Origin of the sequence: Paenibacillus harenae DSM 16969, assembly GCF_000422465.1 — a bacterium.
Lineage (GTDB): Bacteria > Bacillota > Bacilli > Paenibacillales > Paenibacillaceae > Pristimantibacillus > Pristimantibacillus harenae.
The window spans coordinates 1-57,671 of record NZ_AULV01000017.1 but is presented as its reverse complement, the minus strand read 5'-3'; the positions used below and the strand labels follow the sequence as shown (position 1 = coordinate 57,671).

The 57,671-nt window shown below is 43.3% G+C and carries 50 protein-coding genes and 1 pseudogene (1 of these 51 running past the window's edge); 44 read left to right on the top strand and 7 right to left on the bottom strand.

Going from position 1 to position 57,671, the window contains the following annotated elements; genetic code table 11:
* The 4 genes from H581_RS0105000 to H581_RS0104985 all read left to right on the top strand — a co-directional run.
* Positions 1-1,235 carry the 3' portion of an immunoglobulin-like domain-containing protein gene (locus H581_RS0105000; protein WP_028609068.1) on the top strand. It extends 133 nt beyond the left edge of the window, so 1,235 of the gene's 1,368 nt are visible here — the last part of the coding sequence; its start codon lies off the left edge, out of view; its stop codon occupies positions 1,233-1,235.
* A 190-nt stretch (positions 1,236-1,425) separates the two neighbouring features.
* Positions 1,426-2,202: an SH3 domain-containing protein gene (locus tag H581_RS0104995; protein ID WP_028609067.1), complete on the top strand. Its 777-nt coding sequence runs from the start codon at positions 1,426-1,428 to the stop codon at positions 2,200-2,202.
* A 370-nt stretch (positions 2,203-2,572) separates the two neighbouring features.
* Positions 2,573-3,019 (top strand): hypothetical protein, encoded by a 447-nt coding sequence (locus H581_RS0104990; RefSeq protein ID WP_028609066.1) that lies wholly within the window; start codon positions 2,573-2,575, stop codon positions 3,017-3,019.
* A gap of 76 nt (positions 3,020-3,095) precedes the next feature.
* A complete protein-coding gene (locus H581_RS0104985; protein ID WP_028609065.1) occupies positions 3,096-3,737 on the top strand; it encodes a hypothetical protein in 642 nt (213 codons plus the stop codon).
* Positions 3,738-3,863: 126 nt separating this feature from the next.
* On the opposite strand, the gene H581_RS0104980 is transcribed toward H581_RS0104985, so the two are convergent.
* Both H581_RS0104980 and H581_RS0104975 read right to left on the bottom strand, forming a co-directional pair.
* Positions 3,864-4,883, bottom strand: a complete 1,020-nt coding sequence (locus H581_RS0104980) for a glycosyltransferase family 2 protein (RefSeq protein WP_028609064.1) — start codon at positions 4,881-4,883, stop codon at positions 3,864-3,866.
* A 19-nt stretch (positions 4,884-4,902) separates the two neighbouring features.
* Positions 4,903-6,591 (bottom strand): DUF6044 family protein, encoded by a 1,689-nt coding sequence (locus H581_RS0104975; RefSeq protein ID WP_028609063.1) that lies wholly within the window; start codon positions 6,589-6,591, stop codon positions 4,903-4,905.
* A gap of 241 nt (positions 6,592-6,832) precedes the next feature.
* Here H581_RS0104975 and H581_RS0104970 point away from each other — a divergent pair, with 241 nt between their 5' ends.
* The 3 genes from H581_RS0104970 (at position 6,833) to H581_RS0104950 (ending at position 9,596) form a co-directional block, all read left to right on the top strand.
* Positions 6,833-7,213 (top strand): hypothetical protein, encoded by a 381-nt coding sequence (locus H581_RS0104970; protein ID WP_156889501.1) that lies wholly within the window; start codon positions 6,833-6,835, stop codon positions 7,211-7,213.
* Between the two features lie 358 nt (positions 7,214-7,571).
* The gene (locus tag H581_RS0104965; protein WP_169507460.1) at positions 7,572-8,018 is read left to right on the top strand and encodes a VOC family protein; all 447 of its coding nucleotides are present in this window, start codon (positions 7,572-7,574) and stop codon (positions 8,016-8,018) included.
* A 1,320-nt stretch (positions 8,019-9,338) separates the two neighbouring features.
* A complete protein-coding gene (locus H581_RS0104950) occupies positions 9,339-9,596 on the top strand; it encodes a hypothetical protein (protein ID WP_028609059.1) in 258 nt (85 codons plus the stop codon).
* 231 nt (positions 9,597-9,827) lie between these two features.
* Here H581_RS0104950 and H581_RS0104945 read toward each other — a convergent pair whose 3' ends face one another.
* Positions 9,828-10,685, bottom strand: coding sequence for an SDR family NAD(P)-dependent oxidoreductase (locus H581_RS0104945; RefSeq protein ID WP_028609058.1), 858 nt, complete (start codon positions 10,683-10,685; stop codon positions 9,828-9,830).
* Between the two features lie 175 nt (positions 10,686-10,860).
* Between H581_RS0104945 and H581_RS0104940 the strand changes: the two genes are divergently transcribed.
* From H581_RS0104940 to H581_RS0104930, 3 genes are all read left to right on the top strand, one after another.
* Positions 10,861-11,349: a MerR family transcriptional regulator gene (locus tag H581_RS0104940; protein ID WP_028609057.1), complete on the top strand. Its 489-nt coding sequence runs from the start codon at positions 10,861-10,863 to the stop codon at positions 11,347-11,349.
* Positions 11,350-11,564: 215 nt separating this feature from the next.
* Positions 11,565-12,173, top strand: coding sequence for a TetR/AcrR family transcriptional regulator (locus tag H581_RS0104935; protein WP_028609056.1), 609 nt, complete (start codon positions 11,565-11,567; stop codon positions 12,171-12,173).
* Positions 12,174-12,266: 93 nt separating this feature from the next.
* Positions 12,267-13,217: an SDR family NAD(P)-dependent oxidoreductase gene (locus tag H581_RS0104930; RefSeq protein ID WP_028609055.1), complete on the top strand. Its 951-nt coding sequence runs from the start codon at positions 12,267-12,269 to the stop codon at positions 13,215-13,217.
* A 325-nt stretch (positions 13,218-13,542) separates the two neighbouring features.
* Here the strand turns inward: H581_RS0104930 and H581_RS0104925 are convergent, their stop codons facing one another.
* Together H581_RS0104925 and H581_RS0104920 are read right to left on the bottom strand one after the other, a co-directional pair.
* Entirely contained in the window at positions 13,543-15,138 is a 1,596-nt protein-coding gene (locus H581_RS0104925; protein ID WP_028609054.1) for a response regulator transcription factor, read from the bottom strand.
* The gene (locus tag H581_RS0104920; protein WP_169507454.1) at positions 15,131-16,942 is read right to left on the bottom strand and encodes a cache domain-containing sensor histidine kinase; all 1,812 of its coding nucleotides are present in this window, start codon (positions 16,940-16,942) and stop codon (positions 15,131-15,133) included. Before H581_RS0104920 ends, H581_RS0104925 begins: the two co-directional genes overlap by 8 nt.
* A 187-nt stretch (positions 16,943-17,129) precedes the next feature.
* Between H581_RS0104920 and H581_RS0104915 the strand changes: the two genes are divergently transcribed.
* The 19 genes from H581_RS0104915 (at position 17,130) to H581_RS0104820 (ending at position 42,550) form a co-directional block, all read left to right on the top strand.
* Positions 17,130-18,452 carry an ABC transporter substrate-binding protein gene (locus H581_RS0104915; RefSeq protein WP_028609052.1) on the top strand — a complete coding sequence of 441 codons (1,323 nt, stop codon included), beginning with the start codon at positions 17,130-17,132 and terminating at the stop codon, positions 18,450-18,452.
* A gap of 184 nt (positions 18,453-18,636) precedes the next feature.
* Positions 18,637-19,806, top strand: a complete 1,170-nt coding sequence (locus H581_RS33075) for a sialidase family protein (RefSeq protein WP_051250467.1) — start codon at positions 18,637-18,639, stop codon at positions 19,804-19,806.
* Positions 19,807-19,866: 60 nt separating this feature from the next.
* Positions 19,867-21,570, top strand: a complete 1,704-nt coding sequence (locus H581_RS0104905) for an extracellular solute-binding protein (RefSeq protein WP_028609051.1) — start codon at positions 19,867-19,869, stop codon at positions 21,568-21,570.
* A gap of 49 nt (positions 21,571-21,619) precedes the next feature.
* A complete protein-coding gene (locus H581_RS0104900; RefSeq protein WP_028609050.1) occupies positions 21,620-22,591 on the top strand; it encodes an ABC transporter permease in 972 nt (323 codons plus the stop codon).
* A 12-nt stretch (positions 22,592-22,603) separates the two neighbouring features.
* Entirely contained in the window at positions 22,604-23,521 is a 918-nt protein-coding gene (locus H581_RS0104895) for a carbohydrate ABC transporter permease (protein WP_028609049.1), read from the top strand.
* Between the two features lie 217 nt (positions 23,522-23,738).
* Positions 23,739-27,467, top strand: a complete 3,729-nt coding sequence (locus tag H581_RS33070; protein WP_084134471.1) for a LamG-like jellyroll fold domain-containing protein — start codon at positions 23,739-23,741, stop codon at positions 27,465-27,467.
* Positions 27,468-27,880: 413 nt separating this feature from the next.
* On the top strand, positions 27,881-28,570 hold the full coding sequence (locus H581_RS0104880) for a hypothetical protein (RefSeq protein ID WP_028609047.1): 690 nt from the start codon (positions 27,881-27,883) through the stop codon (positions 28,568-28,570).
* Positions 28,571-28,731: 161 nt separating this feature from the next.
* Positions 28,732-29,742, top strand: coding sequence for a LacI family DNA-binding transcriptional regulator (locus tag H581_RS0104875; RefSeq protein WP_028609046.1), 1,011 nt, complete (start codon positions 28,732-28,734; stop codon positions 29,740-29,742).
* Between the two features lie 299 nt (positions 29,743-30,041).
* Positions 30,042-31,415: an ABC transporter substrate-binding protein gene (locus H581_RS0104870; protein WP_036717802.1), complete on the top strand. Its 1,374-nt coding sequence runs from the start codon at positions 30,042-30,044 to the stop codon at positions 31,413-31,415.
* 118 nt (positions 31,416-31,533) lie between these two features.
* The gene (locus H581_RS0104865; protein WP_028609044.1) at positions 31,534-32,412 is read left to right on the top strand and encodes a carbohydrate ABC transporter permease; all 879 of its coding nucleotides are present in this window, start codon (positions 31,534-31,536) and stop codon (positions 32,410-32,412) included.
* A gap of 33 nt (positions 32,413-32,445) precedes the next feature.
* On the top strand, positions 32,446-33,285 hold the full coding sequence (locus H581_RS0104860; RefSeq protein ID WP_028609043.1) for a carbohydrate ABC transporter permease: 840 nt from the start codon (positions 32,446-32,448) through the stop codon (positions 33,283-33,285).
* A 22-nt stretch (positions 33,286-33,307) separates the two neighbouring features.
* Entirely contained in the window at positions 33,308-35,464 is a 2,157-nt protein-coding gene (locus H581_RS33065) for an amylo-alpha-1,6-glucosidase (protein WP_051250466.1), read from the top strand.
* Between the two features lie 216 nt (positions 35,465-35,680).
* Positions 35,681-37,444, top strand: a complete 1,764-nt coding sequence (locus H581_RS0104850; protein ID WP_028609042.1) for a LytS/YhcK type 5TM receptor domain-containing protein — start codon at positions 35,681-35,683, stop codon at positions 37,442-37,444.
* Positions 37,434-38,186 (top strand): LytR/AlgR family response regulator transcription factor, encoded by a 753-nt coding sequence (locus H581_RS0104845; protein ID WP_028609041.1) that lies wholly within the window; start codon positions 37,434-37,436, stop codon positions 38,184-38,186. Before H581_RS0104850 ends, H581_RS0104845 begins: the two co-directional genes overlap by 11 nt.
* A gap of 159 nt (positions 38,187-38,345) precedes the next feature.
* Complete coding sequence (locus tag H581_RS0104840; RefSeq protein ID WP_036717795.1) at positions 38,346-38,690, top strand: DUF485 domain-containing protein; 345 nt, start codon at positions 38,346-38,348, stop codon at positions 38,688-38,690.
* A complete protein-coding gene (locus H581_RS0104835; RefSeq protein WP_028609039.1) occupies positions 38,687-40,222 on the top strand; it encodes a solute symporter family protein in 1,536 nt (511 codons plus the stop codon). Before H581_RS0104840 ends, H581_RS0104835 begins: the two co-directional genes overlap by 4 nt.
* A 204-nt stretch (positions 40,223-40,426) precedes the next feature.
* A complete protein-coding gene (locus tag H581_RS33060; protein WP_036717793.1) occupies positions 40,427-40,966 on the top strand; it encodes a DivIVA domain-containing protein in 540 nt (179 codons plus the stop codon).
* A 150-nt stretch (positions 40,967-41,116) separates the two neighbouring features.
* On the top strand, positions 41,117-41,701 hold the full coding sequence (locus H581_RS0104825) for a TetR/AcrR family transcriptional regulator (protein WP_028609038.1): 585 nt from the start codon (positions 41,117-41,119) through the stop codon (positions 41,699-41,701).
* 99 nt (positions 41,702-41,800) lie between these two features.
* On the top strand, positions 41,801-42,550 hold the full coding sequence (locus H581_RS0104820) for an SDR family NAD(P)-dependent oxidoreductase (protein WP_028609037.1): 750 nt from the start codon (positions 41,801-41,803) through the stop codon (positions 42,548-42,550).
* 333 nt (positions 42,551-42,883) lie between these two features.
* Here H581_RS0104820 and H581_RS0104815 read toward each other — a convergent pair whose 3' ends face one another.
* The gene (locus tag H581_RS0104815) at positions 42,884-43,063 is read right to left on the bottom strand and encodes a hypothetical protein (protein WP_028609036.1); all 180 of its coding nucleotides are present in this window, start codon (positions 43,061-43,063) and stop codon (positions 42,884-42,886) included.
* A 443-nt stretch (positions 43,064-43,506) separates the two neighbouring features.
* Here H581_RS0104815 and H581_RS0104810 point away from each other — a divergent pair, with 443 nt between their 5' ends.
* The 7 genes from H581_RS0104810 to H581_RS0104775 all read left to right on the top strand — a co-directional run bounded on the left by H581_RS0104810 (position 43,507) and on the right by H581_RS0104775 (position 49,076).
* On the top strand, positions 43,507-44,208 hold the full coding sequence (locus H581_RS0104810; protein WP_028609035.1) for an HAD family hydrolase: 702 nt from the start codon (positions 43,507-43,509) through the stop codon (positions 44,206-44,208).
* A 222-nt stretch (positions 44,209-44,430) separates the two neighbouring features.
* Entirely contained in the window at positions 44,431-45,084 is a 654-nt protein-coding gene (locus tag H581_RS0104805; RefSeq protein ID WP_028609034.1) for a hypothetical protein, read from the top strand.
* 568 nt (positions 45,085-45,652) lie between these two features.
* Positions 45,653-45,904 carry a DUF3986 family protein gene (locus tag H581_RS33055; protein WP_036717789.1) on the top strand — a complete coding sequence of 84 codons (252 nt, stop codon included), beginning with the start codon at positions 45,653-45,655 and terminating at the stop codon, positions 45,902-45,904.
* Positions 45,905-46,228: 324 nt separating this feature from the next.
* A complete protein-coding gene (locus H581_RS0104795; protein WP_051250465.1) occupies positions 46,229-46,801 on the top strand; it encodes a hypothetical protein in 573 nt (190 codons plus the stop codon).
* A gap of 486 nt (positions 46,802-47,287) precedes the next feature.
* Entirely contained in the window at positions 47,288-47,506 is a 219-nt protein-coding gene (locus H581_RS0104785) for a hypothetical protein (RefSeq protein ID WP_156889500.1), read from the top strand.
* Between the two features lie 208 nt (positions 47,507-47,714).
* A complete protein-coding gene (locus H581_RS0104780; RefSeq protein ID WP_028609030.1) occupies positions 47,715-48,224 on the top strand; it encodes a DinB family protein in 510 nt (169 codons plus the stop codon).
* Positions 48,225-48,413: 189 nt separating this feature from the next.
* The gene (locus H581_RS0104775; RefSeq protein WP_028609029.1) at positions 48,414-49,076 is read left to right on the top strand and encodes a 3'-5' exonuclease; all 663 of its coding nucleotides are present in this window, start codon (positions 48,414-48,416) and stop codon (positions 49,074-49,076) included.
* Positions 49,077-49,938: 862 nt separating this feature from the next.
* Here the strand turns inward: H581_RS0104775 and H581_RS33050 are convergent.
* A pseudogene (locus H581_RS33050) lies at positions 49,939-50,941 on the bottom strand (MerR family transcriptional regulator).
* Between the two features lie 197 nt (positions 50,942-51,138).
* On the opposite strand from H581_RS33050, the gene H581_RS0104760 reads away from it, so the two are divergent.
* From H581_RS0104760 to H581_RS0104720, 8 genes are all read left to right on the top strand, one after another.
* Positions 51,139-52,425 carry an amidohydrolase gene (locus H581_RS0104760; RefSeq protein ID WP_028609027.1) on the top strand — a complete coding sequence of 429 codons (1,287 nt, stop codon included), beginning with the start codon at positions 51,139-51,141 and terminating at the stop codon, positions 52,423-52,425.
* A 224-nt stretch (positions 52,426-52,649) separates the two neighbouring features.
* Entirely contained in the window at positions 52,650-53,291 is a 642-nt protein-coding gene (locus H581_RS0104755) for a hypothetical protein (RefSeq protein ID WP_028609026.1), read from the top strand.
* 614 nt (positions 53,292-53,905) lie between these two features.
* Positions 53,906-54,388 (top strand): hypothetical protein, encoded by a 483-nt coding sequence (locus H581_RS33045; RefSeq protein WP_211231448.1) that lies wholly within the window; start codon positions 53,906-53,908, stop codon positions 54,386-54,388.
* 144 nt (positions 54,389-54,532) lie between these two features.
* Positions 54,533-54,937: a GNAT family N-acetyltransferase gene (locus H581_RS0104740; protein WP_028609025.1), complete on the top strand. Its 405-nt coding sequence runs from the start codon at positions 54,533-54,535 to the stop codon at positions 54,935-54,937.
* A 257-nt stretch (positions 54,938-55,194) separates the two neighbouring features.
* Positions 55,195-55,965, top strand: coding sequence for a hypothetical protein (locus H581_RS0104735; protein ID WP_028609024.1), 771 nt, complete (start codon positions 55,195-55,197; stop codon positions 55,963-55,965).
* A gap of 105 nt (positions 55,966-56,070) precedes the next feature.
* A complete protein-coding gene (locus tag H581_RS0104730; protein WP_028609023.1) occupies positions 56,071-56,544 on the top strand; it encodes an HIT family protein in 474 nt (157 codons plus the stop codon).
* Between the two features lie 21 nt (positions 56,545-56,565).
* Positions 56,566-57,078, top strand: a complete 513-nt coding sequence (locus H581_RS36245; RefSeq protein ID WP_051250464.1) for an NUDIX domain-containing protein — start codon at positions 56,566-56,568, stop codon at positions 57,076-57,078.
* A 136-nt stretch (positions 57,079-57,214) separates the two neighbouring features.
* Positions 57,215-57,454 carry a hypothetical protein gene (locus H581_RS0104720; RefSeq protein ID WP_156889499.1) on the top strand — a complete coding sequence of 80 codons (240 nt, stop codon included), beginning with the start codon at positions 57,215-57,217 and terminating at the stop codon, positions 57,452-57,454.
* Positions 57,455-57,671 lie beyond the last annotated feature (217 nt).

The window sequence follows — 57,671 nt, the reverse complement described above, 5'->3', positions numbered from 1 at the left end:
TGCAACGCGATATTTATAGGTTGGAGGAGCTGATCCGCAAGCATTTTCCGGACAAGCGGATTTACAAGTCCTACAAGGGACCTTCACTTGAGGAGTACGGCGTTTTTTATATCGATAACGACAACAACCAGTATGTTTTTCTCAGCGACAAGGACGACGCTAAGGCGGGTCACTTCAAACGGGATTTGGAGAGGAAGCTTGACGGACATATCGAGATCAAGGATTCGAAATACCCATATTTGAAACTACGTGGCATCCAGGACGAAATAGTAAAAAATTACGATTCCATCTCTGTCGGCGTGGAAGTGATTGGGCAGGTCGTCAAAGTGCAAGCCGATTGGACCGAAGCCGAGAAAAAAGAAGTGCTGCGCAAGTACGGAGACGCGGTCTCGGTGGAGCTCTATGATCCCGGGGCTATAGCGCCGGATGGTGACAGCCATATCCCGAATTTGCCGGAGCCGGTACAACAAGTCGGCGGACCGAATGACAAAGTGTTTTGGCCTCCAAACACAAATCGCTTCCTGGACGAGGCCGCATCGGCGGCTCTCGAAGACGAAGTGTATATGAAGACGGGTTTCCCTCGTTTCGATGGGAAGCTTCTCGATAAGTATGGCCTGTATACTAAGCTTGACAGCGACGATCTGCCTCTGCCGGAAGGGGATCTCGTCTTTGGCATCAACAGGCTTCCGAAAGGGATGAAAACGAGGATCAGCGTGACGGAGATCAATAAATCGTTGAAACCGGTACACGAAATTTCGAACGCGACGTTCGAGAACGCGCACGGAATGAGGGTTGAATTCCCCGATCGCAGGAACGTCATGTACGGGCACAGACTCGAACTACTGAACGATGCCGGAGAAGTCGTGGATGGGAAAGTAACGGTTTACGCCTTCTCAACGGACGAGATCAACGCCATAATGGAGGCTGACAAGCCAACATATCGGCAAGCTGACACTCTGAAGATCAAGCTGACCAACTGGGGGCCGACAGCGCTTGAATTCGGGTCGTGGTTCGGCGTACAGAAGTGGGATTCGGGTCGTTGGAAGTGGTTGAATGGAGGGCAAGCGTTTACGGATGAGCTAAGGGGAGTCGGTCCGGGTGGCGTTTACGAAGACGACTTTTCTATTGAATCATTAAGCCTCGAGCCCGGCAAATACCGAATCGTGAAATCGTTCGGCGCCGCGAACGGTGATGCTAGCGCTTCCCTCGCCGCCCCGTTCGAAATCATTCCCTGAGCGAATACAGACTGGGTTTGATTGCGGTTTCCACTACTGGATTCAAGGAGAATAGCCTAGTGCAGAGATCGGATTTGATTTAGCTAAATAACACTGGGGAAAAGGAATAATGCAAGAAGCATTGAGCCAAAAATGTGCTGCTTTGAACAGTTAAACACTAAACTAGAAGAAAGGGAAAGGTGATTGAGGGATGAGAACACTTTCCGTTCTGCTGCTCCTTTGTGGAATCGCCATAGCCTCTGGCTGTCAGCAAGAGAAAACCTCTTCTAAGGCTGTTGCGACCTTCGAAGCTGTCTCGGAAACAATCCAGGAAAAGAACGGCCTGCAAATCAGCCAAACCTATACCGCACAGGCAGATATTGGCGCTCGGTTTGACCCGTCAGGGATTTCAGGGGCTGGGCCGGTGTTTGAAGTGAACAAAGGTGATGCATTTCGCATCTTAGCGGCACAAGACGAGTATGTCCAGGTCGAATCCCAAGATCTAAGAGGCTGGATACCCGCCTTCTATTTCAGTAAGGAAGCCGCCAATATTAAAACGGGAACCCCTTATGACATGATTGTCGCGAAGGAAGTTCCGGTTTCTTCTTCTCCCGGAGAGAAAGCAAAAGAACCGCATTTGGACTTGTGGGCTGGCAAGGTGGTCCGTATTGAAAAATCGTATGAGGATTGGGTGGCTGTGCGTATCGTACAGTATGATGCGGAATATGGTGCAGATATGTGGGTTCTTAAGTCCTTCTTACGAGCTTACGATCCGGCCACTGCCAAGGAGGGTAGGCTTGCGCAGGACTCGCACATCTATGAAGAAAACGGTCAGATTAAAGAAGAAGAGTGGATCAATCCGGTCTTTATTCTGGAAGAGACGCAAATGGATAAGATCGGTCCTGTATACCAAATTATTGGTGCGGGAGGACAAACAGGGTATATTCGGGTAAAAGAATTTATACCTAATCCGTTCATTGATAACTAATAAATTTGTACTCGATAGTGACGATTGGAACTCAATTATTGTGTATGATGCTTTAGAGTCTGCTGATACAAAAGATATGATTTTAATAACACCAGGGGGACAACGATATTTGTATGTACCACTTTAGGAGATTTAACTAACCGATAACGATAGTACGATTAACAACAGGTTGCCGACATGATCGGTGGCCTGTTGCAATAATACGATAGTTGAATAAAACACCTTGTTGAGCAGGCGCTAGCTACGATAGCCTGCTCTTTTTATTAAAGAACTGGCAGTTATAATGTAACCATTACTTTGTGAGTTTCGCAACATATGATAACAAGGTGCGTCTATACTGTATCACTCACCGAGAAGGAGCTTAATTCTGATGTCTAAAAAATATTTTGTTATGTTAGCAATTGCATTAATTGTCGTCATTACAGGATGCTCAAACAAGTCGAAGACTCCAGACGAGTCATCATTTTCTGCAACAATTACAGCAACCAATTCATACGAGGTGAATAAGGATTTAGTTATGGGAGCGTCTCTGAAAAACGTTTCGACTGAAGATTACGAGTTAACGCATGCAGGGGGGGTCTTTTACTTTAGCGTTAAAGACTCACAAGGAAAAAACGTCAACCAGTTTGTTATGACATTACCTGCAATAAGATCTAATTTAAAATCGCAAGATGAAATAAGAGAGCAATACTCTCATAAGCTTGACACACCTGGTATGTATGAGATCTTAGCGATTGCTAAGTTTTCCATAGGTGAAGGAGATGAGGAAAAGAAATACGTTATCAATACAAACACTATGAAAGTCGAAGTGAAGTAGCACGACACAAGCTGACGGGTGCGATAGTTGAACATAAGTACCGAAGATATTTTATGTTTTGGAGGTGAACATTTAAATGATAAACAAGTTGCTAATGGGATTTTTAACCATGCTGACTGTATGTCTTCTTTTTTCGGCTTGTGATTCCAATGAGAAATCAATCGAGGAAGCAAAAAAGAAGATATCAATTGAAGAAGCCAATAAGCTAATTTTAGCAACTCAAGATTTTTCTCAATCGAGTAATATAGAAAATGGTGTGATTGAAATTACCCCCTCTGAAATTTGGGATAAAACAAAGATTCAGCTTTTTAGGGATTCAAGCGCGGAAACATACATCGTGAAAAATCAAAAAGCTGTTCATATAGGTGAGGCATTTGGCGGTTTTGGTGTAACAAGTACTCTGCCTTACGATGTCAATAAGGATGGAACTTTTGATTTAGTTTATGCATATTCATTTGGTTCAGGCCTTCATCGCTCTGTTATTTCGTGGATTGATTTAAAGAGTTTTACCGATCATATTGTTGAAGATATGCCAGAAAGAACGGATTTTAGAATGTATGATTTGACATTAAAAATTGAAAATAAAAAAATAGTAGTTTATCGTATTGCAGGCATGAATGAAAGTTTATACCCCACAGAGAAGGAAATGACTTTAGAAAAGGTTGGAACTTTGGTTTGGAAGAATAACGAATTATACAATAAACTATTACAAAATTGAATTTTCTTAAAGGCAAAAGCTGTCCGTTATATAACGGCAAATGAAAATAACCGATATACCGGTGATGGTATTTAAGACACCAACTAACAAAAAACGGACTAGACGTTTCAGCATGGGGAATCCCTCTCATTTAACCGGTCGAGGGGATCTTAACGGCAATAATCGAGGGCTTGCCTCTTTATCGGATTGAAATGCTCTGGAATACAAATCAAGCTCGACAGCATATTTCGGCCTTCGTTTGACTTCAATAAATATTTTTCCGATATATTCGCCCATAATGCCCATTCCCAGCAGTTGAAGCCCACCCAGAAACCAAATGGAAAGCATTATCGATGTCCAACCCGCGTGAGTGTCTCCGTTCCACTTCTGGATCAGCGTATAGAAACCGGCAGCGATACTTACCAGCAGCAAACCAAAACCAAGACAGGTTACCATACGGACAGGGGCTACACTGAACGAAGCGATGCCATCCATTGCAAAAGAGAGCATTTTCCGGAGGTTGTACTTGGAAGAACCGGCCAATCGCTCTTTTCGGTCATAATATACTTTTGCTGACGGATAACCGATCAACGGCACGATGCCCCTGAGGAAAAGATTGCTTTCGTCATAGCGGCTTAATTCCATAATCGCACGTTTGGACATTAATCGAAAATCCGCGTGATTGGGGACCAGGCGAACTCCCAGCCGGGTCATGAGACGGTAGTAAGCATTAGCGGTATTGCGTTTAAACCACGTGTCGGTTTTGCGGGCAGCGCGAACGCCGTAGACGATATCGAAACCTTCGTGATATAAGAGCACAAAGTCGCGGATGACCTTGATATCATCCTGCAAATCAGCGTCGATTGAGACCACGCAGTCAGACTTGGCGCAAGCGGCTTCCAAACCTGCGAGCAAAGCTTTCTGATGGCCTACATTTCGTGCCAATTTCAAACCTGTGACATACGGATGTTTAGCGTTCTCCGTGGAGATCATCGACCATGTTCGGTCCTTGCTGCCATCATCCACAAACAATATTTTACTTTCAGGAGCGACCAGGTTTTCCTTCATTAACTCGTTTAAAACTTCCCGAAGCTGCCGGAAAGTATCTACAAGCACTTCCTCTTCGTTATAACAAGGAACGACAATGGTGAGAATCATTGGTTTCATAAATCCGGCAACCTCCTTATTAAAGCGCCTCATAAACATAAATCCGCCAGGCAGACTGCTCATGATCAAAGATCCCTACCGGCTTTAAACCGTTTTCTTCGAGATTCAAAATAGGAACCGCCGAGAAGAAATAACGGCCTCCCATTTCTTTGAAAACGTGGGTATTCAGTTCGATATGTTGTACTTGTTTCTTGCTGGTCTTACGGTAATCGTATTTGTGACCGACTTCGTCTGCAAAAATATAGCAGCGTCCGCCCCAATAATCGAAATACTTTTTAAAAAAGGCGTTCTTATCCAGTTCTTTTGCTATTATTTTACGAAATTGGTGTTTGTATGCCAGAGGGTAAAAATTGTTATAGGTGTCCAATGTGTAAAATCCGTTATACTGCGCAACCGCTGGGTGAAGGCCGATACTTGCAATCCGATAGCTTCCTTGGGGAAGCCCGATCGCCTGACGGATTGCAGCAAATTGTTCGACCGCATAAAATTGACGAAAAGTTGGCGAGTTAAGCTTTCGGTATACGATTTCATCGTTTGCTTTGAAAAGTACGATCAATTGCAAAGATAAGGCTCCGATAACAATCCATTTATAGAAACGATGTATTTTCCAAAGAATCAAACAAGCTAGGGCAAATCCGACATATATGATAAGCGGACGAAGAAAGTGAAAGCGTGCGAAATTGAAGGTGGTCAGAATGCTGAACTGTTCTTTCAGCGGCTGCCACCATTTATTGAACCAGAAGGCGTACCATGCCGAAAGCGCAAAATTGATTCCAAGCAGCTGAAGAAAGTATCGTGCTGTTCGGTCACGAAGGCGCAGTACAACAATAAGGCCGAATACAAAGAGGGTAAGCGGTAAAATGACCTTTGTATGGACTGTCGCGACATGGTTGTGGCCATGTATGAAATTTTGAAACGTATGTTTAATGCTTTGTTTTACATTAAAGTAGGAATTAAAAAACTCGTTGCGGCTGGTCGGTTCCCCGGTTAAAACGAGAGACGACAAAAGCCGGTAATCCACCAGAAGAAAAACGGCGGTCATGAAGGCGATGCTGCCCAGGAAAACAGGGTTGAAATTCCTTTTGATGATGAAGTCGCGAAGCCAAAGTACGCTGACCCCAACCAAAAAGAAAAAAAAGCCAAGAACCAGATTGGAGTACAACGGCAAAAGGCCGAGCGTTACCCATTCCCGCCATGTATGCCGGTGAGCCCGGATGTTCAGAAAGGCCCACAATGCCAAAGGCTGCCCCATTGTGCTGAGCATTCCTGACGGCCAGAACGGAGTTAAAGCAAACGCGAGCGAAACAAACACACGGATAGGCCATGTATCGCGCTCTTTGACCAGATGCGTTCTGAGCAGCAGGTACATGCCGATAAATGCGAATATCCGGGTGACGGTTTGACTTATCGCATACGCCAGCATAGACGGAAACAAGGCATGAAGCAGCACGATGCCGCTGAATTCCGTACCAAATGCATTTCGAGGCAACCCGTTAATGACTTGATCTACTTTGGCGTTCAGAGTTCCGAACCATTCACCGCTTCGAACAAGAACCCGGTACCAGGCAATATTCGAATCGAGGTTGTCATGCACCCGGATGTGGGCATCTTCTCCAAGGATAAACAGCGGCGAGACATATAGAGCGATTAAGGAACAGGCAAACACAATTGCCAAGGATTCGGCGTGCGACTTCTTTACAAGGCTCATGGTCCCTCCGTAAAAATGTAAGATTTAGCTTGAGCTGTTATTATTCCTCGCTTTATGGGAAACATTCCAAATCTTATGAACGCCGCGTAAAGATGCCTATTCTTTTATATATAAACGATAACCTATACGTATAGCGGCGATGGAACATATTCTGTGATAAATGTCCTCTCTTGACCAAAGAAAGAAAGGAAGGATTATGAATATGCGGCGAAAACGTAACAGGAAAAAAGGGGCCGTCAAGTTGGCTTATCTACAACCTGAAGTCTCTCAAGCTCACTCCGAAGAGATGCCTTCGGCCCCTTATCTGAATCATGATGCGGTTCCCGGGCTATTCGGACCGACTGTAGATACTCCTCTTGCTTCAAGAAGAAATTCATTTCAGGGCATGTTCTCTACGATCAATGGAATGGGCGGCTTAGATGGAATAATGTCGACAATCGGTAAAGTTCAAAAAATGATTGGCGTATTTCAGCAAATTAAACCCATATTTAGTCTGTTCAGTGCATTTGGAGGAGCCAAAGCAGTAACAAAGGGAATTGTACGAGGTCACAATACAAGAAAGCGTGTTTCTGACGGCAAGATCCGGAAGAGGAAACATAAAATGAATATCAGAAAATCATGAGCGGGAACTCAATATGCTTTACGAAGTTCTATTTGGAAATTTGAAGATACAAAATGGCGGATGATATTTCATCAGGGGACACCAATTCCGTTGCAGGGTACGTTAATATAATTTGATGAGGTCCTTGATAATCAAGGGCCTTTTGTTTTGTATATAGGTTGGAACTGTAATCCTGAGACTTCCAGTTACTACAACATTGGTTGTTGAATAGCAGGATTGTGGGATTTTTTAACGAATAAATAAATTCTATAGAAAACGGCACGGAAGCGAGACGGGATTGTACTGAAAACGCAAGTGAGAATGATGTAATTCACAACGAAAAATAGCTATTTTAAAAAAAAGGAGAATGTAGAATATGTTGAGCAAAAAAACGAATGATGCGGATGTGAGCGGTTACTGTTGCATGAGATTTCCAGTCACGGATTTGAAAACGTCGGTGGATTTTTATTGCAATGTGCTGGGCTATGAATTGAATTCGGCAGATTTTCAGTTTGGAGAGGCACATGTTGCGTTGAAAAATGGAAACGGTCCGGGTATTTTTTTGATGGAAACCAAACCGGAAGATGTCACACAATTGAAGTTTGTATTTCCACGCTCATTCTTTATTACAAGCAGCACGGGGCACGTGACGATGATTGAGATGTTAACGAATGATTTGCTTGCTTTACATGAACGGATTAAACAAGCCGGAGCCCATATCGATAAAGAACCTGTATTTACTAATCATTTCGGTTATTTCACCTTTTATGATCCGGACGGGCACTATATTCGGGCGGTCGAAGAGAAGACGTGTATTTCGACTTGAAACAAAGAAGGATAGTCATCCGTTATGGTTGGAAATTGGAGAGAAAATGGCATTAGTCTCAAAGAAATGCTTAGACTCGGAAATATCATACGGATACCTTCCAATAAACAGAAGGAGCGCTTTGGGTATGCAGATCAAATGGTATGGCCATTCCTAACTATCGAGCAGAAAGAAAATAATTGTAATGTGGGGTAAGAATAATGAACAATGAGTATCGGACTCCAAGACTCCTAGAACAAATAATACATTGGGAGTGGGAGTTTTCCCATGAAGTAGAGTATTTGGAGAAATGATTTTGGTCTTGTAAAAGACTTGGATGAAGCACCTGTGATCCGAATCTCACCCATGGATTCGGATTGCGTTCGGCTTGTTGCTCGGAATTTGTATGACTTTTTCTCTTTACATTTCTTCGACGAATGGATAGTACTGAACGAATATTCAAGTGAAGAGGCATATGTTGAGAGTGTTCGTAAAGAAGAAGCCCAAGATCTAAATTCCGAATGGTTTGATCATGACCGATGGCGACGAGAGAAAAAGAAGGTGTTAAGCAAGATTCAGGAGGAATTCAATTTAGCTCCTATACCGAACCCTGTACGATACCTTCAGGACATTCGTTTTGAACGGAGTTTACGGATTACAACTTTGACTGAGAACTCTCTAGGTATAGTACATCTTTCGCCAAGAATACCTCATGACAAAGGGGCATTTCTCGCATCAATTCGGAATTTACAACATACCGCCTGTTCTGACAAAATCATAGTTGAACGCCATGCGAATGAACTTCTCCAATTGGGAATGATCCATGAGTCAGAGTCGTTACTCGCTCGCTTGTTAAACTCCCACGGTACGATATGATTTTCTCGCGAATGCTCGCTTATTCGCAGGATTTTGCCCGGTTGGTTAAGGATGAATGATGAAGAGGGGCACACAAAAAAGGAAATGTCCTTTAACGGAACATTTCCTTTTTTGCTATCCAAATAATCTCTTCCAATGCTTCTCTCTGAATTGGCTTACAGCGCGATACGCTTTTACGATCCGATCAATAGCTTCTTTAAAAGCAACATGTTGGCTTGCAAGGCTTAGGGGTTATTTCCTTATTTATTGGAACTCATGAGCTGCTGTTAGCTGATGCGCGAAAGTTTAGAGACCGGGCTAAAAAGAACGAATGAAGTACGATTGTTGAAAAAACAAAAGCGAGGCGGCCGACAGCAAAGATTTGGCCGTCTCGCTCCGCTAATGGAGTACTAAGCCTAAAAATCTAGGTACTCCATGCTTACATTGTGAAATCCTGCGAGTTATACGTAGATTGAGGTGGGATAAATGGCTCAGTTCCAGGTTATTCAAACATGGAAGACGGGAGATGCTTTTATCATCAAAGGTATCTTGTTGGAGGGACAAATACGTAACGGAATGGAAATTTATGTAGCCTTTAACAGCTCCCTTCAGATGACTGGCAGTATAATGGATATTAAGAAAATCAATGAACTTTATCATATTTCGATTGGATGCTCAGATAAAGATGAGATAGAACTATGGGAAATGTTGAATTTGAATGGCAATGTATTAAAAATTTGCTAGTCATGATTAAGCTATCGGATACTATAGTTTTCTTGCTTTGACTACAAAAGTTACAGGAAGCATCTTTGCTTTTTTTGCAAAACAAGTTCTTGTCCTAAATCAATGACAAGAACTCGGTTACTTTGCCGAAAATGACAAGAACTTGCACACTTATCCGATTAGATGATTGTCTAATCTAAAGTTATTCTACATCGGCAGACTGTTAACGGGTAGGTTAATACAGCCGTAAGTTTAAAAATTACGTTGCAAAAATTCGTGTTCATAAATCGCTTGAATCCTTTCCAAAACGTTCCGCGCCTGGTCTTTAAATTTTAATCCCGCAACCTGACCTTTCAGCAAATACACGCCAGTTTTATTCCGGTGTTCCCCGAGAGCCCCTTCATACAGCTTGTTGGCGCCGTGAGTAGGCGGTGAGAAAAATAGCTTCATTAATACTTCAATCAAAAGGGGCAGTCCGGATTGTTTCCCTTTTCTTAGCGTATTGTTGCTACCTGGGTCAACGCTGCGGATCTTGATGTCGTCCTTGGCAAGCTGCGTCGCGATGGCCTGAGTCCACAGCGAAAGAGCTAGCTTTGAGGTGGCGTAAGGACCAAGCAGCTTGCGGAAGGTTTTGGGACGTTCCAGGATATCGATAGTAAACTCTTTCGTAAATTTTAGCGCTGAAGATGAGGTGTTGATCACCGTTTTTAAGTGACCAATTTTTAGGAGTTCCTTCAACTCCATCAGAATAATATATGGAACGACCGTTAACAGCTCATAATGCTTCTCGCGTCCTTGTTTCGAATAGCTCAGCTTGGGAAAGGACCCTCCGGCGTTATTGAACAAAATATCGATCCGCTGCTCCTTGCTTTTGATCTCTTCCAAAGTACGTCTCAAGCTGGCATAATCGGCAAGATCATCTGTTTTATAAATTCGAAGCGATCCACTCTTGACCGCATGTTGGATGCTCATATCGTCTGCCGGAAAGTCGGAACGGTTCAAAGCAACCACCTGCCAGTCCTCCGACAGCAATTTCCGGGTTAATTCCAACCCGATCCCGGCGCTTGCGCCTGTAATCAATGCGATATGTTCACTTGGGTTCTTGTTCATTGTGCATCTCCTCCTGATATCGGGATATTTACCCTGATAGCGCACATTCTATAACTTGAAGTCGACTCCAAGTCAAGGCGCGAAAACAAAGTTTTTTCCTAAAGATAAGAGACTTGACTTGGAGCCAGCTCCAAGATGTATAATGCACAAAAAACAATCTCCGGGAGGGAACAGGATGAAGGAAGAGCAATCCTATACGATAAAGCAAACCGCCGAGCAAACCGGAATTACTGAGGATACGATCCGTTATTACGAAAAGATCGCGCTGCTGCCTCGTGCAGAGCGGAAGGAAAACGGGCACCGCATCTACCGAAAGGAGGACATCAATACGATCCGGCTGATAGCATGCCTGAAAAAAACGGGGATGCCGCTAGAGGAAATGCGGCCTTTTTTGGCAGTCTCCGCCGATACTGATCCCGCAGAATATCCCGAACTGGTGGAACTTTTAACGAGCCACCGGAAAAATATTGTCAGCCAAATCGCCTCGTTACAGCAGGTCGTCGATTTTATCGACATGAAGTTGGAGGAGGGGAGATACCGACGGGACTGCTTGGATGTAGATCTAGACGGCTTATTAGAGAAAAGGATGGGAGAACCGAAACCAAAGTCCGTCTCACCCGTTGAGTTGAGTTATTTTTCCGTGTCGGCCAAAGCGGGCAGATAAGCTCGCAATAAGCGGTTACTTCCTCGCATAAACTGCTGCAGTCCGTAGAGCTAACGGGACAAGTTAGTTCAAGGCACCATGTAGCAGTTGCATCGGCAGCTGCTCAATTTTTTCATTACGTTAATGGGCAGTATAATGTGGAAAGTTGAGGGGGCTTATCTTTGTGATATAATTATTTACATGTTTTATCAATAAAGGACAGGGAGGGATCAAAGATGGATATTACGCTAAATTCAGTTTCCGGCGAATCCCGCGGTCGGCCACGAAGTAACGAGGTTCATCGCAGCATTTTGGATGCAACATTGTCCTTGCTCACCGAGTACGGCGTCGAGAAACTAAGCATCGAAATGATCGCTCAACGTGCAGGTGTCGGGAAAAGCTCAATCTACCGAAGGTGGAACAATAAGGAAGATCTGATTGTTGAGGCACTCGAACAAATAAAACCTGAGTTCAAAGCGTCTGCAGAAGGCGATCTTAACGAGGTCTTATACGAACTTGCGCGTAATTTTGCTCAGCAAATGAATACTCCACTGGGAAAGCAGATGCTCTCGCTGCTGATTTCAACCATATCCGGTAGTTCCCAAATATCCGAATCGTTCTGGGAAAATCATTCTCTTCCTAAGACCAAAGAAATCTCAACTATTATTGCGCAACACCGTTCTACAGAGAAGCTAAGCGATAAGGTCAATGTTGACCTGGTCTCAGATCTTTTGATTGGCTTTGTTATGTATCAATTGTTGTTTAAGCCCCCATCCACGGATTTGGATGCTTCCCTAAAACAAGGAATAGAGCTGGTCGTAAACGGCATGAGAGAACCCAATTAAGGACCTTGCGAAGATGAGCAAGGTTTTTTTATTTGACATATACGATACGATAACGTATCGTATTGTATATAACAAAGACTGGAGATGATAATTATGAAGAAAGCCAAGAAAACCGTCATTATTACAGGAGGAAATACGGGACTCGGTTTTGAAACAGCCCAAGTTATTGCTAGTGCTTCACATGAATGGCATGTCATAATTGCTACACGCAGTCAACATAAAGGCAACGAAGCAGCTAATGAGTTGATCCGGATTACCGGAAATACTAATATCTCAGCGATGGTTTTGGACTTATCCTCGAGTTCATCCATTCATCACTTTATCGAGCAGTTTTCAAAGGTGGGGCTTCCTCCACTTCAAGCCATTGTCTGCAATGCCGGTACTCAATTTGTGCAAGGTACACAAATGACTGCCGATGGTATTGAAGCCACTTTTGGCGTGAATCATCTCGGTCACTTCATGCTTGTGCGGTTATTGCTAAATCACCTTCAAGAAAACGGACGTATCGTCGTCGTAAGTAGCGATACTCATGATATCAGCAAGAAAACCGGCATGCCAGCTCCTCGTTACACAAGTCCCGCCATGTTGGCTGATCCTGTTCAATCTGATAGGCTGCTAGGTAATCTGTCTGATTTAGCAAAAGGCCAGGTTCGCTACACCACTTCCAAGCTCTGTAATCTGTATTTTGCTTACGAGTTGTCCCGTCAAATTCAGCAATCCAAACGTTCCATCTCGGTGGCGGCATTTAATCCCGGTATGATGCCTGGCAAAGGATCAGCCCTCACGAGGGATTATAGTCCTCTGTTACGATTTATGTGGAATAATATCATGCCGCTTTTGCGTTTCGTTCGCTCCAGTGTTCGGACAACCAAACAATCCGGAAATGATCTTGCAAACCTTGTTCTTAGGGGCTCTGTACAGAGTGGAACATATTGGGACGGACCTAAAGAGGCAGCATCGTCCGAGGAATCGTACAATAAGGAGCATGCAATTGAGCTTTGGAAGTGGAGTTCTGAAAAGCTTAACTTAAAATTACAGGTCTAGTCGGGGTAAAGGAAGCTATTGAATAAAAGTAAGCAACAACCAGGGGGCAGATCGCCGCGGCAGCTGCTTCCTGCATGTTCTCCGATGACGATTTTGAGCTGTAGCAATGAGATTCTTAATCGAGGAATTAAGTGTAGTATGATATGCTCCTTTTGAAAGGAAGTGAATGATATAGCCTTGAAATATGGATATGAAACTCAGAATCATTTTCGCGAGCATTTCAAAATCTGCATGGATGGAAACGGGATGCTTTTCAAGTTTTTGGGTTAGAGGATTTGCACGATTGCTCCTAAGAAGTCATTTCCTGCACACTTCTAACGAGTCTTTAAGATTGATCTCCGTTACGAAATCTGTTTGGACTATAACCTGTATATTTTTTGAAAATCCGGCTGAAATGCTCTTGATTTGCGTAGCCGACAGCCTCACTAACCTCTTGTATGGTAAGCGAATCTTTCTTTAGTAGTTCCTTGGCCTTTTCAATTCGAATTTTTCTTAGATAACTAATGAAGGTTTCCCCAGTACTTGAAAATAGACGACTTAAATAGGAGTCGCTGACCTGAATATACTCACTGACTGATTTTAAGCTAAGATCTCGATAATAATTGCTTCTTACGTATTCTTTTACCATATTTATTTTTGAAGTTGAATGTGTGAGGCTTTCTTGGATTTGTTTGTAAATGTCTAATAATTTCAATTTGATATAACGATGAATTTCTTCAATTGTCTCGAATTGGTCCATTACTTCAATGATAGTTAAATCATTGTCATCGACAGATATCTCATTTCTTTGTAAAAAGCCGACCGTCTTCAAAAAAATAGAGAGGTAAGTATTGAGGACTTTTTTCATATCGGACTGAGATTTCAAAACCATATAAATCGAACTTAAAGAATCCTGGATCCTATTTACATCCAAATTCATCATGGCATCCATTAAATCTCTTTCATGTTGGAGCAGCGTGGTCTCGTTATAATTTTCCAAAGGCATAGCCTTTATCAAATTTTGTTGAAAGTAAATGTTACCCTTGCCGTTAACAATTTTAAGATTATTTGCCGCAACTGCTTGTCTATATAGCATAGGGATCTTGTCATATCCATTATCGACGTCGCTAATTCCTATCGTGAGAGAAACATTTAATAACATGCCGCAAGCATATTTAACGTTGCTCAAGAAACGTCCAACTTTTTGCAAAACGCTTGCTGTGCTATTTTCATTTACAAACCCGCTTATAAAAGCATATTTTGACTTTTCTATGCGAACAACTTCACCCAGGTTGTATTCCTCTGTTTTTTGCAAAAGTAATTGATATACGGATTCGATGATAGTAGCAAAAGTAAGCGCATCCAAGTTGTTTTCTAATGTTTTATAATTGTCTATAGTTAAAGCCGCAACCGTTATATTAACTTTTGGAATATTCATATTTAAATTTTCTAATTGACTTTCAAAATCTGATTGAATATTTCTTATTACGTTATTCTCAAGAAAATTTTGTTTATAATATTGGATTGACTTCTGGGTGATTTGATGATGTTTTTTGTTTGAATCACCATGATGATTAGCTTTTTTGAATAAGGAGAGGAGTGTGTTGAAATCCATTTCGGATTTTAATACATAATCCTGAATCCCAAGTTGGAAGGCTTCCCTTACAAATTTAAAATCATTGAACGAACTCAATACGATGATTGGAATGAATGTATTTGAACATCTTATCTCGCGAATGAGCTCGAGTCCGTTCATTTTAGGCATACTAATATCAGTAAGAATCAGATCAATCCCATTGTCGTCATTTTGAAATTTTTCAAGTGCATCAGCTCCATGATAGGCTTCGCAAGCGATTTCAAATCTATGTGATTCCCAATTCCCAAGAGATTTAATGGCAAGCCTAATAAGGGGTTCATCATCAACAAGTAAAATTCTATACATTTAGATCACCCTCCGATGTAATCATATCTCGAGTAATTGCCGGAAGGATTAGTTTCATTTGTGTTCCTGATTCTTCATCACTATAAATTTCCAAGCCATATTCCTCGCCAAAGTTGAGTTTTATTCTTTTATTTACATTGTGAATTCCAATGTGATTGAAACCTGAATTTTTTTCATTGTGATGTTTAAGAAGTGTTTCAATTTGACTTTTTGTCATACCTACACCATCGTCATTTACGGATAGCTCGAGATAAGGGCCATTCCTCTTGGCATTTACATGAATATTTAACTTTTTATAGATATCGCCCATTCCATGAAGAATGGAGTTTTCTACCAATGGCTGTAGAAGAAGTCTGAGAATATAAAGTTCTTGAGCTGAAGGTTCTATTGCGAGTATGACTTCAAATCGATCGCCATATCTTAATTTCATTATATCAGCATAACTGCTCAGGGTGTTAAACTCTTCTTCTATGGATGTATACATGCCACCTTTGGAGAGGGTATTAACAAGCAGAGTTGATAAGGAAGCCGTCATTTTTTTGATATGCTGCGCACCGTAAAAATCAGCCATCATCGAAATCGAATTGAGAGTGTTTAGCAAAAAATGCGGGTTCACTTGATATTGAAGGGCCTGAAGTTCCAACTGCAGCTTTTCATCTTTTTCAAGGTCTATCCTTAGAATTAAAAGATTAATGTGTTCCACCATTTTGTTGAATTTCTTGTAGAGCTTCGCAACTTCATCATAGCCGGAAAGTTGTAACCGTCCTTTGAAGTTATTCTCTTCCAAGCTGGACATATGATGAATTAATTTATGGATTGGGCGAAGCAGCGTACGGTATATCGAGGTGAAAAATACAATCATGAATACCAGCAAGATAAAACTAAAAGCAGTAACAACGACTGAAATGACCTGATTAATATTTTGGGTAAGCTCGTTTAATGAAGTTGTGTTGATCACTTTCCATCTGGTGGATGGAACTGTATAATACGTCATCAATAACTGATCTTTATTTGATTTGTAGATTTGCCACCCGTAGTTATTTGTGAAAAAATGCATACTTTTCTTGATAGGTTCAACTAGATCGTCTTTGGAATAAACAATATCCCCAGACTCCGAAAGGATATCCAGTCTGCCGACTTGACTGAGCTGAAGGCCAAAAAACTCTTTTTCAAAAGCGGTGTCTTTAAACGTAATGAATACAAGCTCTACCTCGTTGTCTTCCGTATATTGATGATTATAGACTAATGTGGCAATGGCAAGTGATTGCTCGCCACTGTGAACATTTGTAAAAAGCGAATCATTGACCTTGCCTAGAACACGAAGATGTTCGTTATGGCGTACCATTTCCTGATACCATGATGATAATTTTATAGGGGAAGGTTCAAATGCATAGCGATTATGGAAGGAATAGTATTGATTATCTTTATAAACAAAAGTAATCCCGGTGAGATCTATGGTGTAGTTGAATAAATAGTTTAAATCACTGTCAATTTGTTGGCGAAGAGCTAATCGATCGGCCTCGTTAGTCAATGTTCGGAGTATATTCACTCGATCGATAATGCTTTTCGGTCCATTATAAGTACTATTTTCATTCGTAATGCTAGAAGCTGTAAGGATATGCCTCAAAATATTGTCATCGATTTTTTTGGCTATTTGTTCAGTTAACTGCAGATTTTTATTCGTATTATTCGTAATTAACGTATTGACTTCATTTCGATAAATATAGACGCCGGAAAGTATTAATGGAATGGGGATAAATATAAGAAAAATGGTAACGAACTTAACAATAACCCATTTTTTCATAAGACGTACCATCTGTTATCCCTCCGTTGCTACTAAGTATCAAAATGTTATCATACTCATAAATTAATATACAAGGTAATGATAGATTAAAAATGTTATAAGATCATATAATTCTAATTATTATCAGGGTACAATAAGAACGAGGCGTTATTGAAAGCGCTATCTAAGACGGCACGGAGGGTATCTGATGGCGAGATTATTAACAAAAAAGGGGATAGGCCTTGTCTTAGTAGGAATTCTATCAATCATGATTGTTTTAACGGGATGTGGAAGCGGCAGCAATCGTACAAACTCCTATGTAAGCAGTAATTCAAATGAGAAAGTAACCTTAAGTGTTGCCATTTTGGCAGAGGATTTGGATTATTGGAAAAAGACGACTCAATCGGATTCTTTTAAAAAACTTTTGCCCAGTGTGACTCTGGATCTCCAATCCTTTAAAGATATAGAATCGTTGTACAAATCATTAATGGTAAGGCAGTCAGCCAATGAAATGCCGGATTTATTCTATGTTAAGCCATATAAAGTGATTGACCTGAAGGACTCGTTATATGTTTGGGATAAGAGTGACCCTCTGGTACAAATGAATAAGGCTGTTGACTCGATTAATGAGCTCAAAGCGGGAGACGGGAAATATTACGGTTTGCCAATGAAGGGATTTGGGGAATGGGTTTTCTATAGCAAATCCATCTTTTCCGAATTGGGTTTAACGATACCAAAAACTTGGGATCAGTTCGTAAGCACTGCCAAAGCTATTGAAGATAGCGGGAAGTATCAGGGGTTGGCGCTCGGAGGAAAAGATACTTGGCCGCAATATCCATTTGCAGCCTATCTAGGAACTGTTTCATTTAACGATCCCAATACGGATAACGAAGCAGCTATGATGGATACGCCATTTAGTCCAGACGGCCACTATTATAAGGCTTTTGAGATGGTAGAACAGCTTTATAAATCGGGTGCTGTCGGAAAGTCGCCGCTAAGTATCGGATATCCTGAAGCGGAACGGATGTTTGCTAATAAACAGGCGGGTATGATGGCTATCGGCCAGTACTATTATACGGACTTCCTGACGATGGGCGGGGATATAAAAGACCTGGGGCTGTTCCCGTTACCGGTAGTGCTTGACCCGAATGAAACGAACAGACAAGTGTATAATATTGATCTTCCTTTCTGTATTTCCAAGGATAGCAAGCATATTGATGTCGCAAAGAAAGTGATTGAATGGTATTTTAGCCCTGAAGTTTACAAGCCCTATCTTGAAGAAAGAGCCATGAGCTCGACCATCAAAGGAATTGATCCGCAAAATATTTTTACAGATGCAAGCAAGCAATATAATGCGCAGCCGTTCTTTCCGAAAGCTGGGGAAGCGAATTTTGTAAAATTGCAAAAAGAAACCAAATGGGATCCTACAGTGGTTGGCGCACTAATGTTGGCTGGAAAAGATTTTCGTCCCATTTTTGAAGACCTGAATAAGAAATGGACAGCTGCAAGACAGAAATTTGGTATGAAATAGGATGAACAAAATGTAAGTTTTGCTGAAGAATGCTGTGTCAACTGCGCAGCATTCTTTTTATGTCTAAAGAGTGACGTAAGCATGACAAAAAATATCATTTAATCACAATTTATATCATGTGACCTATATCATAAAGCAGTTAGAATAAGTCCTGTAAGCGATATCAACACATAGGGGGAGAGAAATGAAACTAAAAGTTGTTTTGATGACATGCGCTGCAGCGTTAATCTGCGTTGGCGTTGTAGCCATCAGGTTCTACTTCTCTGATGACGATCCTGTCTTTGCAGAGTTTGGACCCTCCGTCATGTACACCACGCCGTCTGGTGATCCGGGACCCGGCGCGCTTTACGGCAGAGCGCTTCGACTGCAGCACTCCAAATCCGCCAACGGCACCATGCTAGCCACGTTCGAGCAGTATGTAAACGGCACACCGAGCTTTCCGATCTTTCAAAGCACTGATGATGGAAAAACGTGGGAGCAGATTTCCAGTGTGACCGATCAGGTGAACGGCTGGGGGATGCGCTGGCAGCCCCAATTGTACGAGCTGCCGCAGGCAATCGGCGATATGCCGGAGGGTACGATTCTGTGCGCAGGGAATTCTATTCCTTCAGACTATTCCAAGTCGAAGCTCGATCTCTATATGAGCACGGATCACGGCAAGACATGGTCGTTCGTCAGCTCGATCGCTTCCGGCGGACAGCCGAAATCGGAAAACGGTTACACGCCGGTTTGGGAACCGTTCCTGTTAGTGGCGGACAACAAGCTGATCGTTTACTATGCCGATCAACGCGACCCCCGGTATGGCCAAAAGAACGTGCATCAAACATCTGCGGACGGAGTAAACTGGGGGCCTGTCGTCGACGATGTGACATCCCCATTGTACATCGACCGTCCGGGAATGCCCGTAGTCGCGCAAATGGGGAATGGAAACTACATCATGACTTACGAGGTTTGCGGTTCAGAACATTGTAAGATTTCTTACAAGATCTCGCCGGATCCGGAAAACTTCGGCTCGGTAAAAGGAACCAGATTAATTGCGGAAGACGGTACGAGCCCAGAAAGCTCATCGTATGTGGTATGGCTCCCGACGGGAGGTGCAAACGGAACGTTGGCCGTCACCGCTTTTTCAGATGAGTCACTGTTCCTGAATACGCAAAACGGTGAGGGATCCTGGACCAAAATCAAATCCAACGCGGAGATTGGTTACAGCCGTGGACTTGTACCCATGCCCGACGGGCATTCGGTGTTCGTCATCTCAGGCGGCCCGCACCCGCTTGGCACAGACAGAGCCAATTCGGTTACGTACGGGATCGTCGATTTGAAGGGCGGCGTTTCGGATGGCGGGGGGCAGTAAACCAGTTTATGCGCATTTCATGTTGGATAATTCGAAATTAATTTCAATGGAGGATAAATCATGAAAAAGTTAAGTTTATTGCTCATCTTGCTATGTGTTGTAACCGCTTTTAGTTTGTCAGGATGCCAAGCTCAGACTAAAACTTCAAACGCTAACCAGGCAACGGAGGACACAGCAAAAGCAGCAGAGGAAACGGCCGAGCCGGTTACCCTGAATTGGTTTTCCGATGTAAGCTTCTGGAATCCGCCAATGACCTGGAGTTCGGATCCTAATACCTTTATGGGTATAATCACCAAAAAGACCGGGGTTAAATTTTCAATGAATATCCCGCCCCAGGATGGAGCTACCAAATTAAGCTTGATGCTGGTATCGGGAGATATTCCGGATGTCATTACTGTAGCCGACCCGGGTAATGCAACCAATATCATTTCCAAATTGGTTAAATCGGGAAAAATGTGGAATTTGGAAGAGTTGATAAAGAAATACGACCCGAATTCTCACTTGTTGACAGATTTCCCGAATGATATCAAAAAAGCGTTGATAAACCGTGATGGTGGCTGGTATGCTTTCCCAAGCCATATATCTTCAGATGATTTGAGAAAAACGTACCCGCCTTCAAGCCAATACTATATAGATCGTAATAAATATCAATTCAACGATACCATCATGGTAAACGGCAAGCTTTTGGAACAAGCAGGAATTGAGCTTGGCAGCCTAAGCACCGAACAAGGTTTGCTTGACGCTCTTGAGAAAATCAAGGACTCGAATTTAAAAGTAAACGGCGCAGATGTTATACCTCTTCTGGTGGATGGCAAGAACTATTGGGATACAACGATGAGGTCAATCACCAGCCAGTTTGGCGGAATGAATGTAGATAAAAATGGTAATTATCGGGATTTGATTTATTCATCAGGATACAAGCATGCACTTGAATTTCTTAATAAAAGTGTAAATGAGGGATTTATTGACCCGAGTGATTTAACTATGGATACAAATGCAACAGCTGCTGCAATTGTAACCGGCCGTGTATTTGCATTTTGGGGAAATACTGCAAATACCCACTATGCCGATATCCAAACGAATCAGCCTTACTGGCAATCACCTGCTCCTGTTCTTTCAAGTACCGGTGCAAAACCTGTATTTGGTAAGCATTATAGTCCTTCAGTAGGCTGGATGCAGACATTTATCTCCAAAACGACAAAGGAACCGGAGAAAGCGATTAAATGGCTGAGCTATATGTCAAGTAACGAAGGTTTGTACGATAGCAATGGAATTGAGGGCATTAATTATATATTGGATAAAAATGGAATGATTGATGTAACAGATGAGGGAGCTAAGAATGATCATACAAAAACCGGTTTCTGGGCATATTGGCCATTCTCTAACACATCATGGGAAAATCATGTGTTCGAGGCGCCTACTGATCAGTTAGGACCTGGCGGACTAATGGATACTGCAGTTACGACAGCCTTTGCAAGGTCTGAGAAAACAGTCATATTTGATAATTCAGCTCTTGATGTTCCGCCGGGATACATCCAGTCAAAAGGACTAGGAAATCAGGAAACTGAAATCAGGAATTTCGTACAAGCCGAGATTGCAAAAATTATTACGGCAAAGGATTTGTCAGAGGTAGATGCGCTTTATAATAACATGGTAAAAAAGGCAACCTCAATGGGGTTGGATAAAATTGACGAAGCAAAAGATGCACTCATGAAACAGCAAAGCAAGGAAATGGGTATACCTATGATGGGTATAAACGAGTAAGAGTGATACTATTTATGCCGCCGGCAACGGCGGCGGAATGGAGATTCATATGTATGACAAAACGGTTGATAAGCCCTTACTATTAAATAATGAAAAAAAGAAAACATTTAAGCTTGGTCATGATTTTCGTACCCAATTTGAACTTGGCATCATGCTTTGGCCTTCCATATTGCATATTTTTATATTTGTCATTATCCCGCTATTTGGCTATATCATTGCATTTAAAGATTATGATCCGGTTAGTGGGGTAGCGGGCATATTTTCGAGTGCGTGGAACGGTTGGAATAATTTTATGATCATGTTTAACAGCTATGATTTTATTCCTATGCTAAGGAATACAATCGGCATGAATCTTTTGGCATCTTTTGTGAGTATACCGGTAACTCTATTTTTCGCTTTATTCTTAAATGAAATTACGAGCAGTAAATTCAAATCTTTCGTTCAAACGGCTACTTATTTGCCGCATTTTATATCATGGGTTATTTATGGCGGGTTATTTGTGACGCTTTTAAGATCTGACGGCGCCGTAAATTATATTTTGAAGCAATTGCATTTAGTTAATAAACCCATTCCATTTCTCTCCGACCCTTCATTTTTTTGGGGGATTGCTACTGTAACCTCACTTTTGAAGGATCTCGGGTGGGGAGCGATATTATACCTTGCAGCGATAGCGGGAGTTGATATGGCCCTTTATGAATCAGCAACAATTGATGGCGCCGGCCGGTTTAAAAAAATGTTTTATATCACAATACCGTGTATAAAGCCTACATTGATGATTATGATCATATTTGCTGTAAGCGGCATACTGAACAATAATTTTACCCAGATTTACGTATTTCAAAATTCATTGAACCTTCCGACAAGTCAGGTAATCGATACGTATGTTTATCAGTTCGGCTTACAGCAGCTTCAATTTAATGTGGCGACTGCAATACAATTGATGAAATCGGTTTTTGCTCTAATCCTTCTCTGGGGGGCAAATTCATTATCGAAGAAAATGACGCAATCGGGCCTATTCTAAGGAGGAAAATCAATGGTCCAAAATGGAGTTCGTTCCAGCAGGACATTTCAAATTGTAAATATTTCTATAATGGTAATCCTGGTATTCTTAGCCGTGTATCCATTCTTCTTTTCTATTATCAATTCTTTAAACGATGGTACGGATTTGAGGCGTGGACCGGTATTATTATGGCCAAGGGTGTTCAGGTTTGACAGCTGGGAGAAAGTATTATCAGATTCATCAATAATAAAAGCAGGAATGATTACCTTATCCCGCACCATAATCGTTACCGTTATACAAATATTTAATACGGCACTATTCACTTACGCTTTTTCCAGGCCATACCTGAAGTATAAAAAATTTTATGTTGCCGTAGGGTTTGCAAGCATGTATTTTCCCGGTGCCTTGATTCCGACCTTTCTCCTTTATAATTGGTTGGGAATATATGATACTTACTGGGTTTATATCACACCTATTCTTGTCGGAAGCTTTTTTAACGTAATCATATTTAATGCCAATTATAAAGCCATACCCGAATCGCTCTTTGAATCGGCCAAAATGGACGGCGCCAATGAGTTTAGAATTTTCTTCTCCATTGTATTGCCTCTTTCTAAATCGGTTATTGCAGCAATATCGGTTTTCGTGGCAGTGTGGATATGGAACGACTATGGCACCACGTTGTTTTTCACACAAAATACGGACTTGCAAACCATTCAATATTATATATTGAAATTAATTATGTCAAATGCAGGCGCAGACCAAGTGTCGAGTGCGGCTTCCCAAAATGCTGATATAACCAAACTCATTAATCAAACTGGCATAGGCAGAACTACTGCTGAGACCATTCAGCTGGCGGCTATGGTAATTGCATCTATTCCGATGATTATCATGTACCCGTTTACTCAAAAATTTTTCATAAAAGGTGTGATGCTGGGATCGGTCAAGGGGTAAGAAATACGATGAAATTCATCCGGAAGCATGATCCCATGGATTGTGCCTCTTTTTTTATTTCCAATACAAGGATCGGGAATAGCATGACAAAAAAAATCATAGAAACCGCAAAATATATCATGTGCCCCCTAGTTCAAAATTGTTATGATCAAAATTGTAAGCGATACCAACATAAGATGCACGAAAAAGAACTCAACTATGGGAGGAGTACAAAAGCTTGAAAAAAACATTTAGAAGAAAATTGGCCATGTTGCTGACGATAGCCATGGCCGTGCCATCCGTGGCATTTGCTAGCGGCGGCGGCGGGAGCGGTCCCGGCAGTGCGGGGAGCGCCGTAATTTCTACGGCGGGTTCTGTCGATAAGCACCCGGTCTCATTCTCCAGCCTGCCTAAGTCTGCGGCCGTTGTGCGTGTAACCATCGACCAGCGGGATTTCAGCTTGCTTGTCGGGGCGACGAAAAACTTAACCGTTTCGATAGCTCCCGTCGCGGCAAATAAAAGCGTTAGCTGGAGTTCAAGCGACCCGGCAGTCGCCACCGTCGACGAGAAGGGCAAAGTAACGGCGGTCTCCCCCGGCACTGCGGATATCCAAGCGACATCGGCAGAAGATTCGTCGAAATTTGATTCGGTCACGGTTCAGGTAACGAAAGCGGCCTTCACCAACGTTTCCGTTCACGATCCGTCGATCGTCAAGGATGGAAACACGTTCTATGTGTTTGGTTCCAATCTCGAGGCGGCGAAGTCAACCGATTTGATGAACTGGACCCGGTTCACGAACGGTGATACGACGCCGGGCAATGTCCTGTACGGCGACATGGTAAAGAACTTGGCCGGTTCTTTTGCTTGGGCCGGGAATAGCGATGCCGACAGTACCGGCGAACATAGGGTATGGGCTCCTTATGTGTTTTATAATGAGGATTACAAGAATAAGGACGGATCGACAGGCGCATATATGATCTATTACAGCACCTCGTCTACTTATATTCGTTCCGCGATCGGATATGCGGTTTCCCAAAATATTGAAGGACCTTATACGTATGTTGATACCATTGTCTATTCCGGTTTTACGCTGAATGAAGCCTATGACAACAGAAGCGTCATCAATAAAAAGTGGACCAATACCAATATTCAGGCTCTGGTTGATAACGGCAAGCTTCAAGGACCCAGATCGGAATGGTTCAACGGTAACGGCTCGTATAACAACGACCTTTTTCCGAATGCGATCGATCCGGATTTGTTCTATGACAAAGACGGGAAGTTGTGGATGACATACGGCTCCTGGTCCGGCGGGATCTTCGAGCTTCAAATCGATAAGGAAAGCGGAAAGCCTATATATACGGGCGCTGATGGTATGACGGCCGACGGCAGGATGGTGGACCGTTATTTCGGAACCAAAATCGCAGGCGGCTACCAACAATCGGGCGAAGGGCCATTTGTCGTCTATGACAAGAAAACGGGTTATTACTTCCTGAATGTAACTTACGGATGGCTGGAATCGGGCAGCGGGTACAATATGCGTATGTTCAGGGCAACATCCCCGAACGGCCCATTCGTTGACGCACAAGGTAAAAATGCCGTTCTGAAGGCCAATACGTCGAATCAGGACTACGGCAACAAGATGATGGGCGACTACCTGTTTCAGCGAGAGATCGGAGACCCTGGAACCGGTACGGGCATCAGTTACGTTTCTCCTGGTCACAATTCCGTTTATTTTGATAAAAAAACCGGGCAGTACTTCCTTGTTTTCCATACGCGCTTCCCGGAAAAAGGCAATTATCATGAGGTCAGAGTTCACCAGATGTTTATGAACAAAGACAATTGGCCCGTCGTTGCACCATACCGATATACGGGCGAGAAGCTTGAAGCTGTAAACGAACAGGATTTGGTCGGAGAATACAAGTTTATCAATCACGGTATGAGCACTTCGGGAATCATCCAAGAATCCGTCTTTATACGTCTGAACAACGACCATACCATTACCGGCGACGTTGCCGGCAGCTGGAGCAAAGCGGGCGATAATCTGGCGGAAATCACCATAGACGGAGTCTCCTACAACGGTGTATTCGCACGGCTTTGGGATGACACCTCAGGACGGGTTGTTATGACCTTTACCGCGATGTCCGGCGAGGGAGTCACTGTTTGGGGAAGCAAGTTGCAGGATAAGACGGATCAGGAAATAGTTGAAGACGTATTGAACGACATTAATCTTGGCGATACAAACAATGTCGTTTCCAACTTGACGCTCCCGGTCGAAGGCACCAGGCACGCAATGATTACGTGGCAGACGTCCAATGACGACGCTGTTACAGCAACCGGGGTTGTAACCCGCCCTGAACCGGAGGCACAGGCGGCAACAGCCGTACTGACCGCGACGGTTACCAAAGGTAATGCAACGGACTCCAGAGCAATTTCCGTTACCATACTACCGAGGCAAGCAGCCAGACTGAAAGCCGATTATTCGTTCGACGGCAACCTGAACGATACTACGGGCATATCGGGTGCGGGAACAGTAACCGGAAATCGCATCGACAATACGGGCGGCATGATTACCTATGCGCAAGGTATGCGCGGAGATGCCGCCGTGTTTGACGGAAATTCCGGCGTTCGCCTGCCTGACGGGCTTATCAACAGTGACAGCTATTCGGTATCGCTGTGGGTGAAGCCGGATGCTTTGACAAGGTATACGCCCACTTTCTTTGGAGCTAAGGACCAGGGCAGCTGGATTAGCATTTTGCCGCAAGGCCTGACAAAGGACAACACTATGCTTTGGTCTCATAATGTTGCGGCAAACGGCGAAGACACCTGGTATGAAACGCCGTCGGGCATGACGGTGAAGATCGGCGAATGGAACCATCTGGCCATTACCGTTGAAAAGGGTACTGTCACCGTATACGTAAACGGAGTGCAAAAATTTAAGGGAACGAGCTTTCCGGATGTCTTTACGTCGAGCAAGGGCATCTTCGGCCTTGGAGTAAACTGGTGGGATATCCCATTTAAGGGCATGATCGACGGCCTTCAAATCTACGACGGAGTGCTTACTTCACAAGAAATCAAGAACATGGTTTTTGACCCGGCCATTAAAGTGAGCGAGATTCGGCTTGGCTTGACGGAGAAGAGAATATCTGCCGGAAACGCATTCACTTCTTCCTCCGTCTCGGTATCTCCGGCATTCGCGGGCAATCAGGTGCTGGTCTGGAGCTCGGCCGATCCGTCAATCGCAACCGTCGACGAAATTTCAGGCCAGGTCACTGCCGTCAAGGCCGGATCGACGACGATTACGGCAACCGCAACCGATGGAAGCGGCACGGCGGCAAGCTACACGCTCTACATCCTGGACGAAGCAATTGCGTATTATACGTTCGACGGGAGTTTATTGGATTCAACAGGCTACGGTACAGGTACGGCAACAGGCAACCGGGCGAATAATACCGGCGGAACCATTACTTACAGCGACGGCGTTTCCGGACAAGCGGCTGAACTTGATGGAAGCTCCGGCATCCGTTTGCCGAATGGCTTGATCTCAGGCTATACGTATACGGTATCGATGTCTGTATATTTGGAGCAAGCCAGCCAATATACATCCGCGTTCTTCGGATCGGCGACGCCTGACAGTTGGATCAGTCTGGCACCAAGAGGGCCGGGTGACGCTCAGCCGACCATGCTGTGGTCCGGATCGGCCTGGTACAATGCCTCTACCGGAATTCAAATTCCGACCGGCACCTGGGTTGATCTTGCTTTCACGGTCGACAATGGAACGGTGGCGGTGTACGTTGATGGCGTTGCCAAATATACTGGCGCAAGCTTTCCGAATGTGTTCACGAAAGACGACGGAATATTCGCGCTCGGCGTGAACTACTGGGATAACCCGTTCATTGGCAAGATTGACGAGCTCCGAATCTATGATAAAGCGCTCACTGCTGATCAGATTCAAACGTTATCGCAATAACTTGATTTAAGGCCAAGCAAAGACCGTCAGAGAATACAACTCTGACGGTCTTTGCACATGATTTTCAAGCGGCATGCGATGGTGCAAATAAGCCATTCAACTATGCTTGATAAATCAATGAGAACCGGTAGTAGACTTCGTGCTATTGCGGGAACGATTGAGGCTGCCGCGGAATCGATCGGCAGCCTCGTTAACGCTAACGCAGTAAGTGAAGCTGTGTATGGTAAGAATTGATGATTGCGGTCAGTCTTGCCGCATGTTATTCTCCAATAGCTCCAAGAAAAAAAGGGATTGAAGAAAAGCTGTGAAAGCGAGTCGGATTCTTCGACTGCTTTTGTGTTTATAAACAGATAAGAACCGTGTTTAGCTCCACATTCGGCCGTTATGCGATTGGTGTAGAGAGGAAGTATGCAATGCAAAAACAAATTAAAATCTACGCGCTGATGCTCATTGTTCTCCTTTGTGTTAACGCGGCGGTTTACAGACACTTGGATAAGCGATCGGACGAAAGGTACAACAATCTCAAGTCGCTGTATCAGCAAAAGAATGACTCGGCATTTTTGTATCTGATACTACACGCATCATCCGCGATTCCGCTTGCCGAGACCTTGGAGACGATCAGCCGGACAAAGGAAAACGAAGATCCCGTCAAAGTTCGACAACTGATCGATATGGCAAAAATTCAGGCGGAGGAGTTGGACGAGCAGCTGTTTACGTTTATCGAATTTAGCGACGACTATTCGAACAACGCAGAGCCGCGGCTGTCAATCAATCAAACCGTTATGACCACGGATATACAAGAAGACATGTTCGAACTGGCCTTTATGGCGCGCACTTGGCGTCCGCTATACAGCATAAGTTATGCTTATTGGAAATCCAATCCCAAAATGATTAACGCCGGAACACGTGAATCCTTGCGTATGCTCGCGACTGAGCTTCGTGCCTTGGACAAGACGATCTCTTCATTTAAAGAGAACGCCTCTTTCATTACTCCGAGTGATTACGCGACGCAAACTAAACCGTGGTTGCTGGAGCAACTGAGGCCTCATCTTGAAAAACTGAAAATCATTCAGGACGATTTTCTGGAAATAAATAGCCCTTGAAGCGAGTGCACTTTTTATTAGCTGCACATATCCTCAAGGAAAGAGATAGAACGTGGTATACCTACCTTCAATTCGAAACAAAGTACTTGCAACCGTTTACAATACTCGTTATAATCAAATAACAAAAACGTTTTGGAAAGAAGGGATGACCAGTCGTCACCATAAAAGAACTTGCTAAAGCAGCTGGAGTATCGATCACCACCGTATCCCGGGCTTTAAACGGCTACTCCGATGTCAATGAGAAGACTAGAAAGCGAATTAAGAAACTAGCGGAAGAATTATCCTATCGACCCAATGCTCAGGCCCAAAGCCTTGTTCTGAAAAAAACGAAAACAATAGGCGTCATCATGTCCGATCTAAAGAGAACAAACGTCAAGGACGCTTTTGCTTTTGAGGTACTTTGCGGTATTAACGACCGAGCGGGTGAACTAAACTACGATCTCATTCTATTCAGCACTAATCCGAACAAACAGATGAAGAAAACGTACATCGATCTGTGCCGTGAGCGTAATGTCGACGGGGCCATTCTGCAAGGACTACGCCTGAGTGATCCATATCTAAAAGAAGTGGTCTCGCAATCGCTTTTCCCATGTGTAATGATCGATATACCGTTTTCCGGAGAAAGAGTCGGTCATGTCACGACCGATAATTTAAGCGGGGCAAGAGATGCCGTTCGCCATTTGGAAGGGCTTGGACACCGACGGATCGCCATGATTAACGGGTATGGGGAAGCAGCCGTAAGTCACGAACGCTTATCCGGTTACAGGCTTGCGTTGCAAGAAGCTGGAATCGCTTATGATCCCGCACTGGTCTATGACGGGCGTTTTTCGGAAGAAGGCGGAAATGAAGCGGCCGGACGCATCTTGACCGAGCATCCAGACGTAACGGCTATGTTCTGTGCCAGCGATATTATGGCATTAGGAGCCATGCAGTCGCTTAAACTTTTGGGTAAAAAAATACCGGATGATATTTCCGTCGTCGGGTTTGACGACATCTCAGTCGCATCCTATTGCTCGCCTAATCTTACAACCGTTAGACAGGATAAGTATGGAATGGGATATCAGGCCGCTCAGATGTTAATCGATATGCTGGAAGGCAGACAGGTGCACCACAAAATTATGCTTAACAATGAACTGATTATTCGCCAAAGCACAGCTAGAACCCGTTTTTAGCCGTGCGGGCTTTATGTTTACAATTTCTCCAAAACGTTTTGGAGTATTTTGAATCATACTTACCAATGAACGAATGCCAAAGCACATCCAGAACTCCTTTAAGCCGTGCAAAGGTATAGGTTTGCAATTTTTCCGAAACGTTTTGGATATAATTCGAAAACTTTATAACCTTTGCTTCTCTTAGTTTGATTTGCAAGAGTGTGTATTCTTGTGATTAAGAATTAAACGAATTAACTTCGATTTAAAGCGTTCCTCATTGGAAACTTTAAATATAATCAATCAAAGAAGGGGAGAAAAGCATGAAAAAAGGTAGTAAAACCTTGTTGTTGCTGTGTCTTTCATTATTGCTAATTATCACAGCCTGCGGCGGACCAAACGAAAACTCCACAGTTGACAATACGTCGAATGGCACGGAGAACGCAGGGGAAAACGCCGTATCGCCGAAAAAAGAAGTGGTTCTTAATATCCCTCATTACAAGAGTGGCCAGAACGTGGGTGCGAAATTTTTTCTGCCTCAAGTTGAACGTTTCAACAACAAGTATGCCGGTCAATATAAAATCGTCATCGAAGAAATTCCACAGGATGATTATGCGGCAAAAATTAAATTGCTTGCGCAGCAAAACGAGCTTCCCGCTTTAATCGAAGGCGGAGACAAGGATTTCCTTCGCGATGTGATCGTAAAGGGAGAAAAATTCTATGATCTGAAGCCTTTGATTGATTCCAAGCCTGAGATGAAGAAGCTAATGGTTGAGGAATCCCTCGCTTATAACACCACGGAGAGCGGTAAAATCGTCTCCTTGCCGGTCATCTCTTTCAGCCCGGTTGGCCTGTACTACAACAAGGAAATGTTCGAGAAAGCTGGCATTACCAAGCCGATCTCGCAAATGAACTTCGCTGAGTTTGATGCGGCTCTTGAGTCCTTGAAGAAAGCGGGATTCACGCCGCTATCCCTGATGTCCGGCGAAAACGCATGGACGTCGATGCTGTTGGCCTCTTCCTTCCTTGCCAACGAGCCTGGAGGCGCTGAGCTTCTAAAAAGCACAGAACTCGCTTATGATTACACGGATCCAATGTGGATCAACACATTTGCTGAAATAAAAAAATGGTTCGAGAAATATACGACCGACAACGCCATCGGCGCAGGTTATGCTGACGCGGCAAACAACTTCATGAATGAAAGAACAGCTATCATCGCGAACGGACCTTGGATGGTGCCTGATTTCAGCGACACAACCAAAGCTGCTGCAGGACTGGACAAAAAAGTCGGAGCATCGATCTATCCTGGCGGTGTGGCGCTTGCAACGGTTAACGAATATACCTGGTGGATTCCGAAAGGCCTGAAAGAAGAAGAAACGCAAGCAGCTCTCGCATTTCTGGAATTCATGACTACGCCTGAAGAGAAGGAAGCGGAAATGGTACAGTTGGGTGGAACGTCCCCTAAACTGGAAACCTCGGCAGAATTTGACTCCAAGCTAAACCCTATTCTGCTTGAACTGAACAACACGATGAAGAGCGATCTGAAGCAAACCGTACAATTCCTTGGCGTCATCTGGCCGGAACAAATCGCAGCTACGGAATTCGGCAAGTTCCTGCCTCTGCTGGCTAAAGGTACCTTAACGCCTGAACAATTTGCTGAAGAACTGACAAAGAAAGCCCAACAGTTCAAGAAATAAAAGCAACGGATCTCCCGCCGTACGGCGGGAGATCCCAATTTAGTCCATTAAAGACTTCCCCAAAGGGCAAATATGCATTTTGGGGAACTTTTTTGCGGAAAGGAGCTGAAGCAAGGAAATGAATAAGAAATGGAGCACTACGTTGTGGATTGCCATTTTTTTGGCACCGACGATACTGATCTTTCTTCTATTTAATTTGACGCCGATAATCACCGTGTTTGTTACAGGCTTTACGGAATGGAACGGTTTCAGTTCTCCAACCTTTAACGGGTTCGATAACTACATCAACCTCGTCTCTTATGATGATACGTTTCTGATCTCGCTGCGCAACCTTTTTTTATGGTCTGCTATTGCTGCGACATTGCATGTAGGCTTCGGCGTGATCGTAGCTTTCATTTTGTATAAAAGGCCCTTCGGATGGCGGTTGGTACGGGGTACATTCATGATTCCCAATGTGATCTCTGTGGCTGCTTGGGCTATCATCTATAAATTTATTTTCAATGATGACATCGGAGTCATTAACAATTTCATGCGTGATATCGGATTCTCCGATTTCCATGTGAAATGGTTTTATGAGTCGCCGGCTGCTTTTATTGCGATTACATTGACCTGGTTGTTCTATGCGGTCATCGTCACACTTATTGTTCTCAATGAATTAATGGCTATTCCCAAGGAAGTTCATGAAGCTGCGCGGCTGGACGGCGCAAATGGATGGCAGGTTACAAGGTACATCAATTTGCCGCTTGTAAAAGGCGCGATCGGAACGGGTGTGATTCTGTCCATCACTGCGCGTATTGCCATGTTTGAAGAAGTAGCGCTTACCACTCGAGGGGGTCCGGGCAACGATACGTATAATATCCCGTTGATGTTGTACAATGGGATCGTGAATTCCGAGTACGGGTATGCCAACTCAGCCGCAAGCGTTATGATCATAATTGGTGTGCTGGTGATGTTCGTCGTGAGCAGACTGTTCAAGATGAACGAAAAGATTTATTAGGAGCCATTCTTTAAAGTGGGAGGTGTTAACCCGGTGAAAAACAGTGTAATGCCACAAATTCTTGGAAAGTTGTTTACCTATGGCGTGATGGTCTTTACGATAGCCGTATCGACGTTCCCGATTTTATGGATCATGATGTCGTCATTTAAGACGAACAAGGAGATTTTGGGTAATCCTTTCTCTCTGCCGCAGACACTCAGTTTTCAGCCCTATATCGATGTTTTTCAGAACTATAATTTTCTGATCTATTTCAAGAATTCAATCTGGATCGCCGGACTGGCCACCTTGATCGGGCTGTTCATTTACAGCCTTGCCGGCTATGTTTTTGGCAAATTTGATTTCCGGGGCAAAAACTTAATCTACGCTCTGTGCACGATAACATTGCTCGTTCCGGGTCACGCAAAAGCACAGCCTATTTTCTCGATTATTATGAAGCTTGGCCTTTATGACACGAAAACGGGGCTTATTCTCGTTTATTCCTCTTTCGGTTTGGCAATAGCGTTGTTCATTTTGCGGGCGACCTTTATGACCATTCCGAAGGATCTTGATGAAGCTGCATTAATCGACGGCGCGAGCTTCTGGCGGACTTTCTGGAATATTAACCTGCCTCTAGCCAAATCTGGGATCGCAACAGCGGGGATTCTGATGTTCCTGGGCAGTTGGAATGAGTACTTTTACGCGCTGATCTTGACCACCAGTTCTAAGAACCGGACGCTGCCGGTTGCTTTGCAATTTTTTGACGAAGCGTTCTCCTATAATTACACGAACATGTTCGCGGCGATTACGATGGTCGTTCTGCCTGGTATTATTATTTATCTGATCGTTCAAGAACAAGTGCAAGCGAGCGTGGCATCAAGTGGGGTTAAGGGATAATCATTAAGGAGCGAATATGCACATGGATTACAGAGTCATTAAAGAGAATGATTTATTCCTTCTGACGGATTTGTCTGGAAACATATCGGAGCACAATCGCGGACACGGCCTGTATACGAAGGATACGCGTTTTTTGAGTCGTCTTGCTTTGAAAATCAACGGGACGTATCCGAATCTTCTTGAATCGGAAGCCGACCAGAATTTCATCTCCGAGATCGTGCTTACGAATACCGCAACCCAGGTTGACGGAAAAGTGTTACTGTGGCCGGAGGCTTTAGAAATTGTTCGTACGCGTTTTATCTATGAGGATGTCATGTACGAGACGGTGAAATTGACTAATTTCAATCCGCATAAGGACCAGTTCGAGCTGACCATCCTGTTTGACGCGGATTTTCAGGATATGTTTATCGTTCGCGGCTATCAGGATGGAAAGGTGGGTAAGAAAACAGGAGCCAAGCAAAATGACACGGGTTTCGAGATTGGATACGACGGTGAAGACGGTATCGCTCGGAAATTGCTCGTAGAGTGGGACGAAAAGCCGGCTAGAGTGGAAATAACGGGAATCGGCGTTGAGGTGACTTTCAATGTCACGTTGGAAGCCCGTGATACAAAGTCAGTTGCGTTCTATATGATGCCGATTATCGGCAATCGTGTGCCGGTGCGTTACCCGCTTGAATTTGCGGTTGAAGCGCTGCGCGCTTCCTATGCGGATTGGGAGAAAGGCTCGACCAAGGTGGAAAGCGATTTGCCGATGTTCAACAGCTTTTATGACCGCGGGTTACAGGATATACGTGTTTTGTTGACCGATCTCGGCTACGGCCGTTTTCCGGTGGCTGGACTGCCGTGGTATGCGGTGCCATTCGGGCGTGACAGTATAATCGCTGCGTTACAGATGATGTCCATCCATCCTGAAATCGCGAAGGGCACTATCCTGACGATGGCTCATTTCCAGGGCGAGAAGGTGGATCCATGGCGCGATGAGCAACCGGGTAAAATCATGCATGAACTGCGCAGCGGGGAACTGGCGGGTACAGGGAGTATTCCTTTTACGCCTTATTACGGAACAATCGATGCGACACCATTATTCCTGGTTTTGATCGGAGAATATGTGAAATGGACGGATGATTCCGCTTTGCTGGAGCAGATGATTCCGCACATCAAGCTCGCGCTGGAGTGGATCGATGTTTATGGCGACCGCGACGGCAGCGGCTTCGTTTCGTACTTCCAGGAGTCAGAGAAGGGGATTGCCAACCAAGGATGGAAGGATTCTGGAAACTCAATTGTTCATCGTAGTGGTGAATATGCGAAGTCACCGATCGCCTTAGTGGAAGTGCAAGGCTATGTGTACCAAGCGAAGTTGACGCTTTCTCAGCTGTTTGGCACGTTGAAGTTGAAGCCTGAAGCCACGGATTGGAGCTGCTGGTCCACTGCGCTAAAGGAGGAGGCAGAAGCGCTTCGTATTCGTTTTGAAGAAAAGTATTGGATGGAGAGTGATCAGTATTACGCACTAGCGCTTGATGAGGAACAAAAGCCTGTTGAAACCGTCACCTCCAATACCGGTCATGTGCTGATGTCTGGAATGATTCGCGGTGAGCGCGCGGCTGCGGTCGCGCGAAAATTGGTGGATAAGGAGCTGTTCAGCGGCTATGGGATTCGTACGATGGCTGACGGCGAAATTGCATACAATCCGATGAGCTACCACAACGGCAGCATCTGGCCCCATGACAACTCTGTCTGTCTGATGGGTTTGAATGCGCAGGGGTTTCATAAGGAAGCGGTGACTGTAATGGAAGGCTTGCTCAAAGCCGGTGAGTACTTCGAGAACAACCGCCTGCCGGAGCTCTTTTGCGGTCATTCCTCTGAGCGGGGTAAACCGGTTCGTTATCCGGTTGCTTGCTCTCCGCAAGCATGGGCGGCTGCAACACCGCTAATGTTTGTCCAAGTGTTGCTCGGCATGCGCCTAGACTATACGAAACGCCAGATTGTGCTCGAGCCTGCACTGCCCACTGGCATGAACAAGTTGTCGGTAAGCCGCATGCGTCTCGGCGACGGTTTCATGGATGTGGAGGTACAACGGAGGAACGAAGTGTTCACGTATGAAGTTTTGGCGAACACGACTGGGTGGACGGTTTTAAAGGAGCTCAGCCTTGAACACGATTTTCCTTCCGAGGAACAATAACAAAAACGGCCACTGTTCGCATCGTTTGCGAAGGGGCCGTTTTTTCGTTTTCATACGATATCTTTGAAAACCCGCTATTATCTGCCATTTCCATGTCCGTGAGATCTTACTTTAAATGATTGCGCGGATGATCATAAGCATTTATCCTGAAATAGGATAGAAATTGTTTTCGTTTTATATGAAAGGACCTTAGTTTAAGCGGCGGGAGGAGTGCTTGTGGAACAGCTTGCGCTTGTCTTGTTCGAGCGAATGGGGATGCTCTTGATCCTTATGTTTATACTGACCCGCATCCCGTTGTTCCGAAATATATTGGACCGGGATATCAATCTTCGAACGGGAATTGTTTTTGCCGTATTGTTCGGCCTGATCGGTATTGTAGGGACGTACGCCGGCGTCGCCGTGAGTCCGGAGGAGACGGGCTCCGCGTTCTGGGTAACCTCGCTTGCCCCGGATGAAATGATGGCGCATTCCGCGCTCATCGGCATTGTAATGGCCGGATTGCTCGGAGGCGTTTATGTCGGTGCCGGAGCGGGGTTGCTGACAGGCCTGCATGCTTATTTTTTGGGAGGACTTGCCGGCGTCTCCTATGCGGTTTCTTCTCCGCTCATCGGCCTTCTGGCGGGATTCGTCGCTCGTTTCTTCTATGAGGAGCGGATTATCGCCCCGATTAAAGCGATGTTCATCGGGGTGTTTGCCCCTATCCTTCAGATGGGGGTCCTATTGATTGTCACCACCTCCTCAGAGACGGCTATCGAGCTCGTTAATCGGGTGGGTGTTCCTATGGTCATTACGAACAGTATCGGAATCGCCATATTCGTCGCGATGATTCAGGTTGCTCTCAAGGAAGAGGAGCGGGCAGCGGCGCTTGAAACTCAAAGGGCGTTTACCATTACAGAAATGGTCCTTCCTCACCTAAAGCAGGGATTATCCTATGAGACGGCACGGGAGACGGCAGCCATTCTGCTGCGGGAATTGCAGGCCGACGCCGTGGGCGTTACGGACACGGAACGGATTCTTGCGCATGCCGGCATCGGCACGTCCCGGCACGTCCCCGGGGAATCCATTGTAACGGAATTGTCGAGAAAGGCGATTCGTACCGGTACGATTCAGATTGCGGTTAACCGGGAACAGATCCAGCCTCATCATCCCGATTTGGGGGCGGCCATCATCGTGCCGTTCGACCAATCGGGCAGGACAGCCGGGTTAATCAAGCTTTTTTTTCGCAGATCCAAACAGATCCGCAAGGTGGAGATTGAATTTGCATACGGTTTGAGAAAGCTGATCTCCAGCCAGTTGACAAGCGCGATGGGCGAGAAGCTGGAAGCGCTGATGAAGGATGCGGAGCTCCGGGTACTGCAGGCGCAGATTAATCCGCATTTTCTGTTTAATACGTTAAATGCCATTGTAACCTTAATCCGGACCGATCCGGACCATGCACGACATATGACGGTGCAGCTGGGGCAGTTCATGAGGATGAACTTGACGATGACCCAGTCGCAGCTTATTCCCCTATATCGGGAGATGGAGCATCTGAACACCTATTTGGAGATTATCCGGATTCGGTTCGCCGATCAATTGAAGGTGGAATGCGTATCGGAGCCGAATCTTGAGATGGTTCTGATCCCGCCATCCACGCTTCAGCCCCTCGTTGAGAACAGCATCCAGCACGGGCTTAAGAAAAAAACAAACGGGGGATGGGTTCGAATTGAAATGAAGCGGGAAGGGGATGCGGTGCGAATCATCGTAGAGGACAACGGTGAAGGAATTCCGGACAGCCTCCTGGACAAGCTGGGTACGGTCCCGATGAGCGGAAGCGGGAGCACCGGCCTGGGCGTTCATAATGTCAATCAGCGTTTGGTCAGTTTACTTGGCCCGGAAGCATCGCTTACGTACGGGAACCGTCCCGAGAGCGGGACGCGGATAACGTTTGCCGTCCCCTGCGGCAACGGGGAATGGAGGGGGAAAATCAATGAAGCTTAGAATCATGATCGCGGAAGATGAGCGGTTGGCAAGGGAGGAGCTCATCTACCTGCTGTCGAAGGAGCCGGACGTTGAGCTGGTACCGTCGGCTGCCAGTGGAGTTGAAGCATTGGAGCTGGCGCAGAAGCATAAGCCCGAAGTTGTCTTTCTTGATATCGAAATGCCTGAGATGAACGGTATTCAGGCGGCTCACCGGCTGTATGAGATGGATATCCGGCCTTTCCTTGTCTTTACGACAGCCTATGATCAATACGCGCTCGAAGCATTTCAATTGGAAGCGGTGGATTATCTGCTTAAGCCTTACGCTGAAGAGCGGTTAAAGCAAACGCTTGAGCGTATCCGCGGAAGAAGGTCTGAAGCCGGGACCGATATAAAAACGAAAGCGCCAACGGGCCCCCCTTACAAGAGCGGCAAGCTTCTTGTGGATGACGGCGCCCGTATGGTCGTGCTGGAGGCGGAGCTGTTCCTCTATGCGGTCAAAGAGGATAAGGTAACCCGCATTCATATGTCGGATGGCCGGTCTTATGCGGCAAAACAAACGCTGCAAGAGCTCGAGGAGAGGCTGGGACCTTCGTTCTTCCGTCCTCATCGGAGCTATCTGGTCAATCTGGATTATATTTATGAGCTAGAGCCTTGGTTTAACGGCGCCTACAATGCCATTTTAAGAGATCCGAATCGGACTCAAATACCGGTTTCCCGTTTGGCGGCCAAAGAAATGATCCGGCTGCTGCAAGGGCATTAATCGTTATAGTTGTACGTTCAGGACGGTTTCTGGGTATGTAAGGAGCGATTTTCGACGTTTCGCACCGAAATCGTTCAATGGCGGAAAATATTAACTATAATATATGAAGCGCTTACAATATAGATATACCGAAACCGTTTACCTTGCGCAATTCATCAAATGGAGGGAATCGCGTTGAGAAAGAACCAGTTAACGTACAGCGACGTTGCCCGTTCGGAGCTCTTCCGCAAGCTGATGGCGAAGAAGAAACGTTTTATCATTCCGATGACCTTATTCTTCCTGGCGTATTACTTTACTCTTCCGGTCCTGACGTCATACTCCGAGGTGTTGAATAATAGGGCTGTCGGCTCGATTTCCTGGGCGTGGGTCTTTGCGTTCACCCAGTTTATTATGACATGGGCGTTATGCTCCCTCTATTCCAGGAAATCCAAAACCTTCGACGCGCTTTGCGAAGAGATCAAAGATCAGGTGCAAGCCGCCGAAGAAAGGCGGGCTGACCGATGAATACGGCGTTTTTGTTATTTCTCGTCATCGTGCTGGGCACGCTTGTCATTACCTATTATGCAGCCAAAAAAACAAAAACGGTGAACGAATTCTACACTGCCGGCGGTGGATTGACAGGTTGGCAGAATGGGCTTGCCATTGCCGGGGATTACATGTCTGCGGCTTCCTTCCTCGGGATTGCGGGAATGATCGCGCTGTTCGGCTTTGACGGATTTTTCTACAGCATCGGTTTCCTCGTCGCCTATCTGGTCGTGTTGTATCTCGTAGCGGAGCCGCTGCGGAATCTGGGTAAGTATACGATGGCGGATATGATTGCGGCACGCTTCGATAACAAAAAAATTCGCGGTGTCGCAGCGCTCAATTCGATCGTCATCTCCATCTTCTACATGATCGCCCAGCTGGTCGGCGCCGGAGCGCTCATCTCGCTTCTTATCCCCGGCCTCGATTACACGGCATCCGTGCTGATCGTCGGAGTGCTTATGACCGTTTATGTTGTATTCGGCGGCATGACAGCGACGAGTTGGGTGCAAATCATCAAATGCGTGCTGCTAATAGCCGGCACGTTCATTATTTCGCTTATTGTTTTCGCAAAATTCAATTTCAATATCGGGTACATGTTCGACGCAATGCGGACGGCGACCCCTCTGAAGGAGGCGTTCTTGAATCCGGGCAACAAATTTGCGAACGGACTCGATACTCTTTCTCTTAACTTGGCGCTCGTGCTGGGGACGGCAGGCCTGCCGCATATTCTGATCCGTTTCTTCACCGTTAAAGACGCGCCGACCGCAAGAAAATCCGTTGTCGTTGCCACTTGGATCATCGGGTTGTTCTATGTCATGACGCTATTTCTCGGCTTCGGTGCGGCGGCTTTCGTCGGCAAGGACGCGATTGTGCAAGCGAACGCCGCAGGCAATATGGCTGCTCCTCTTCTGGCCAAAGCTATTGGCGGAGAGTTCTTGTTCGCCTTTGTGTCGGCTGTGGCCTTCGCAACGATTCTGGCTGTTGTCGCCGGTCTAGTGCTCTCCGCCGCCTCCGCCTTCGCCCACGATTTCTATGGCCATATTATCCGGAAAGGGAACGTACGGGAGAAAGAGCAGGTAAGGGCAGCCCGACTGGCTTCCGTGGGCGTTGCCGTTATTTCCATCCTGCTTGCTCTGTTTGCGCAGAAGCTGAATGTCGCGTTCCTTGTGGCTCTTGCCTTTGCCGTGGCCGCCAGCGCCAACCTGCCCGTTCTCGTATTTACGGTATTCTGGAAACGGTTTAACACAACGGGAGCCGTTACGGGTATGCTGATCGGTTTAATTAGCGCTCTCGTTCTTGTAGCAGTCAGTCCTAACGTCTGGGATCCGGTCGCAGGCAAAGCAATCTTCGTCGGCACACCGCTCATTAGCCTGACCAATCCGGGAATCATCTCGATTCCATTAGGGTTCTTGGGGGCGGTTATAGGAACTTATTTCTCTTCCAAGCGGGATGATGCCAAGTTTGACGAGATATTAGTGAAAGCGAACACGGGTATTCGGGAATTGTCGTGATTAGCTTTGAAAGAACAAAAGCCCCGAATAACGGGGCTTAGTCAACAGTCTTAGCGAGTGTATGTCAATCATACGCCCGCTGTTTTTTTTTATAGAGGGGATTATAGATATTTCACGGCCTTTTGAGATTCATCCATTGGAACAGGCTGGTAGCCCTTCGTTACGAACGGGCAGGGAGTTTAGCGTAATCACAATTATGAAATAATGTTAAATAAAGTAGAGGGAAGAATAATTGTTGGTGCCGTTGGTGTATATGGAGATATAACCGGAAATTCAATTAAAAACTTAAGGGATTTTAAGCAGGAGGTAATTATGTTTGAAACGTTGGTTGAATGTATAAAGCAATTTCCAAAACTGGATAAACAATATCAAACGCTACTCTCAGACGGGTTTCATATAACAAATATTATCGTTAGATCAACGCCAAGGGATAATATATCTTATAGTGGGATCGAGATAATAATGGAAAATAACCAAGGCATTACAAAAGTAATAACTTATTATAATGGTTCTGTAAAAATCATTTCATCCGAAACAATTCATAACAGCGATCAAAAAAATGATGAAAATATGATATTAACATCTAAATTAATCCTTCATAAAGAATTTGATAAAAGTTTCTTTGGAGGTTATAAAACGGACAAAGTAAATACTTTTCTTGACATTATCGTCAATGACTACAAATACATTGAGAATGTGTTGTTACCAGAGTACAAAGAATTAAAAAGTTTGTACAGGCAGTAATATTGTTCGCCGTCTCGATGTTTGGCGGGAAGTGGTGCGGATTCGCCATTCGGTTTGGCGGAGCCAAGGAATATCAGGAGTTGACACCGAATGAGAAAATGGCTATGTTTTATATAGACCAATCGCTATAATTCGGAAAGGAAACTGACAATGGAACGAACATTATCGGCCCGCGAGCGACTGATCCAAGCGACTTCCCATCTGCTTGAACTTCAGGGCTATCACGCTACAGGTCTTAATCAAATCATAAAGGAAGGAGGAGCACCCAAAGGTTCGTTGTACTACTATTTTCCAAACGGGAAAGAGGAGCTGGTCGCAGAATCGGTCGGAATCCACGGGCAGGCGGTAACCGAACAAATTCGAAAGGCGCTTGCGAATGTAACCGATCCAGCTGATGCCGTACACGCTATCGTAACGTATGTTGCCCGCAAGTTTGTGCATTCCGACTTTATTAAAGCGGGATCAATCGCTTCCGTTGCTCTTGAGACCGCTCATACAAGCGATAGACTTCGGAAAGTCTGCGGTGAGATTTATATAGCATGGCAGAACGCTTATGCCAACATGCTTATCGAACATGGATTCAGGACCGATAGAGCGGCTCGAATCGCAATGCTCATTACTGCCTCAATCGAGGGCGCCGTCGTACTTTGTCGCACGTATCGCAGCCCTGAACCGTTGTTATCCATTGCAGAAGAATTAAAGCTGTTGATAGTACAGGCACAGAAACAAGTCTGACTCTTAATGCCAGCAATAGCCGGTAAACGTCGGTGTGTTGTTGGTTTCATTTTCGAATAATTATGTAGACTGGTCTATCTGTTGACGGGGGGAATATGTATGGATCTTGGATTGTCAGGTAAAGTTGTGCTTGTTACAGGCGGTTCAAAAGGAATTGGCAAGGCCACCGTTCTTAGGTATGCAGAAGAAGGGGCCAGAGTTGTGTTCACATTTGCCAGTGATTCCTCAGCTTCGTCAACGGTCGTTAAGGAAATTGGAGAACGCGGTGGGATTGGCGAAGCCGTCCAAATGGATTTAACCCGAAGTTCCTCCATCCAAGAGACGATATCCAGAGTAGGCAGGAAATTTGGTGCCATTTCAGTTCTGGTCAATAATGCTGTTACCGGTGATCGGCATCCCGTTCGTATTGCGGAAAGTGACCCGGAAGAATGGCTTCAAATGATTGACCACAATCTTAAATCGGCATACCTGGTTACAAAAACGGTACTGCCGTTCATGAAAGGTCAATGGGGACGTATCGTTCATGTCTCATCGGAGATAGCGGAGGATGGCATGGCTGGCGCATCCTCCTATATGACGGCAAAAGCCGGACTACACGGTTTCAGCAGAGCACTCTCCGTTGAACTTGCGAGTGAAGGAATATTTTCCAATGTTGTCTTGCCCGGCCTAACGCTGACTGAACGTAACTTGAGGGATTTTCCGCCTGAGATGCTGCAGAAGTTCGCCTCATCCATGCCAACAAGGAGACTGGGAACGCCGGAAGATGTAGCAGGTCTCATTGCATTTCTTGGTTCGGCGGCCAATTCCTTTGTCAATGGTGAAATGATACGTGTAACGGGCGGCAAATAATCTGAAAGGAGTTGCAAACCATGAGGGAACAGGGTCATGCAATCCATATCATCGGAATTTGTGGCAGTACAAGAGTCGGTTCTTACAATCGTACGTTACTCCAAGCAGCGGCAAGTTTTTTTCCAGAGCAAAGAAGCTAACATTTTTGGACATTAGGTGAGTTAATCTTTACTGAGGATCAATTAAGAGAGGGAAAGGATGCTCTTACACAGAAAGATGAATTGGATGATTGAGCTCACGTGGAACGATTGTTCAATAAAAAATGGAGCTGCATCAGCAGCTCCTTAAAAGTTATTCCAATTGATTCAACTTACGTTAAAGACTTGCCTTAACTCAAATACTGTTTATCGTAGTTCCTATGTTCTCCATAACCTCTTCTGTTCGTTCCATTAGACTTGGCTCACTTGGAACCTTTTTAGTTGCCTGTCCATCCAGAATTATGGCTGCTTCATCACCATTCATTTCGTTTCGATCCTCCGTATGGATAACCGTTTTGTGCCCGCTTTTTTCCATTTTTGACTCCTTTGTATACCTACTAGTTTTTAAAAACACGCTACTATTATTCCGATATTCCAATCCTTTATGCAAATAATTTATTTGTTTTAGCTGACCTAGACTGGATTTGTTAAACCTTCGCGATTTTAAAATTAGAGAATCAGAAGCCTACAAATAGACTGACACCTGATTGCGTTACGAGAATTGTTCCACAAAAATCAACTACACTTACTTGTCCTTCGATATAGGTTTCTAACTTATCAATTACCTGTTTTTCGAAAAATTTGAATCGCTTTTATTCATTATTAAAAGAGAAGTTTATTAAAGAAACCACTCCAGCATAAGGAGTAGTTGTTGTTAAGCTAACGGGTACGATAGCGCAATAATTATGACTGAGCAGGCGCCGCGGCGACCTGCTCCTGATCGTTTGAATATCTGTAAGAAAGAGAAAGGAGAAGAATATGTCTTATAAAGTCATACTATTTGACTTAGATGATACCCTAATTCATTTTGAAGACTATTGGAAAGTAAGCCTTCTGGAAACTTTTCGTCAACATCATTCCACTAAAGAATATGATGTAGATCTCTTGTTTGATGTGTACTGGAGGCAGAATGGGGTTTTCGAAGAGATGTATCATAAACAAGTAATTACCCTACAACAGTTTCGAAATTACAGATTGATACATGCATTAGCCGAGTTTAACAAAGAAATTAATGAAGCCATTGCAAATGATTTTAACAACTTACATAAGGAAGTAAGTAAGACATTCATGAAAGCTAATCCTAATTTAGTGGAATTACTGCTCGATCTACAGCAGAACTATTTGCTAGGAATTGTTACAAATGGGATTGCGAATTGGCAATACGACAAGTTGGAAGCTATGGGAATAAGAAGTTTCTTTCCGACTGGTTCTATAATCATTTCTGATGAAATAGGTTTTGAAAAACCTAGCCCAGAAATTTATTATAAAGCACTGGAGTATTTTCAATCCTCACCGGATGATGTAGTGTATATTGGTGACTCATGGAAGAATGATATTGAAGGACCTGGTAATGTGGGGATCCGTTCGATTTGGCTAAATAAGAAAAATGAAGAGAATCAAGGGAACTCCAAGTTAATTGGTGTAATTAAAGACATATTAGAAATCAAGGAATATCTGTAGGTTGATCTTTAGTATAAATAGGCTTCCTTGCGGGAAGCCTTCGTTACGCTAACGGGTACGATAGTGGGGGAGCTGCCGCGAGGTCAGCTCCTTTTTAATGCTCATTTAAGTAACTTGCAGGCTAGTTGAAGAAGTTAATAGTATCAGGGAAACGAAAATGATGGGTCAATGTGTTAATATGTAAATATAACTATTCTGATTTTTTTAAAAGAGGCGATTAAAATGAAGGTAGAAATAAACTACTTCCCGCCCGAAAAAGTAATATCTGTACCAGGTTTGGAATCCACTTATCCGTTTGACATTGACGGTGATTTCAAATACATCGTAAATTTTTGTGACATCCTTGAAGAACTTTTTTGCATCTGGATGAATAACCCGGATTATTATCCGATTTATTCCCTTGCTGAAATCTATGATTCCCAACAAGAAGAATACGAAGAGCTGTTTCAAATGCAAAATATGACGTTCACCTACATGAAGGGAAGCAGAAAAAATACGTTATTTATGAAGGTCGTTATCCGCACTCCTCATCAATTCAATCAATATTTTCCTTATCTATATGGGAACGGAAGCATGAATAACTTGACCTTATGGTCTCTAAAACAGGACAGTTTTAGGCTTGAGGAAAGGGAATATGAGGCACCTTCCCCTATTAAACGGACTAAAAAAAATCGAACCATTCTCGTCAAACCAAAATGGGTGGCGATTACTCCGGTGGCAACTATGACCGAAAATTCCACTATGTTTTGGGTAGGGCCTGACGGTAATTATATTACCGCATTCTCAAGTGATGAGCAATTTTCAACAGTGGAGTCTCTTCAAAAAATAGTACCAGAAAATATCGAGTTAGTGGTTGTGGATTATGCGATGGAGTAGTGCTTTTTGAACATCGAAAGGGATACCCGCGTGTAGCCCTTCGTTACGCTAACTGGCAGATTAACACAATAAATTCTCCCCATTCTTGCAACATTAGAATTTTAGCGTAACGTCTATAATAGCAAATGCTAATTATTGGGGGGCAATGGGCGTGGGGTCTATTCATGAATTAGGGATATGCACTACTATTTCATGTAATCTGAATCTACAAACAGAAGGTGATAATATGAGAGTATTGTTTTACTTTATTTTGTACGCCATATTCACCTGTTTAACTTTGGCATGCATTAACTTATTTTTTAATCACATTGTGTATATAGGACCTCCGAAATGGTATGAAACGCCATATTTTCGAACAACCTGTCTCTTGATCATTTACCTAACAGTATCCTATTATTTCTTTCGAAAGAGGAGGTAAGGCTTACGATATTATGGACATACAACTAAGAAGCTCCTTTTTTGCTGTCTAGATTATGTGAGGACTGTTCAATTAACCTATGAAATTATTATTACGCTAACAGATGACGAGAGTTCAATAAATTATAGAAGTAAAGGAGATAAGGATTAATTGGAAATAAGCCATTGGCACTTGGGTTATTACAAGGATGGTAATGACATAGAAGCTGTTGGTTTTTTTGAAGAGGACAGTTGGGTTGTTTACTACGATGATAGTAACGATAGTGGATTATTTGTTAAGTCTCAGCCAAGACATGAATTGTTTGGTGTTGTGATTTTTAAGGTTCGTGACTACGAAGAAGCAGAAAATAAATTTTATGAATGGGTAGAACGCAGTCTACTTCCATATAGAAAAAAACGCTAGTCCTTTTGTTACGCTAACGGGTACGATAGTTAAATAGCACATCGATGAGCAGGCGCTGCAGTAGCCTGCTCATTTTATTTAGCGAACGGGCAGATTAGCTCCATAAATTTCAACGGGACCGCCAACTGCCGTGCAGCTAGAAACCAGTTTTTGTATGTAAAATTGGATATTGGTAATCATAAAAAAGTTAGTAATGGAACCTTTTGATTTTACAAGAGAGTGAGAAACGTTCGCGTGACGTAAACGGTTAAATTTTTTTTGCTACCACCCGATCACCATAGGGTAATTCAGCGTAGAAGCATCTAAGAAAAAGGGGGATGTGAAGTGAATTTTCGAATGATTGTTTTACTCCTTGTATTTATGACTGTTGTGGTAGGTTGCACAAACGAAAAAGACGAAAGTAAAAGATTGAATGCGGGAGCTGAAAAAGTGGTTAAATTACGAGATGTAGAAAGTTATTTTAAAAAATCCCTTGAAGATGAACTTGGTAAGGATTTTAGTGATATAGCAAAGTTTTGGGAAGTGTTTAAAGTATTTTCTAAAGAAGAGGTTGGCGATGAGGGTCGTGAGGTAGAATCGGGTTTACTCTATGAATGTGGATTTTCAGACCTAACAGGTTTTTCTCTTGGTAAAGAACGGTTTTATGTAAATTTTGTTCGTCAATTCTCCGTTTATGAAGACAATGGTGAGTACTCGCATATGGAACAACTTATAAGCCATTTCGTTTTTGAACCAACAGATGAGATAAGTAAACTTGAACATGATGCATTATGGTACTTTTTTGATGAAGGCGGTGATTTAGAGGATTATTTTACTGAAGTAGAAAATCATGAATCGTTTAAAGTAGCTTTGAAAAATAAACCGATACAGTATGAGATATATCAAACGGAAATTTGAACTAATGGGTACGTTAGCTCCATAGACGAGGCTGCCAGCAAAGAACGGCACCTCGTCTATGGAGCTAACTGGCAGTATAGCGTAACTTTGTATAGATAAATACGTATTGAATTAATCAATTAAATGAGATTAGGACGTGCTCTAATATGCTCATAATATTTCTAATTGGTTTTATCATGGTCACAGTGATGTTCTTTATGATCTTTTATAAATTGATTGAAAAAATAATGAAACTCCGCAAACTATATAATGGGATCCTTTCAGGTACGATTGTATTTGTTATTATGTATCATTGGATGATGAGCACGTTGAAGAACTTACTAACTCCTATGCCATGAGACTCCAAATGATTGAACTAACGGGTACGATAGCTCAATAAACAATTATGATGAAGCTGCCGGCATGAACGGCAGCTTCATTACGATAACGGGCAGGATAGTTCCAATTTATGTTAAACTAAAAGTTGAATATGAGGGGGTGTTTTTCATGGAAAAACAGGAAGTATTCATGAAGGGTTACTTGAATCGAGGTATTAAAATAACCTATCTAGATAACTTAACTGTAACAGGGATATATCTTAGCTATTATTATTTTAACAATGTTATTGTTATCATGCCGACCGAGGCTCGTGACGATACGCGTCTACTGATTCCATTAAGCGCGATAAAAACAATAGAACCTTGGCCTGACGAGGATGATGATTGAATTAACGATTAGCGATGCTAATGGTCCTTGCAGTCATTAGGCTAACGGGGAACGATAGTTCAATGCCGAAGGGTTGTCGCGTAGCAGCCCTTCGCTCAACTAACGGGCAGTTTAGCGTGGTAAAAGTAATTGTAGTTGACCCATTGTGTTGGGGAACATTTGTTTGGTAATTTTAAGAGTATGGAAACTTTTACTAGGAGGACGTTAAATGGAAATCGCCTTAGAGCTAATTGAAAGCATGTTGGTTAAGTTCAGGTCAGAGAAGAAATGGACTCTCCAAGCGATTGAACAATTGTCTGAGGAAGATATTACTTCGTCCCTGACATCGGAAAGTAACAGCATTGCTAACTTAGTTGCTCATATTAGAGGTGCAGTACACTCACGAATTGAAACAATTCTTCTAGAAATTCCAGACACAAGAGATAGAGATAAGGAATTTGAAAAAGGGCTACAAATGTCTAAAGAACAAGCGATAACAATGACCAGAGATTCTTTTGATATTCTTATACAATATCTTGAACATCTCAAATCCACTCCTGAGTTATTAATGTCACAACCCTTCCTTAATCTGCCCCCTCTTACATATAGCCAGGTAAATAACGAGACGACTGCTTTGAATCTTATGATGGCAATGTTTAGAGAGGTCCATTATCATACAGGACAAATCATCTATGCTGCAAAAATAAGGAAAGGGCAGCTGGTTTGGAATTACGATTAGCAAAACACTTGACGGATTCCGTTAAGCTAACGGGTACGATAGTTGAACAAACAAGGAGCAGTTGCTACGACAGCTGCTCCCTTTCTTTGTTAAGCTAACTGGCAGGATAGTGCGAAAGGGCCCATAATTATTAGAACTACCCATATCCTTGTCGTATAATATAATCAATAACAAAAGGAGTTGGCTTATTTGAATATTGATTTTATTTCCGATACTGAGTATTTAGTTTCCGGGGTAACTCTTAAAGATATTCAAAATCAAAGATATTGTGTATTTGATTTTGAAGCGACAGGTATAGATCACGAGTCTGAATACATTACCCAGATTGGAGCTGTTCTAATTGAAGGTAACAAGATTCTCGAGGAAAAAACTTTCAATACATACATAAAGAGCCCCAAAAAAATTCCTGAGGCTGTTGAACGGTTTACCGGTGTCTACAACAAGTATTTAGAAAATGCCCCTACCTTAACTCAGACTTACAAGGAATTTCAAAGGTTTACTAAAGATACGATTTTGGTAACACATGCAGGTTATGAATTCGATTTGCCATTGTTGAATCGTGAATGCCAGAGAAATAACCTAGATATGTTGACAAACACGTGCCTAGATACGAAAGCATTATTCTCATACCTCTATCCAGAAATTAAAGACATCATATGGACAGATTTTTTAGTGAAATATTATGGGATTAAAAACGATGACCTCCGAAGACACGATGCATTAGATGATAGTAAATTAATAGCGAGAATATTTGTAACCTTACTTAAGGAATTTGAAAAACGTGGGAAAAGTGATATTGACTTTATTGATCCAGTCCGGGTAAAAAGGTTTGAAGTTATACCAATGACATAGAGGGTATGAAAAGGCTTATACAATGGCTACTTGTCGTACTTTTTTAAACTATAGCAACAAAGAACTTATAGAAGAAAAATGGGAGTTATCTATTTAGGTTAGAATGAAAGCTTTGAGCTAACGGGTAATGGAAAACGGTTGACTCGGCAGCCTTTTTTATTTGCTCAACGGGCAGACAGATTAATGCAAGGAATAGTTTTTGAACTATAGTACGGGTTTATTACCGAGTCCATTTTAATGCAATTTGTGATTTAAAATAATACAGCCGCTCTGCCACGGGGGATCAAAGCTTGTCAAAATTTCTTGCTGCAATATTTTCCGCTTTATCCGTTTCGTTATTCGCCACAATTTGGGAATATACCCCAATGAACGAAAGAATAGAGAACGTATATTACTATTCATTTGGACATTTATTTTTTTTCGGTTTAACCATTTCATTAGGCTTGTATATCATAATCGCTATTCCAACATCCATATTTATTGACAGTCTAATTTCAAAGAAATTACGGGTTCGTAATTATAAACGTGCTTTTGTAACATTAATCGCATACTGTCTCGGGTTTGGGGTGATAGCCTTACTATATATAGCCATTTCGCCAATGCAAATTGAACGAAATATGGCTAGGTGGTTAATACTAGCCAGCCTAATCATGTTTTCATTCTTTGTGTACCAAGAATTGTTTAAATGGATGGGTAAGAAACTGTTTTTATATTTTACTCACAAAGGGAATGGTAAAGATAGTTGAAAAATAACAAAGGCTGCCGACGGTGCGTGAATCGGTAGCCTTTTCTCAACTATCGGGCAGCATATGTATTGCTAAAAAATAATAATAAAGATGGCTACGCATCGTGCAATCTGTCTTTATCTTATAGGAACAGCATACACGATATGCAGGAGCTCATTAATCTGTTGATGTTTTGTCAGATAACCAAGTTCATCAAACAGATGTAACAAGCCAGAGAGTGAGGGATAGTATAGGTCTTCTCTTTCGATGGCTTCTTGTTGTTTTTCTGTTAACATTAAGTCGGTAATACAGCTACGCCCGTGTGGCTTTAGAACTCGGCGCATTTCATGGATCGCCAGCACTTTCTGCTCGTCAGTTAGATGGTGGAAGGCAAAACTTGTGACTACAAAATCAAATCTGCTTTCCAAATAGGGGATGGCAAGTAAATTCCCTAGTTTCGTCTCTATGTTCGGAAATTTCCTTTGGAAATGTTTCAGCATTTCTTTCGATTGATCTACTCCCACCATTTCTGCGCCTTGTTCCATAAGTTTTCCAGCCAAGTTTCCTGTACCGGTTCCAATATCCAGCCCTTTCTCTCCACTAGCGGGTGAGAGCCATTTCACCGTTAACTGTAATGCTCTGTCATAATCTTTATATTCCAACGAGTCATCATCTAAAACACGCTCATCATGGAACTTTGCTAACCGATCAAAACCCCATTTATCCTGCCAACTGTTTCTCTGCTCACGGAGTCTTTTTGAACCTTCAGCCAGTTGGTATATGTCATCAAGCTTCTGTATTTTCTCTCTTTAAAATACTTATCATATAATCGGTGGTTTCTATAATCTGCTTGATCTCTAGCCACTTGGAGAACATCACCGACCGCTGAAGCTCCAGGTAGTATTGAAGTTCCTGCTTGTCCGCTCCCTCGATTTTCTCAAGGGCTCTTTTAATATCATCAATCGTCATGCCTGCTTCCCGTAACGCAATAATAGTCTGCAAACGCCAGATATCCTGCTCGCTGAATTCTCGGTATTGGTTGTTCGCCTGTTTATCTGGAATGACCAATCCTTTTTCCTCGTAAAAGCGAATGGCGCGGGGAGAAATGTTGAGCTTCTCTGCGACTTCTTTAATTTTCATAATTACCGCCTATCCCATTCGACAACAAAGATTGTCGTAACGTAAAAGTATTTCAGTCTATTGAGTCAACTTCAGGAATAATTTTAAAACCTAATTAGTGGGGGAGCTTTAATTCAAAAGAAAGAAGTATTAGCTTGACCTTCACGTAACGGAAGAGTTTATGCTAATGGTATCATAGATTGGATATAGGAGGAAATATGAAAACACTGATCAGGGACGTTACCATCTTAACAATGAATGATGAGGCTCCGTTTGTAGGGGATATTTTAATTGAAGGAGAGCGAATTACCGATATTCAAGCGGAAGTAATTGCTGATGCTGACGAGGTAATAAAGGCAACGGGCATGGTGGCGATGCCAGGGCTAATTAATGCACATCAACATACGCCGATGAGTTTGCTAAGAGGTTTCTCAGATGATCTCAAGCTCATGGACTGGTTGGAGAAGAAAATGCTTCCTGCGGAAGCCAAAATGACCCCGGAAGATATCTATTGGGGCGCCAAGCTTTCCATGGCTGAAATGATCCGATCCGGCACGACGACATTTGCTGATATGTATATCCATATGAATGAAGTTGCCTTTGCTATTGAGGAAGTCGGAATGCGTGCATCTTTAACCCGTGGATTAGTTTTTCTTGCGGATGACGGAGGCAGAAGGATGAGCGAGGCCCTTGATCTGGTCAATCGTTGGAGTGGAAAGTCTGACGGGAGGATCACGACCATGTTGGGGCCACATTCGCCTTACACATGCCCACCTGAGCCATTTAAGGAAGTGATCGCACTAGCAGAAAAACTGAAAATGCCTATACACACTCATTTGGCCGAGACGAAAGAAGAAGTGATTAAAATAAGAGAGAAATACAATCAGACACCGGCTGAGTTTTTATATAACATCGGTCTCTTTGAGCGAACGCACGCCTTGTTAGCCCACAGTGTGCATTTGAACCGTCGTGATATAGGGTTCTTAAAGGGGATGCACGGAGGGGTCTCCCATAACCCTGTCAGTAACTTAAAGCTCGGATGTGGCATTGCTCCGGTCTTAGACATGATGGAGCAAGGCATAACGGTTGGATTAGGTACCGATGGAGCAGGAAGTGCGACGACTGTTGATATGTTTGAAGAAATCAAAGCAGCGACCTGGCTGCAAAAGTTAGATTACGGTGATCCGACGAGATTGCCGGCATCACAGGCCCTTCATATGGCTACCCGAGAAAGTGCCAAATTGTTAAACATCCATGATGAAGTTGGGACCCTCGAGATTGGTAAAAAGGCTGACATTATTCTAATCGATATGAGAAAGCCCCATTTGCAGCCGATTCACCATATCGAATCTCTCATTGCATACAGCGTGAATGGTGGAGATGTGGATACGACAATCGTGAATGGTAAAACTCTAATGCACGGCAGACAGCTTCTCACCATCGATGAAGAGGAATTGTTTAAACAGGTTTCCAGTCGTTCCAAGAGGATTACAGAAGGTCTATAAGTTTAAAACGTTTGTATGTTGGGAAGCGATCACACACAATCTAATTCAAGAACACATGTACCATAAAAGTATTACGCTAAAGGGTACGATAGTTTAATGCCGAAGGGCTATCACGTTACAGTCCTGCGCTTAACTAACGGGCAGTTTAGTTCCAATTTGTGGTAATATAGGAAGGGGTTCGAATGAGGCTAGGAAAGTTAATTCCTTATATAGAGGAGTGATAGATGTTGAAGCAAATGGGATTAGTTTTATTAGTGCTAGCTATGATGTCCCTTGTGTCAGCATGCAGAAGTGACAACACAGATAAGACCGTGAGGCCCGAAACCACCATGGAAGTCCAAAATAAGGACCAAGTAAAAGAGCCTTACAATAATGGTATAAACACGACTCCTGGTAAGGAATCCATTAAAAAGTTCTCTTATCTGAAACAACTGTCTCTAGATAAACAGGAGGCCTTTACTCGATTTAAAGCTGAGAAGAGCCTGCACAACCTTTACAATTTTACCCCTGAGGACATGGTACTGGTGTATCTTTACTGTCTATCAATAGGCGACCCAGATTTGATATATGAAATTACTTATAATGGGGGGCAACTACCTAACCAAGATAAATTTCGGGAAGATTATTTTGAGTATGCAATGAATTATGATTCTGAAACAGCAGTACATTACAGATATTATGATTCTATAAGAGTGGATGAGAGTACAGCTGAGGAGAATAAGGTTACGGTGCTTATTACGGTTAGTGTAGAAACAACGACACATTCCTTGGCTTTAGGAGTACAAAAAGAAAATCAGGTATGGAAGTTGGATATCTACCATCTGATAAAAGAATATATAAATAAAGCTAGCAAGAGTAAGACATGATAGGTTTTGAAAACACCGTACAGTTTATACATGGTCTCATTAGTAAAAATCCTTTCCCTAAAGAACTTAAGTTTTTTGTATCGTTTGTGGAACAAACTTTGTTGAAGGTGAAATAAAAGGTGATGGAAATGTTCATCCCAAAAATAAGTTCTTAAGTCTAGGATCTCCTCTTCTTCTTACCATTTGCCTAGAATGTGGAGAGGTAAATTCAATGAGAGTAAAACACTTCGATATATTCAAGAAGTGATTACGCTAACGGGTACGATAGTTCAATGAAAACAAAGATACGGCTGCCGACATATGGCTGCCTTTTTCTCAGAAGGAAAGTTGAATAATGATCGAAAAAACAAAGACAATTCATTGAAGATGAATTGTCTTTTCCCATTAATATTATAGCACAATATGGAATTCATTATCAGTCTGGAAGTTTCATCCTTTGTAAAGTACCCTTAGCTTAATTGCCTATAAGGAGTGATCCGATGAGACTAGGGGAAATTTTTTAAAATAACAGGGGTTTAAGTTTAGGAGATTATTGTTTTGAATCTGACTCAGGACGTGTTGAGCATACAGGTAGTGGCAATATAGTTTTTTATCATTACACAAGGGAAGAAAGAATGGAGCAAATTTTGACTCCAAATAGCGGTTTGTATGCCCGCCTTCGGGTTGATATATGTCCACATCCACCAGAGGAATTTATTGGTTGTTTTATGGCAGAGGGGTTCCTTGAGCCTCTCCCTGATTGGTTAACAAATAGTCCTTATTTTGGTGATCTGGGGATTGAAATGGTTAAGAGGTATATAGGCAATGTTTTGTTAAGAGTTGAATTGCCAAATAGTTATGAAAGTCTGTTTATCGCTGACTACGCGCACAATCTGGAAGCAAATCACTTAAGTTTAAGAGGATTAGCACCTCTTAATCTGGGTTACGATTATAGTACTGGAAAAGAGGTTACTCAAGCCTATGTTAACTCATATATACCTGTAACCAAATACAAAAATGATCATATTGCACCTGTGATGCAAGCGATTCGAAAGGGACAAGGGATAGTTATTCCAGCCGAATGTATAACACTAGCCTTAGAACAACCATTACTCTAACGGGATACGATAGCTCAATAAACAGTTATGATGAAGCTGCTGGCATTATCGGCGGCTTCATTACGCTAACGGGAGGATAGTTACAATATTTGGTGGAATATTTTAAGAGCAACCCATTCGTGAATCGGAAAGGGATGAAAACATATGCTATACGTAACGTCACTTGATGGCATTTTACCTGCTATATTTCACGGCTTCTTTGTAGACTGGCCTAATCCTCCATCGGTCCAAAAACATTATGAGCTTTTGAAGGGCAGCTATAAATTTGTCCTTGCAATTGATGAAAAGGCAAGCGTAGTTGTTGGCTTTATAACAGCGGTAAGTGATGGGGTTTTAGCAGCTTATATACCACTACTTGAAGTGTTACCTGCGTATCAAAAGGAAGGCATTGGAGCTAAACTGGTGGAACGTATGCTTCAGGAGTTATCGGATATATATATGGTCGACCTAATCTGTGATGAAAACCTACAGAGGTATTATGAACGGTTTGGAATGCTTAGAGCACATGGTATGATTACACGTAATTTCTCTTTTCAAGCAGGCAGATGAAGCTAACGAGGAACCGAAGGCGGAAGTCGGTTAATTGGCTATTAAAGCAGCCTTTGAAGAGGTCTGCGTTACGCTAAATGACGTTAGTTGAACGATCCAGGGAGCAGTTTGCTGCGGCAGCTGCTCCTTTTCGCATTAAAGTAACGGGCAGGTTTGCGTAATTGTCAGATGTATAAGTTTTTAAGGGTAAACCCCATAAAATGGGCAACCCATGTTAAAATATTAAATATGAATTTATACATGGGGGAAAGTATGCAATGGTCACAGGAGAGTTTCTAGAGAACGTAAAGTTATTGATACAAATGCATTCCGAGGGACATCTTGGTGGAGAAGTAATGCCTGAGGATGTTCTCTTGGGCGTTGTTCCAGAAGAAGAATTAATGAACGTGCTGACTCTTGGGATGTCTCTAAATTACCAAAGAAACTCTTATGCATTATGGCGGTCGATTGCACAAGCTTATCTCGATGAAAGTTCACGATGGATATTTGACCCAAGAACTGTCTCTCAGAGCAAAATTGAAGATTTACGAAGTGCGTTGCTATATCACCGTGTTGCTCTGCAACCCAATCGTCACCCTGAAATCTGGAAAAGTGTCTCTAATGGGATAAATGAATCTTCTTTAAGGGGAGACGTATTTGGTTTAATTGATTCAGTTCAATTCGATATTGCAGCTTTAAAAACCATCATGCAAATCAAGAGGAAATCTGAATTCCCTTATCTTTCAGGCCCTAAAATCTTTAATTACTGGCTGTATGTTTTGGAGTCTTATACAGCGGTTAAATGGAAAACTCGTGAACTTATCACAGTAGCTCCTGATACACACATTTTACAAGCAACCGTAAAATTAGGACTGTGTTCTTCAGATGTATTAAACGGGTCGGCAGATGATAGACAAGCAGTTGCTGAGGCTTGGGAAAAGGCGCTTCTGGGTAGTGGGTTGGCACCGATTGATGTTCACACACCTCTTTGGTTATGGAGTCGTGCAGGATTTCCTGAACTATCTTTAAGTGGTTCGCCACTAAGCTAATGAAAAATATAGTTAAGTGGAGGGTCTCGCTTCGCGGCTAACGCAACGAACCTAAACTCACGTCTAATAATCTAGCGGAAAAATATGAAGGGATTGAATGTAAAGATGAAAGCATATTCACATAAGCCTGAAGGGTACGAATGTCCATTTTGTCGTGTTGTTTCGGGAATCGAGCGACCAAATAAGGGGACAAAACAAAGAGATATCATCTACCAGAATGAATATGTAACAGCATTTATCGCGAGCAAATGGTGGGAAAATAATAAAGGACATGTTCTTGTTGTTCCCAATAAACACTTTGAGAACATATACGAACTCTCTGTGGAGTATGCCGCTGAAATACACCGTGCAGCTCAACTAACAGCGTTTGCCATGAAAAGCACATATGGATGTGACGGGATTTCCACGCGGCAGCATAATGAGCCTGCTGGCAATCAAGACGTTTGGCATTACCATCTTCATGTTTATCCAAGGTATGAAAACGATCAGCTTTATCTAACGAAGGGTTCTTATACTGATCCAGATGAACGTCCCTTATACGCTGAAAAGTTACGTTCTTGGATAAGGGAAAACGTTTAATCGGATTTGGAGGGAGATTACATGATTACCCTAAGGCAAATGTCGGTCGCTTTTCTCTTTCATGAAGAAAAAGTGTTATTAATGGAAAAGCCAAAAAATAATAGTTTTGTTTCGGGGATGGTTGTACCAATTGGGGGACACCTAGAGCAGCATGAAATGAATACTCCAAAAGAAGCGTGTTTGAGGGAAGTTGAAGAAGAGACGGGACTGACAAGTGCTGACCTGACAGGATTGGAGCTCAAATATATAATATTACGGATTAAGGAAACGGAGATAAGACTCCAATATGTATACTTTTCAAATGTAAAGCACATGACTGTACGCGAAAGTGAAGAAGGTAAACTGTCGTGGATCGATGTAAAATTAGCTGACGAATTGAATGTGACAGCGACCACGAAATACATTTTTAAACATTTTTCCGAGAACAAAAATTCATCAGAGATTTATGTAGGAACTATGAAATCAGTCGGGAGTGAGCCTGAAATTACATGGGCTTTACTAGAAGATTGGGAAAAAAATAAGTTTTCGCATTAAGCTAACGGGTACGATAGCTCAATAAAGACACGGAGGCAGCCGACCACAATGACACAATGATCGGCTGCCTTTTCCACGCTAACTGGCAGGATAACGCAACCATTACTTGAATAGCATATAAAGATGGGAGGATGAGATGATGGACAAATCTGTTTCAAGTAAAAAAGATATCGTTTCATTATTTTTAGGAATTGTTGCAATACACATGTACGTAATTAGTTTAACAACTGAATCATTTGTTCTTATTGTTGTATCCATTATTGATTCATTGATAGCTTTTTTTCTTGGAATAGGTACCGATAGTGATTATGGACACGGTGGACTAATTATTGGATTATTAGTCTTTATAGCTTCGTTGATAAAACTATTCGTGTAATTTAACGGCTTAACAAAGAAGAACTTCAGCAAAGAACGAACTATTTTGTTACGCTAACGGGTACGATAGTTAAATAACTCGTAAATGAGTAGGTGCTGCGGCGTCCTGCTCTTTTTATTAAGCTCCCTCGGTACGATACAGTTTTCTCACGAATGCTCGCTTATTCGCAGGATTTCACCAGAGGATGAATCGTAATCCGGATTGAATGGGACGAGAG

What these genes read in the sequence shown, in the direction of transcription:
- H581_RS0104995 (WP_028609067.1), top strand. Translation starts at nt 1,426, where the DNA reads ATGAGAACACTTTCCGTTCTGCTGCTCCTTTGTGGAATCGCCATAGCC.
- H581_RS0104990 (WP_028609066.1), top strand. Translation starts at nt 2,573, where the DNA reads ATGTCTAAAAAATATTTTGTTATGTTAGCAATTGCATTAATTGTCGTC.
- H581_RS0104985 (WP_028609065.1), top strand. Translation starts at nt 3,096, where the DNA reads ATGATAAACAAGTTGCTAATGGGATTTTTAACCATGCTGACTGTATGT.
- H581_RS0104980 (WP_028609064.1), bottom strand. Translation starts at nt 4,883, where the DNA reads ATGAAACCAATGATTCTCACCATTGTCGTTCCTTGTTATAACGAAGAG.
- H581_RS0104975 (WP_028609063.1), bottom strand. Translation starts at nt 6,591, where the DNA reads ATGAGCCTTGTAAAGAAGTCGCACGCCGAATCCTTGGCAATTGTGTTT.
- H581_RS0104950 (WP_028609059.1), top strand. Translation starts at nt 9,339, where the DNA reads ATGGCTCAGTTCCAGGTTATTCAAACATGGAAGACGGGAGATGCTTTT.
- H581_RS0104945 (WP_028609058.1), bottom strand. Translation starts at nt 10,685, where the DNA reads ATGAACAAGAACCCAAGTGAACATATCGCATTGATTACAGGCGCAAGC.
- H581_RS0104940 (WP_028609057.1), top strand. Translation starts at nt 10,861, where the DNA reads ATGAAGGAAGAGCAATCCTATACGATAAAGCAAACCGCCGAGCAAACC.
- H581_RS0104935 (WP_028609056.1), top strand. Translation starts at nt 11,565, where the DNA reads ATGGATATTACGCTAAATTCAGTTTCCGGCGAATCCCGCGGTCGGCCA.
- H581_RS0104930 (WP_028609055.1), top strand. Translation starts at nt 12,267, where the DNA reads ATGAAGAAAGCCAAGAAAACCGTCATTATTACAGGAGGAAATACGGGA.
- H581_RS0104925 (WP_028609054.1), bottom strand. Translation starts at nt 15,138, where the DNA reads ATGTATAGAATTTTACTTGTTGATGATGAACCCCTTATTAGGCTTGCC.
- H581_RS0104920 (WP_169507454.1), bottom strand. Translation starts at nt 16,942, where the DNA reads ATGAAAAAATGGGTTATTGTTAAGTTCGTTACCATTTTTCTTATATTT.
- H581_RS0104915 (WP_028609052.1), top strand. Translation starts at nt 17,130, where the DNA reads ATGGCGAGATTATTAACAAAAAAGGGGATAGGCCTTGTCTTAGTAGGA.
- H581_RS33075 (WP_051250467.1), top strand. Translation starts at nt 18,637, where the DNA reads ATGAAACTAAAAGTTGTTTTGATGACATGCGCTGCAGCGTTAATCTGC.
- H581_RS0104905 (WP_028609051.1), top strand. Translation starts at nt 19,867, where the DNA reads ATGAAAAAGTTAAGTTTATTGCTCATCTTGCTATGTGTTGTAACCGCT.
- H581_RS0104900 (WP_028609050.1), top strand. Translation starts at nt 21,620, where the DNA reads ATGTATGACAAAACGGTTGATAAGCCCTTACTATTAAATAATGAAAAA.
- H581_RS0104895 (WP_028609049.1), top strand. Translation starts at nt 22,604, where the DNA reads ATGGTCCAAAATGGAGTTCGTTCCAGCAGGACATTTCAAATTGTAAAT.
- H581_RS0104880 (WP_028609047.1), top strand. Translation starts at nt 27,881, where the DNA reads ATGCAAAAACAAATTAAAATCTACGCGCTGATGCTCATTGTTCTCCTT.
- H581_RS0104870 (WP_036717802.1), top strand. Translation starts at nt 30,042, where the DNA reads ATGAAAAAAGGTAGTAAAACCTTGTTGTTGCTGTGTCTTTCATTATTG.
- H581_RS0104865 (WP_028609044.1), top strand. Translation starts at nt 31,534, where the DNA reads ATGAATAAGAAATGGAGCACTACGTTGTGGATTGCCATTTTTTTGGCA.
- H581_RS33065 (WP_051250466.1), top strand. Translation starts at nt 33,308, where the DNA reads ATGGATTACAGAGTCATTAAAGAGAATGATTTATTCCTTCTGACGGAT.
- H581_RS0104845 (WP_028609041.1), top strand. Translation starts at nt 37,434, where the DNA reads ATGAAGCTTAGAATCATGATCGCGGAAGATGAGCGGTTGGCAAGGGAG.
- H581_RS0104840 (WP_036717795.1), top strand. Translation starts at nt 38,346, where the DNA reads ATGGAGGGAATCGCGTTGAGAAAGAACCAGTTAACGTACAGCGACGTT.
- H581_RS0104835 (WP_028609039.1), top strand. Translation starts at nt 38,687, where the DNA reads ATGAATACGGCGTTTTTGTTATTTCTCGTCATCGTGCTGGGCACGCTT.
- H581_RS33060 (WP_036717793.1), top strand. Translation starts at nt 40,427, where the DNA reads ATGTTAAATAAAGTAGAGGGAAGAATAATTGTTGGTGCCGTTGGTGTA.
- H581_RS0104825 (WP_028609038.1), top strand. Translation starts at nt 41,117, where the DNA reads ATGGAACGAACATTATCGGCCCGCGAGCGACTGATCCAAGCGACTTCC.
- H581_RS0104820 (WP_028609037.1), top strand. Translation starts at nt 41,801, where the DNA reads ATGGATCTTGGATTGTCAGGTAAAGTTGTGCTTGTTACAGGCGGTTCA.
- H581_RS0104815 (WP_028609036.1), bottom strand. Translation starts at nt 43,063, where the DNA reads ATGGAAAAAAGCGGGCACAAAACGGTTATCCATACGGAGGATCGAAAC.
- H581_RS0104810 (WP_028609035.1), top strand. Translation starts at nt 43,507, where the DNA reads ATGTCTTATAAAGTCATACTATTTGACTTAGATGATACCCTAATTCAT.
- H581_RS0104805 (WP_028609034.1), top strand. Translation starts at nt 44,431, where the DNA reads ATGAAGGTAGAAATAAACTACTTCCCGCCCGAAAAAGTAATATCTGTA.
- H581_RS0104785 (WP_156889500.1), top strand. Translation starts at nt 47,288, where the DNA reads ATGGAAAAACAGGAAGTATTCATGAAGGGTTACTTGAATCGAGGTATT.
- H581_RS0104780 (WP_028609030.1), top strand. Translation starts at nt 47,715, where the DNA reads ATGGAAATCGCCTTAGAGCTAATTGAAAGCATGTTGGTTAAGTTCAGG.
- H581_RS0104760 (WP_028609027.1), top strand. Translation starts at nt 51,139, where the DNA reads ATGAAAACACTGATCAGGGACGTTACCATCTTAACAATGAATGATGAG.
- H581_RS0104755 (WP_028609026.1), top strand. Translation starts at nt 52,650, where the DNA reads ATGTTGAAGCAAATGGGATTAGTTTTATTAGTGCTAGCTATGATGTCC.
- H581_RS33045 (WP_211231448.1), top strand. Translation starts at nt 53,906, where the DNA reads ATGGAGCAAATTTTGACTCCAAATAGCGGTTTGTATGCCCGCCTTCGG.
- H581_RS0104740 (WP_028609025.1), top strand. Translation starts at nt 54,533, where the DNA reads ATGCTATACGTAACGTCACTTGATGGCATTTTACCTGCTATATTTCAC.
- H581_RS0104735 (WP_028609024.1), top strand. Translation starts at nt 55,195, where the DNA reads ATGGTCACAGGAGAGTTTCTAGAGAACGTAAAGTTATTGATACAAATG.
- H581_RS0104730 (WP_028609023.1), top strand. Translation starts at nt 56,071, where the DNA reads ATGAAAGCATATTCACATAAGCCTGAAGGGTACGAATGTCCATTTTGT.
- H581_RS36245 (WP_051250464.1), top strand. Translation starts at nt 56,566, where the DNA reads ATGATTACCCTAAGGCAAATGTCGGTCGCTTTTCTCTTTCATGAAGAA.
- H581_RS0104720 (WP_156889499.1), top strand. Translation starts at nt 57,215, where the DNA reads ATGATGGACAAATCTGTTTCAAGTAAAAAAGATATCGTTTCATTATTT.